Origin of the sequence: Pseudomonas sp. NPDC087817 (genome assembly GCF_044742875.1) — a bacterium.
Taxonomy (GTDB): Bacteria; Pseudomonadota; Gammaproteobacteria; order Pseudomonadales; family Pseudomonadaceae; genus Aquipseudomonas.
Map to the genome: position 1 here is coordinate 214,694 of NZ_JBIUVJ010000005.1, position 56,107 is coordinate 270,800.

The 56,107-nt window shown below is 60.1% G+C and carries 53 protein-coding genes and 1 pseudogene (1 of these 54 only partly in view); 21 read left to right on the forward strand and 33 right to left on the reverse strand.

Annotated elements, in window-relative coordinates:
* The 3 genes in view from ACIONG_RS07785 to ACIONG_RS07795 are tightly spaced (at most 37 nt apart) and all read right to left on the reverse strand, a layout consistent with a single transcriptional unit that may run on beyond the window.
* A protein-coding gene (locus ACIONG_RS07785) for a hypothetical protein (RefSeq protein WP_103305552.1) crosses the window boundary here: on the reverse strand, positions 1–432 show its 5' portion. The gene continues 285 nt to the left of window position 1, outside the view; only the first 432 of its 717 coding nucleotides appear in the window; the start codon lies at positions 430–432; its stop codon lies off the left edge, out of view.
* Positions 433–469: 37 nt separating this feature from the next.
* A complete protein-coding gene (locus ACIONG_RS07790; protein ID WP_401297906.1) occupies positions 470–1,204 on the reverse strand; it encodes a hypothetical protein in 735 nt (244 codons plus the stop codon).
* A 21-nt stretch (positions 1,205–1,225) separates the two neighbouring features.
* Complete coding sequence (locus ACIONG_RS07795) at positions 1,226–2,137, reverse strand: LysR substrate-binding domain-containing protein (RefSeq protein WP_401297909.1); 912 nt, start codon at positions 2,135–2,137, stop codon at positions 1,226–1,228.
* Between the two features lie 77 nt (positions 2,138–2,214).
* Here ACIONG_RS07795 and ACIONG_RS07800 point away from each other — a divergent pair, with 77 nt between their 5' ends.
* Complete coding sequence (locus tag ACIONG_RS07800; RefSeq protein ID WP_401297912.1) at positions 2,215–2,703, forward strand: DMT family transporter; 489 nt, start codon at positions 2,215–2,217, stop codon at positions 2,701–2,703.
* A 173-nt stretch (positions 2,704–2,876) separates the two neighbouring features.
* Here ACIONG_RS07800 and yiaY read toward each other — a convergent pair whose 3' ends face one another.
* Complete coding sequence (yiaY, locus tag ACIONG_RS07805) at positions 2,877–4,025, reverse strand: L-threonine dehydrogenase (protein WP_401297915.1); 1,149 nt, start codon at positions 4,023–4,025, stop codon at positions 2,877–2,879.
* A gap of 154 nt (positions 4,026–4,179) precedes the next feature.
* Between yiaY and ACIONG_RS07810 the strand changes: the two genes are divergently transcribed.
* Positions 4,180–5,199 carry a DUF4917 family protein gene (locus tag ACIONG_RS07810; protein WP_401297918.1) on the forward strand — a complete coding sequence of 340 codons (1,020 nt, stop codon included), beginning with the start codon at positions 4,180–4,182 and terminating at the stop codon, positions 5,197–5,199.
* A 166-nt stretch (positions 5,200–5,365) separates the two neighbouring features.
* On the opposite strand, the gene ACIONG_RS07815 is transcribed toward ACIONG_RS07810, so the two are convergent.
* Positions 5,366–5,908, reverse strand: a complete 543-nt coding sequence (locus ACIONG_RS07815; protein ID WP_401297921.1) for a helix-turn-helix domain-containing protein — start codon at positions 5,906–5,908, stop codon at positions 5,366–5,368.
* Between the two features lie 106 nt (positions 5,909–6,014).
* Here ACIONG_RS07815 and ACIONG_RS07820 point away from each other — a divergent pair, with 106 nt between their 5' ends.
* Both ACIONG_RS07820 and ACIONG_RS07825 read left to right on the forward strand, forming a co-directional pair.
* Entirely contained in the window at positions 6,015–6,797 is a 783-nt protein-coding gene (locus tag ACIONG_RS07820) for an aldolase (protein ID WP_401297924.1), read from the forward strand.
* Between the two features lie 24 nt (positions 6,798–6,821).
* Positions 6,822–7,703 carry a dihydrodipicolinate synthase family protein gene (locus tag ACIONG_RS07825; protein ID WP_401297927.1) on the forward strand — a complete coding sequence of 294 codons (882 nt, stop codon included), beginning with the start codon at positions 6,822–6,824 and terminating at the stop codon, positions 7,701–7,703.
* Positions 7,704–7,842: 139 nt separating this feature from the next.
* Here ACIONG_RS07825 and ACIONG_RS07830 read toward each other — a convergent pair whose 3' ends face one another.
* A complete protein-coding gene (locus tag ACIONG_RS07830; protein WP_401297930.1) occupies positions 7,843–8,187 on the reverse strand; it encodes a YegP family protein in 345 nt (114 codons plus the stop codon).
* Between the two features lie 156 nt (positions 8,188–8,343).
* Here ACIONG_RS07830 and ACIONG_RS07835 point away from each other — a divergent pair, with 156 nt between their 5' ends.
* The 3 genes from ACIONG_RS07835 to ACIONG_RS07845 all read left to right on the forward strand — a co-directional run bounded on the left by ACIONG_RS07835 (position 8,344) and on the right by ACIONG_RS07845 (position 12,519).
* Entirely contained in the window at positions 8,344–8,880 is a 537-nt protein-coding gene (locus ACIONG_RS07835) for an RNA polymerase sigma factor (RefSeq protein WP_103305542.1), read from the forward strand.
* On the forward strand, positions 8,877–9,836 hold the full coding sequence (locus tag ACIONG_RS07840) for a FecR family protein (protein WP_401297933.1): 960 nt from the start codon (positions 8,877–8,879) through the stop codon (positions 9,834–9,836). Before ACIONG_RS07835 ends, ACIONG_RS07840 begins: the two co-directional genes overlap by 4 nt.
* Before the next feature lie 121 nt (positions 9,837–9,957).
* A complete protein-coding gene (locus ACIONG_RS07845) occupies positions 9,958–12,519 on the forward strand; it encodes a TonB-dependent hemoglobin/transferrin/lactoferrin family receptor (RefSeq protein WP_401297936.1) in 2,562 nt (853 codons plus the stop codon).
* A 138-nt stretch (positions 12,520–12,657) separates the two neighbouring features.
* On the opposite strand, the gene ACIONG_RS07850 is transcribed toward ACIONG_RS07845, so the two are convergent.
* Positions 12,658–12,963, reverse strand: a complete 306-nt coding sequence (locus ACIONG_RS07850; RefSeq protein WP_016982789.1) for a ribbon-helix-helix domain-containing protein — start codon at positions 12,961–12,963, stop codon at positions 12,658–12,660.
* Between the two features lie 13 nt (positions 12,964–12,976).
* Positions 12,977–13,558 (reverse strand): DJ-1/PfpI family protein, encoded by a 582-nt coding sequence (locus tag ACIONG_RS07855; protein WP_315447880.1) that lies wholly within the window; start codon positions 13,556–13,558, stop codon positions 12,977–12,979.
* Between the two features lie 293 nt (positions 13,559–13,851).
* Between ACIONG_RS07855 and ACIONG_RS07860 the strand changes: the two genes are divergently transcribed.
* The gene (locus ACIONG_RS07860; RefSeq protein WP_315447882.1) at positions 13,852–14,757 is read left to right on the forward strand and encodes a DMT family transporter; all 906 of its coding nucleotides are present in this window, start codon (positions 13,852–13,854) and stop codon (positions 14,755–14,757) included.
* An 80-nt stretch (positions 14,758–14,837) separates the two neighbouring features.
* Here the strand turns inward: ACIONG_RS07860 and ACIONG_RS07865 are convergent, their stop codons facing one another.
* The 4 genes from ACIONG_RS07865 to ACIONG_RS07880 form a co-directional block, all read right to left on the reverse strand.
* Positions 14,838–16,055, reverse strand: coding sequence for a class I SAM-dependent methyltransferase (locus ACIONG_RS07865; protein ID WP_401297939.1), 1,218 nt, complete (start codon positions 16,053–16,055; stop codon positions 14,838–14,840).
* Between the two features lie 335 nt (positions 16,056–16,390).
* Complete coding sequence (locus tag ACIONG_RS07870) at positions 16,391–17,008, reverse strand: TPM domain-containing protein (RefSeq protein WP_103307434.1); 618 nt, start codon at positions 17,006–17,008, stop codon at positions 16,391–16,393.
* A gap of 33 nt (positions 17,009–17,041) precedes the next feature.
* A complete protein-coding gene (locus ACIONG_RS07875) occupies positions 17,042–17,797 on the reverse strand; it encodes a YgcG family protein (RefSeq protein ID WP_213027798.1) in 756 nt (251 codons plus the stop codon).
* Positions 17,798–17,810: 13 nt separating this feature from the next.
* On the reverse strand, positions 17,811–18,419 hold the full coding sequence (locus ACIONG_RS07880) for a LemA family protein (protein ID WP_103307001.1): 609 nt from the start codon (positions 18,417–18,419) through the stop codon (positions 17,811–17,813).
* A gap of 262 nt (positions 18,420–18,681) precedes the next feature.
* Here ACIONG_RS07880 and bglX point away from each other — a divergent pair, with 262 nt between their 5' ends.
* Entirely contained in the window at positions 18,682–20,973 is a 2,292-nt protein-coding gene (gene bglX, locus ACIONG_RS07885; protein ID WP_401297943.1) for a beta-glucosidase BglX, read from the forward strand.
* A gap of 132 nt (positions 20,974–21,105) precedes the next feature.
* Here bglX and ACIONG_RS07890 read toward each other — a convergent pair whose 3' ends face one another.
* From ACIONG_RS07890 to ACIONG_RS07910, 5 genes are all read right to left on the reverse strand, one after another.
* Entirely contained in the window at positions 21,106–22,263 is a 1,158-nt protein-coding gene (locus ACIONG_RS07890) for a phosphatidylserine/phosphatidylglycerophosphate/cardiolipin synthase family protein (protein ID WP_401297946.1), read from the reverse strand.
* A gap of 1 nt (position 22,264) precedes the next feature.
* Positions 22,265–22,855 (reverse strand): YceI family protein, encoded by a 591-nt coding sequence (locus ACIONG_RS07895; protein ID WP_401297948.1) that lies wholly within the window; start codon positions 22,853–22,855, stop codon positions 22,265–22,267.
* Between the two features lie 208 nt (positions 22,856–23,063).
* Complete coding sequence (locus ACIONG_RS07900; protein WP_401297951.1) at positions 23,064–23,360, reverse strand: amidase; 297 nt, start codon at positions 23,358–23,360, stop codon at positions 23,064–23,066.
* On the reverse strand, positions 23,357–24,433 hold the full coding sequence (locus ACIONG_RS07905; RefSeq protein WP_401297954.1) for a serine hydrolase domain-containing protein: 1,077 nt from the start codon (positions 24,431–24,433) through the stop codon (positions 23,357–23,359). Before ACIONG_RS07905 ends, ACIONG_RS07900 begins: the two co-directional genes overlap by 4 nt.
* Before the next feature lie 181 nt (positions 24,434–24,614).
* The gene (locus ACIONG_RS07910; RefSeq protein WP_401297957.1) at positions 24,615–25,493 is read right to left on the reverse strand and encodes an acyl-CoA dehydrogenase; all 879 of its coding nucleotides are present in this window, start codon (positions 25,491–25,493) and stop codon (positions 24,615–24,617) included.
* Positions 25,494–25,646: 153 nt separating this feature from the next.
* Between ACIONG_RS07910 and olsB the strand changes: the two genes are divergently transcribed.
* Both olsB and ACIONG_RS07920 read left to right on the forward strand, forming a co-directional pair.
* Entirely contained in the window at positions 25,647–26,402 is a 756-nt protein-coding gene (gene olsB, locus ACIONG_RS07915; protein WP_213027793.1) for an L-ornithine N(alpha)-acyltransferase, read from the forward strand.
* Complete coding sequence (locus tag ACIONG_RS07920; RefSeq protein WP_401297960.1) at positions 26,402–27,193, forward strand: lysophospholipid acyltransferase family protein; 792 nt, start codon at positions 26,402–26,404, stop codon at positions 27,191–27,193. The genes olsB and ACIONG_RS07920 overlap by 1 nt, the downstream gene beginning before the upstream one ends.
* 125 nt (positions 27,194–27,318) lie before the next feature.
* Here the strand turns inward: ACIONG_RS07920 and ACIONG_RS07925 are convergent, their stop codons facing one another.
* A complete protein-coding gene (locus ACIONG_RS07925) occupies positions 27,319–27,897 on the reverse strand; it encodes an ACP phosphodiesterase (protein ID WP_401297962.1) in 579 nt (192 codons plus the stop codon).
* 171 nt (positions 27,898–28,068) lie between these two features.
* Here ACIONG_RS07925 and ACIONG_RS07930 point away from each other — a divergent pair, with 171 nt between their 5' ends.
* Genes ACIONG_RS07930 through ACIONG_RS07940 form a run of 3 tightly spaced genes read left to right on the forward strand, consistent with a single transcriptional unit; the run spans position 28,069 to position 30,641 of the window.
* Entirely contained in the window at positions 28,069–28,389 is a 321-nt protein-coding gene (locus ACIONG_RS07930; protein WP_103307017.1) for a helix-turn-helix transcriptional regulator, read from the forward strand.
* A 5-nt stretch (positions 28,390–28,394) separates the two neighbouring features.
* A complete protein-coding gene (locus ACIONG_RS07935) occupies positions 28,395–29,561 on the forward strand; it encodes an MFS transporter (protein WP_401297966.1) in 1,167 nt (388 codons plus the stop codon).
* A gap of 30 nt (positions 29,562–29,591) precedes the next feature.
* Entirely contained in the window at positions 29,592–30,641 is a 1,050-nt protein-coding gene (locus ACIONG_RS07940) for an alkene reductase (RefSeq protein ID WP_213027791.1), read from the forward strand.
* Positions 30,642–31,043: 402 nt separating this feature from the next.
* Here the strand turns inward: ACIONG_RS07940 and emhR are convergent, their stop codons facing one another.
* Entirely contained in the window at positions 31,044–31,676 is a 633-nt protein-coding gene (emhR, locus tag ACIONG_RS07945; RefSeq protein ID WP_103307022.1) for an efflux system transcriptional repressor EmhR, read from the reverse strand.
* A 267-nt stretch (positions 31,677–31,943) separates the two neighbouring features.
* Between emhR and emhA the strand changes: the two genes are divergently transcribed.
* The 5 genes and pseudogenes from emhA (at position 31,944) to ACIONG_RS07970 (ending at position 40,457) form a co-directional block, all read left to right on the forward strand.
* On the forward strand, positions 31,944–33,101 hold the full coding sequence (gene emhA, locus ACIONG_RS07950) for an efflux RND transporter periplasmic adaptor subunit EmhA (protein WP_401297969.1): 1,158 nt from the start codon (positions 31,944–31,946) through the stop codon (positions 33,099–33,101).
* 3 nt (positions 33,102–33,104) lie between these two features.
* Positions 33,105–36,222, forward strand: a pseudogene (locus tag ACIONG_RS07955) (efflux RND transporter permease subunit).
* Positions 36,219–37,679: an efflux RND transporter outer membrane subunit EmhC gene (gene emhC / locus ACIONG_RS07960; RefSeq protein WP_401297972.1), complete on the forward strand. Its 1,461-nt coding sequence runs from the start codon at positions 36,219–36,221 to the stop codon at positions 37,677–37,679. The pseudogene ACIONG_RS07955 and the gene emhC overlap by 4 nt, the downstream one beginning before the upstream one ends.
* Positions 37,680–38,115: 436 nt before the next feature.
* Entirely contained in the window at positions 38,116–39,375 is a 1,260-nt protein-coding gene (locus ACIONG_RS07965; protein ID WP_315449187.1) for an OprD family porin, read from the forward strand.
* A gap of 275 nt (positions 39,376–39,650) precedes the next feature.
* Positions 39,651–40,457 (forward strand): methyltransferase domain-containing protein, encoded by an 807-nt coding sequence (locus ACIONG_RS07970; RefSeq protein ID WP_315449185.1) that lies wholly within the window; start codon positions 39,651–39,653, stop codon positions 40,455–40,457.
* A 132-nt stretch (positions 40,458–40,589) separates the two neighbouring features.
* Here the strand turns inward: ACIONG_RS07970 and pcaC are convergent, their stop codons facing one another.
* The 11 genes from pcaC to pcaR form a co-directional block, all read right to left on the reverse strand.
* Positions 40,590–40,982: a 4-carboxymuconolactone decarboxylase gene (gene pcaC, locus ACIONG_RS07975; protein ID WP_315449183.1), complete on the reverse strand. Its 393-nt coding sequence runs from the start codon at positions 40,980–40,982 to the stop codon at positions 40,590–40,592.
* Between the two features lie 10 nt (positions 40,983–40,992).
* Positions 40,993–41,799 carry a 3-oxoadipate enol-lactonase gene (gene pcaD / locus ACIONG_RS07980; RefSeq protein WP_103307032.1) on the reverse strand — a complete coding sequence of 269 codons (807 nt, stop codon included), beginning with the start codon at positions 41,797–41,799 and terminating at the stop codon, positions 40,993–40,995.
* A gap of 11 nt (positions 41,800–41,810) precedes the next feature.
* Positions 41,811–43,175: a 3-carboxy-cis,cis-muconate cycloisomerase gene (locus ACIONG_RS07985; protein ID WP_401297978.1), complete on the reverse strand. Its 1,365-nt coding sequence runs from the start codon at positions 43,173–43,175 to the stop codon at positions 41,811–41,813.
* Between the two features lie 46 nt (positions 43,176–43,221).
* Positions 43,222–44,517 (reverse strand): MFS family transporter, encoded by a 1,296-nt coding sequence (locus tag ACIONG_RS07990; RefSeq protein ID WP_103307036.1) that lies wholly within the window; start codon positions 44,515–44,517, stop codon positions 43,222–43,224.
* 191 nt (positions 44,518–44,708) lie between these two features.
* Positions 44,709–45,275, reverse strand: a complete 567-nt coding sequence (gene pcaG / locus ACIONG_RS07995; RefSeq protein WP_401297981.1) for a protocatechuate 3,4-dioxygenase subunit alpha — start codon at positions 45,273–45,275, stop codon at positions 44,709–44,711.
* A gap of 1 nt (position 45,276) precedes the next feature.
* Positions 45,277–45,981 carry a protocatechuate 3,4-dioxygenase subunit beta gene (pcaH, locus tag ACIONG_RS08000; protein WP_103307041.1) on the reverse strand — a complete coding sequence of 235 codons (705 nt, stop codon included), beginning with the start codon at positions 45,979–45,981 and terminating at the stop codon, positions 45,277–45,279.
* A gap of 36 nt (positions 45,982–46,017) precedes the next feature.
* Positions 46,018–47,223 (reverse strand): 3-oxoadipyl-CoA thiolase, encoded by a 1,206-nt coding sequence (pcaF, locus tag ACIONG_RS08005; protein WP_401297985.1) that lies wholly within the window; start codon positions 47,221–47,223, stop codon positions 46,018–46,020.
* Complete coding sequence (locus ACIONG_RS08010; protein WP_401298024.1) at positions 47,220–48,002, reverse strand: CoA-transferase subunit beta; 783 nt, start codon at positions 48,000–48,002, stop codon at positions 47,220–47,222. Before ACIONG_RS08010 ends, pcaF begins: the two co-directional genes overlap by 4 nt.
* The gene (locus tag ACIONG_RS08015; protein ID WP_315449174.1) at positions 47,999–48,856 is read right to left on the reverse strand and encodes a CoA transferase subunit A; all 858 of its coding nucleotides are present in this window, start codon (positions 48,854–48,856) and stop codon (positions 47,999–48,001) included. Before ACIONG_RS08015 ends, ACIONG_RS08010 begins: the two co-directional genes overlap by 4 nt.
* 274 nt (positions 48,857–49,130) lie before the next feature.
* Positions 49,131–50,477, reverse strand: coding sequence for an MFS transporter (locus ACIONG_RS08020; RefSeq protein WP_103307045.1), 1,347 nt, complete (start codon positions 50,475–50,477; stop codon positions 49,131–49,133).
* Positions 50,478–50,772: 295 nt separating this feature from the next.
* Positions 50,773–51,615, reverse strand: coding sequence for a pca regulon transcriptional regulator PcaR (gene pcaR / locus ACIONG_RS08025; RefSeq protein WP_123465317.1), 843 nt, complete (start codon positions 51,613–51,615; stop codon positions 50,773–50,775).
* A 653-nt stretch (positions 51,616–52,268) separates the two neighbouring features.
* Here pcaR and ACIONG_RS08030 point away from each other — a divergent pair.
* Both ACIONG_RS08030 and ACIONG_RS08035 read left to right on the forward strand, forming a co-directional pair.
* Positions 52,269–52,469: a hypothetical protein gene (locus ACIONG_RS08030; protein WP_103307048.1), complete on the forward strand. Its 201-nt coding sequence runs from the start codon at positions 52,269–52,271 to the stop codon at positions 52,467–52,469.
* Positions 52,470–52,842: 373 nt separating this feature from the next.
* Positions 52,843–54,318 carry an inorganic phosphate transporter gene (locus ACIONG_RS08035; RefSeq protein ID WP_103307050.1) on the forward strand — a complete coding sequence of 492 codons (1,476 nt, stop codon included), beginning with the start codon at positions 52,843–52,845 and terminating at the stop codon, positions 54,316–54,318.
* 368 nt (positions 54,319–54,686) lie between these two features.
* Here ACIONG_RS08035 and ACIONG_RS08040 read toward each other — a convergent pair whose 3' ends face one another.
* The 3 genes from ACIONG_RS08040 to ACIONG_RS08050 form a co-directional block, all read right to left on the reverse strand.
* On the reverse strand, positions 54,687–55,097 hold the full coding sequence (locus ACIONG_RS08040) for a hypothetical protein (RefSeq protein WP_401297990.1): 411 nt from the start codon (positions 55,095–55,097) through the stop codon (positions 54,687–54,689).
* A gap of 507 nt (positions 55,098–55,604) precedes the next feature.
* Positions 55,605–55,721, reverse strand: a complete 117-nt coding sequence (gene ccoM, locus ACIONG_RS08045; protein ID WP_007959205.1) for a cytochrome c oxidase subunit CcoM — start codon at positions 55,719–55,721, stop codon at positions 55,605–55,607.
* A gap of 145 nt (positions 55,722–55,866) precedes the next feature.
* A complete protein-coding gene (locus ACIONG_RS08050) occupies positions 55,867–56,028 on the reverse strand; it encodes a hypothetical protein (protein WP_177431474.1) in 162 nt (53 codons plus the stop codon).
* Between the last annotated feature and the right edge of the window lie 79 nt (positions 56,029–56,107).

Consider the following 56,107-nt stretch of genomic DNA (forward strand, 5'->3'; position numbering starts at 1 on the left):
ATTGCCTTCGCGGACATACAGCGCCAGATCGGTTTTCTCGTAGGGAATCGCGCTGGAACTGTGCCCGAACATTGAACGCAGGCCAAACGCGCGGATGTCCGGCGCCAGTCGATAGCGGCCGGTGTCGATGCGCAGATCGTCAAAGCGAATGGCATCAGAGTTGTACGCGCCTGGTTTACGGTAAGTGGCGATGGTTTTTGCGTCGCTGGCATTGACGATCGCCAGATCCAGATCGAGCACCCCGGCATCGTCGCCGCCGGAGTCGGCAAGGTACGTGGTCTTGACTGAGATCGCCTGATTCGGGAAGGCCGGCCAGACGACGCAACGTGACATTGATTGGCCGTCATAGGCCTTGGTGGTACAGGCGCCTTGGGCTTGGGCGGTGATGGCCAGAAAACCGAGAGCAATAAGGAGTCTGGTTGGGCTGAACATTGTTCTTCCTTGATAAAAGTCGAGTGTGGCAGGTTGGTTACAGGCCTTGAACATCGTTAGGCAAAACGTAAGATTTGCCGTCGTAGCGCAGCGTGGTCAGTTCGGGCTTGTAATGGGTGGTCTTGATTTCACAGGTGTCCGGTGGCCCTTCTCCGGTGAGCCCGGTGGTGACCGATTTGAGGATCAGGTCGGCAAATCCGTGAGAGCTGGTTTTGCCCATCTCAATCGTGCGAACCGTAGTCCCGCGATCGCCCGCACAGTTGCCATCCCACTCGCCACTGAAGCGGTAAACCACCAGACGATCCAGCACCGGACGCAATTTGCCGCCCTCCTTCACATAGAGCGACAGTACGGTTTCATTCAACGGATTGACGCTTGAAGAGCCTTTGAAAATCGCCCGTACACCGAAAGCACGCAACGTCGGCGTGAGCTTATAGCGCGCGGTGTCGAGTTCCACGCTCTGCATTTCGATGGCATCCGTGGAAAACGCAGACGGTTGATGCCAGGTGGCGAGCGATGTCGAATCGTCTGCTGACAACACCGATAAATCCAAATCGTAGGTACCGATTTTTTCGCCTTTGGCGTACACCGGATCCGCTACAAATTTTGATACCGCGGTGATCGTCAGGGGCGGATCGACAGGCCAATCCTTGCACACAGAAAAGTCCCACTGCCCCGTCACCGCTGGCGGCGTGCAATCGGCAAACGCCTGCCCCGCCAGCAGCCACCCACCCAGCGCCACGCACCGGATCAATCCAGACTTCACTGTCACATCCCGCTCCTTGATGACTTTTCAGCCGCGCACTATCCCCTCCTCGATCCTGCGATTCAACCAGTTCAACGCCTGATCCCCACCCCGGCGCTTATGCCACGCCAACACAAACGTGAACGGCGGTATCTCGAACGGCGGTGGCACGACGATCAATTCGCGCTGATCAATCTCCCGCAGCCCCCGCGACGACACCGTAAGAATCAGGTCCGTGCCGCTGATGAACTGCGGCGCGACGTTCCAGTGCGGCAGGCTGATCGCAACGCGGCGGCGTTCGCGCAAAGCGGTCAGCGCCCGTTCGATTTCCGGCGTACCGCTGCCGCGCATTTCCAGCAGCACGTGCGGGCGCGACAGGTAGGTCGGCAGATCAAGAACACCGTCGGCGGGCAATGTCTGACGGTCGAGCAGGCACGCGTAGCGCTCTTCGAACAACAGCGTGCTGCGCAGTTCATTGGGCATTTCCGGGAACACGCCGGCGGCGACGTCGATATCGCCGTTGAGCACGCCTTCAAGCATGCCTTCGCGGCTGGCGTGGCTGATCTGCAAATCGATGCCCGGCGCTTCGCGGCGCAAGGTGCGGATCAGCGCGGGCAGGATAATCGCCGCGCCATAGTCCGACATCGCCACGCGAAAAGTACGCCGGGCACTGGCCGGATCGAAGGTGTTGGGCGCCAGCAACGATTGCACTTGGGCCAGCGCTTCGGCCAGTGGCGCGACCAGTTCCAACGCCCGCGCAGTGGGCGCCAGACTGGAACCGGCGCGAACCAGCAACGGGTCGCCGAGCAGGTCGCGCAAGCGCGCCAACGCATGGCTGACTGCCGGTTGGCTCAGGTGCAGGCGCTCGGCTGCGCGGGTGACATGTTGCTCACTGAGCAAAGCGTCGAGGATCACCAGCAGATTAAGATCGATACGGCGCAGATCATTCATTTGATGCATGTTCTGGATGACAAAACGGAATTTAAATCTGCTCGACGAATAGCCTAGAGTCCAGAAAAACCTGTTGGAGGAAGAACATGAGTACGTTGCAGTGGACCGGTTTGTTGGCGCTGGCGGCTTTTGCCGGGGCAGTTGTGCCGTTTCAGAGCGCGATCAATAGCAACCTGGCGCGCGGATTGGGCCATCCGTTGTGGGCGACGCTGGCGTCCTTGCAGGTGAGCGTGCTGGTGCTGTTGCCGGTGATTGTGGCGCTGCGCTTGCCGTTGCCGTCGTTGGCGTTTATCAGCAAGGCGCCGTTGTGGATGTGGGCCGGCGGTGCGTTTGGTGTGTGTTTTGTGGCGTTGGCGGTGATGCTTTTGCCCAGGCTTGGGGCTTCGGGGTTTGTCGCGTTGGCGTTGGCTGGGCAGGTGATTGCATCAATGGTGCTGGATCACTTTGGGCTGTTCGGGTTGGTCGAGAAGCAGCTGACATTGTCGCGGGTATCTGGCGCGGTTTTGCTGATTGCCGGGGTGGTGTTGATTCAGTTTGGCGGGGTGTTTGAGAGGAATGTGGTGACGGTTGGATGATGGGAATAGCAGATGGATTTGCGCTGCCTTGAAGTCAGTCATCGCGGGCAAGCCCGCTCCCACGGGGTTCTGCGGCGAATACAGATTTATGTATCGCCGCGCAAACTGTGGGAGCGGGCTTGCCCGCGATGGCGTCGGTGTAGCAGCCAAACTCTTTCAGAATGCAGCCGATCTCAAAACGCGTTGCGGAAAATCTCCTCGATCTGCCGCTGATCCGCCGCACGCGGATTGGTGAAACCGCAGGCATCCTTCAAGGCATTGGCGGCGAGAATCGGGATGTCGGTGCATTTCGCGCCGAGATCACGCAGCCCGCCGGGAATCTCGACGTCACTGGCCAGGCAGCGGATCGCGCTGATCGCCGCTTGCGCGCCCTCTTCCGGGCTGAAGCCACGAATATCTGCGCCCATCGCGTGCGCAACATCGGTGAGGCGATCGGCACACACCAGCGCGTTGAACGTCTGCACGTGCGGCAGCAGAACCGCGTTGCACACGCCGTGAGGCAAGTCGTAGAAACCGCCCAACTGGTGCGCCATCGCATGCACGTAACCCAAAGACGCATTGTTGAACGCCATGCCCGCGAGGAATTGCGCGTAAGCCATGTTTTCCCGCGCGGCAAGATCACTGCCGTCGCGCACGGCCAGACGCAGGTTGTTGCTGATCAGGGTCATGGCCTTCAACGCGCAGGCGTCGGTGATCGGGTTGGCGGCGGTCGAGACGTAGGCTTCGATGGCGTGGGTCAGGGCGTCCATACCGGTGGCGGCGGTCAGGCTTTTCGGCATGGCGACCATCAGCGCCGGGTCATTGACCGACAGCAGTGGCGTGACGTTGCGGTCAACGATGGCCATTTTCACGTGGCGCGATTCGTCGGTGATGATGCAGAACCGGGTCATCTCGCTGGCGGTACCGGCGGTGGTGTTGATGGCGATCAGCGGCAGTTGCGGCTTGCTCGATTGATCGACGCCTTCGTAATCGCGGATCTGTCCGCCATTGGTCGCACACAGGGCAATGCCCTTGGCGCAGTCGTGAGGCGAACCGCCGCCCAGCGACACCACGAAATCACAGCGACTTTCCCTCAGCAGCCCCAACCCGGCCTCGACGTTGGCGATGCTCGGGTTCGGTTTGGCACCATCGAAGATCACCGAATCGATGTCCTGCATCGCCAGTTTCTCGGCGATCATGCTCGCCACACCGGCCTTGGCCAACCCCGCGTCGGTGACGATCAGCGCCTTGCGAAAACCATGGTTGCGGATCGCGATCATGGCTTCGTCGAGGCATCCGCTGCCCATGATGTTGACCGCCGGAATGAAAAAGGTGCTGCTCATCGTGTATCTCCTGACTGGGGCCGAACCGACCGTCCGACTCGGTGGATGGATACAGGATCGACCGATCGGTCACGGCCGATGTTGATCTGGCTCAATGCCCGCTCGTGATAAAGTCGCCGCCCATCAGCCCCTATGTTTTGAGATGTGCCAAGCAATGAGCGATTTTCTGGATGTCGACGCGACCCTCGAAGACTGGAACACCCTGCGCGCCGCGACCGAATACAAGGGTTTGCTGGTGGGTAACGGTGCCAGCCGCGCGGTGTGGGACGACTTCGGCTACGACTCGCTGTTCGAAAACGCCCGCACGGTGGAAGAGAAACCGCTGAGTCCGTCGGAACTGGCGGTGTTCGATGCAATGCAGACACGCAGTTTCGAGCAAGTCCTCGGCGCACTGAAGACCACCAGCCGGGTCAACAAGGCACTGGCCGTCAGCTCGGCGGCGCCGCGCAATCGCTACTACGCGATCAAGGAAGCGCTGATCAACACCGTGCACGCTGTGCACATTCCATGGCGTCTGGTGCAGGCCTCGACGCTGGCCATGCTGAATGAAGAACTGGCACGTTATCGCACGGTGTTCACGACCAATTACGACCTGCTCAATTACTGGGCTCTGCAGCACAAGAGCGAAGCCATCGACGACCTGTTCAACGGTGCCAACGCGAGTTTCGACCTGAGCGAAACCGCCACCGGCAAACCGCGCCTGCTGTACCTGCACGGCGGCCTGCACCTGGTGCGCAATCAGGATGGCACCGCACGCAAACTGACCTCGACCGAGGGCACACTGCTCGGCAGTTTCGCGATCAACAACACGATCAAGACACTGGATGACGTGCCACTGTTCGTCACTGAAGGGCCGAGCGCGGACAAGCTCAAGACCATCCGCAGTTCGGATTATCTGTCGTTCTGTTATGAGCAGTTATTGGGCCATGGCGACAGTCTGTGCATCTTTGGCCATGCACTGGGTGAGCAGGACACTCATATCGTTCGGGCGTTGCGTCTGGCGAAACCGAAAACCGTGGCGGTCTCGATTTATCCGCGCAGTACAGCGTTCATTCAGCACCAGAAGCGGCATTACGCGAAGGTGTTCGAGGGGATGGGGGTTGAGTTGCGCTTCTTTGATTCGAAGACGCATGCGCTAGGGAATCCGAAGCTGTCGGTGCCCGTCGAGGTTTAGCGGCAAGGCTTCTGACCCCATCGCTGGCAAGCCAGCTCCCACAGGACTTCTGCCTGGATCAGAATTTGAAGTTCGACACCTGACACTGTGGGAGCTGGCTTGCCAGCGATAGCGATAAACCCGTCAACATCCAGGCTGCGGATACTGGCCAACTCCAACAGAACATTCACTCTTCAGCGCTGTGCACCACCACCAGCAACTGCGCCTGCACCTCGCCCACCGATCTGATCCGATGCGGTTTCTGCGCATTGAAGTGCAGCGCATCGCCGCGTTCCAGCAGCACCCGCTCGTTCATGAAATCCACTTCCACCTGCCCTTCGTGAACAAACAGAAACTCCTCGCCCAAATGCTCCTTGAAGGTCTTGTCGGTGAACTCGCTCGGCGGGTAGATGATGAACGGCAGCAGGTTGCGCTCGCTGACCTGATGCGCCAGCACCGCATAACCCAGGCTCTGATCATTGGCCGCCAGTGACTGCCGCTCGTGGCTGCGCACCAGGCTGTAGCTGTCGAGGCTGACGTTGTCTTCGGAGAACAATTCCTCGACTTTCACGTTCAGCGCTTTCGCCAGTTTCAGCGCAGCGGCAATCGACGGGGTGTTCAACCCGCGCTCGACTTTCGACAGATAACTCTTGGTCATGCCGGATTTTTCGGCCAATGCCTCAAGGGTTACGCCAAGTTTTTTTCTCAATAATTTCAAACGGATAGACATGCGCAGCGGTTATTCCATTGAGGAGGCGACGATTTGTGCTTGCCAATGACACTTTGTGTCATATAGCCTCTTTAGTGTCATTTGCAATCACCCAAAGGACACAGACATGGCCAAGACATTAGCACTACCCAAAGACCAACTGGTCAAGCAAGCGCTGACCCAGATGCAAAACACCCTGGCGGATAATACGTGGACAGACCGGCAAAAGCTGGCCCTGACCTGCCGGATTCTGTTCGAAAGCGGTCACGACTCCGGCCTCGCCGGACAGATCACCGCCCGTGGCCCGCAACCGGGCACCTATTACACTCAGCAACTGGGCCTGGGCTTCGATGAAATAACGGCGAGCAATCTGCTGCTGGTCAACGAGGATCTGGAAGTGCTTGAAGGCCACGGCATGGCCAACCCGGCCAACCGTTTCCACAGCTGGGTGTACCGCGCCCGCCCGGACGTCAATTGCATCATCCACACCCACCCGACGCACATTGCTGCGCTGTCGATGCTGGAAGTGCCGCTTGAAATCTCGCACATGGATCTATGCCCGCTGTACGACGATTGCGCGTTTCTCGAAGGCTGGCCGGGCGTGCCGGTGGGCAACGAAGAAGGCGAACTGATCGCCGGGGCCTTGGGCGACAAGCGCGCGATCCTGCTGTCGCACCATGGCCAGTTGTCGACCGGCACCACGATCGAGGAAGCCTGTGTCATTGCGCAATTGATCGAGCGCGCCGCCAAGCTGCAACTGTTGGCGATGGCGGCCGGAACGATCAAGCCGATCATTCCTGAGCTGGGCCGCGAGGCGCATGACTGGGTGTCGAAACCGAAACGCCACGCCGCCGCTTTCAACTATTACGCTCGGCAGAACCTGCGCCAACACGCCGATTGCCTGAACTGAAACCCATTTGACGGAGTCATCCCCATGTCCAACATTCACGGCATCATCGGCTACACCATCACCCCGTTCGGCGCCAACGGCGAAGGGCTGGATCTGCCGGCGCTGGGCAAATCGATCGATCGCTTGATCGACAGCGGCGTGCACGCTATCGCCCCCTTGGGCAGCACTGGCGAAGGCGCTTACCTGAGCGACGCGGAGTGGGATCAGGTCGCCGAGTTCAGCATCAAACATGTGGCCAAACGTGTGCCGACCATCGTCAGCGTGTCTGACCTGACCACCGCCAAAGCCGTACGCCGCGCGCGCTTTGCCGAGGCCCATGGCGCCGACGTGGTGATGGTGCTGCCGGCGTCTTACTGGAAACTCACCGAGGCAGAAATCCTCGCCCACTACCGTGCCATTGGCGACAGCATCGGCGTGCCGATCATGCTCTACAACAACCCGGCCACCAGCGGCACTGACATGTCGGTCGAGTTGATTCTGCGGATCGTCGGTGCGGTGGAAAACGTCACCATGGTCAAGGAGAGCACCGGCGACATCCAGCGCATGCACAAGCTGCAATTGCTAGGCGAAGGCCAGGTGCCGTTCTACAACGGCTGCAACCCGCTGGCGCTGGAAGCATTCGCGGCCGGGGCGAAAGGCTGGTGCACAGCGGCGCCGAACCTGATCCCGCAACTGAACCTGGATCTGTACGCGGCGTCGCTGGCGGGAGATATGGCCAAGGCGCGCGAACTGTTCTACCGCCAGTTGCCGTTGCTGGATTTCATCCTCAAGGGCGGTTTGCCGGCGACGATCAAGGCCGGGTTACGTGAGACCGGTCTGGAAGTGGGCGATCCGCGCTTGCCGGTGTTTCCATTGAGTGAAACCGGGCGGGGTCAGCTGCAGGCAATCCTCAAAACCCTGCGCTGATTTTTCGGCAATACAGAAAACCTGTGGGAGCTGGCTTGCCAGCGATGGCGGCGTATCAGTCAACATCAATGCTGAATGATATGGCCTCATCGCTGGCAAGCCAGCTCCCACAGGAATGATGCTGGATTTGAAAGTGAGTTCAGAGGACCGGCAGGGTCTTGTCCTTGATGACTTTGGTCGGTCCGTTGGCCTTCACGCTGGCAATGCCCTTATCGCAAGCGGCCTCCGAGGAATACGACTCGCTGCTGCCGATGACCTGGTGATTGGCCGCCTTCAGATTGAAGTAAGGATGGCCGTCCTTGGTCGACTTCTTCTCGTAACGTTCATCCAGCGGGCTGTTGGTCTGCACCGAGGCAATGCCGCCATCGGCTGCCGCGCGGGTGGTGTACAGCTCACTGGTCAGAATCGTTTCGGCATTCGCCGCTTTCAGCACGAACCTGAACTGGCCGTTGCTGCTTTTACTCAACTCGTACCATCCGGACATGTTGCTGCTCCTGTGGATTGAACCCTCGACAGTAAAGACGGTTTCGCCGGTTTAGCCACTGCTGGACGAGCGCTGAATCGCCAACATGACAAATGACAATAATTCTCGATATCATCCGCGACTTTCTGCGCCCCCGCTTCGTCGAGAAGGATATCCATGCCCCGCCTCACGCCCGATCCTCTGTCGGCTGATTCATTTCGCCGGTTTTACGGGGACATCCTGCATTACCTGCGCAAACGCACGGAAAATCCCAGCGACGCGGCGGACATGACCCAGGACGTATTTACCCAATGGCTCGACTATCGCGACCGGGCCAAGGTTGAGCAGCCGCGCGCTTTCCTGTTTCAGATGGCGCGCAATCTGCTGCGTGATCACTGGCGCCGGCAGAAAGTGCGGCACATCGTCCAGCCCAATCACGACAGCGATATCGAACCGGTTACCGATGAGCAGCACGATCCGATGGCAGCGGCGCAGCGCCAGCAACGGCTGGAGCATCTCAAGGAAGTATTGGCCGAACTCTCGCCACGTCGGCGCGAGGCCCTTATGCTGCACCGCTTTGAAGGCTTGAGTCAGGCGCAGATTGCCGAGCGCATGGGTATTTCGCTGAGCATGGTGGAGAAACACATCGCCTTCGCACTGATGCATTGCAAACAACGCCTTGAGCAAGACAACGGCATGGAGCAGCCAGAATGAACCGCCCGCACGAAGTCGACAGCGAATTGCCGGACGACAGCATCGACGGTCAGGCCGCCGCGTGGTTTACCCGCAATCGCCAGCAACAGAGCCGCGCTGTCCGACAGGCATTCGAGCAATGGCTGCGCGAACCGGAACACGCCAAGGCGTATCGCGCCTTCGAAGAACTGTGGGCCGATCTTGGCGAATTGCAGCAACTGAATCGGCCGACGCCGCTCAAGCTGCAAAAACCCAAACGCCTCTGGCGCCCTACCCTTGCCGTTGCGGCGGCGTTGGTCGGCGCGGTGCTCGCCACGCAGTTGGGCACGTCCTACGGGGTTTTCCAGCAGCAGATTGCCGCGCAATCCAAAGGCATGCGCACCGTCGAATTGCCGGATGGCAGCACGCTGTCGGTGAACGCCAACACGCAACTGCGCGTCGACTTCGACAGCCATCAGCGGCGGATCTTTCTCGAGCGCGGCCAGTTCTATGTCGACGTCGCCCCGGACAAGGAACGGCCGATGTGGGTGCAAACCGGCGACGCCACCGTGCGGGTGGTCGGCACCGGTTTTGATGTCCGGCGCACCGACAAGCAGCTGGTAGTCAGCGTCGCCCATGGCCAGGTCGCTTTCGCACCGGACCCGCGCACGTCATTGCTGCTCGGCGCACAACAACAAGCGGCGGTCGATCTGGACAGCGGCAGCGTGCAGCAGCAAACGCTGGCCGTCAGCCAGGTCGCCGATTGGCGCACCGGGCACCTGTCGTTTCGCAACCGCGAACTGGCCAGTCTGGTGGATGAGCTGAACCTGTATCGCGCCAGACCGGTGCTGCTGGCCAATGCAAAACTGGGGCAGATCAAAGTCTCCGGCAACCTCGACGTCGAGGATCCGGACGCACTGATCAACGCCCTGCCCGCGCTGATCCCGGTGAAAACAGTGGCCCTTGCCGACGGGCGCATCCGTCTCGAAAACCGCTGACATCAGCTCATATGAGAATATTTTGCATTCGCATGTGAGGTTTTTTTTGTCTGCCGCGTCTTCCTCCGGTCTGCGTTGCTGACGCAGGCCTTTTTGGCCTTTTGCCGCTTTGGGGGATTCCATGTTTCGCGTGTTTTCGCCGTACCCGCTCACCTGCCTTCGACCGACCCTGCTCGCCGCCGCCTGCCTGGCATTCAGCATGCAAGCCCATGCCGAATCGATCAGCCTGCACCTGCCGGCACAATCGATGGCAACTTCGCTGAGCCAGATCGCCCAGCAGGCGAAGATCCAGTTGCTGTTCGACGAGGCGCAATTGCGCAACCTCAAGGCTCCGGCCATCGACGGTGATTACAGCGCGGAAGCGGCGATTCGCCAGTTGCTCGACCACAGCCAGTTCGGACTGATAAAGGTCAACCAGACGTACGTGGTGCGCCCGGTGGAGTCGGTCACCAGCAGCAGCGACAGCATTCAGCTCGACGCCTTGAGCGTGATCGGCACCGGCACCGAAGTCGACTCCAGCACCGTCGGCCGCTCGACGCTGACCCAGGCCGACATCGATCGTCATCAACCGAACAACATTCCCGCGCTGTTGAAGACGCTGCCCGGTGTGAGCATGAGCGGCTCGATGAAACCCGGCGGCCAGAAGATCAACATCTGGGGCCTGGGCGAGGCCGAAGACGTACCGATGACACTCGACGGCGCAAGCAAAAGCGGCTTCGAGCGCTATCAGCAAGGGACCATTTTCATCGAGCCGGAGCTGATCAAAAGCATCGAGGTGGAAAAAGGTCCGCACTCGCTGTTCACCGGCAACGGCGGCTTCGGTGGCACCGTGCACATGGAAACCAAAGATGCCCCGGACTTGCTGCAAGAAGGCCGCAATACCGGTGCGATGGTCAAATATGGCTACGCCAGCAACGACCATCAGCAGACTTACACGGGTGCCGTGTTCGGTCGCACCGACGACGGGCGCGCCGACGCGCTGGTGTACCTGACCAAACGCGATGGCGATGACATGAAGCTCGCCGACAACCTGCCGGATCGCGACCACAACTACCCGCTCAACCCCAAGCGTCTGCCCAACAGCGCCCAGGATGTCGCCGGTCAACTGGTCAAGGTCAATCTGCACCTGACCGATGAGCACAGCGCCGGCCTGTCGTACTCGCACTCGGAAAGCCAGCGCTGGACACCTTTTTCCTCTGCCTCTTACCCGAGCCCGCCGAGCGCGTTCAACATCCAGAAATACGGTTACGAAGGCGCGTTGAAACGGTTGATTGCCAACCGCGAAACCCTCGACACCACCTGGTCCGGTTTCTACCAGTACCAGCCGCTGGACAACCGTTTGATCGACATGAAGTTGAGCTACTCGCAATCCGACACTGACCAGACCGACGAGCGCGACGCCACCGCGTTTTTCCAGCCGGCCTCGGGCGGTCGCAAAATGGACACGGCTTACCAGGATCGCGTCATCGAGTTGCGCAACATCAGCCTGTTCGAAACCGGCGCCCTGGCCCACGCGGTGACCACGGGCGCACAAATCCGCAAGCACAGCCGCGACACGGACATGTGGATGCCGGGCGCCGCCTATGATGTGCCGAAGTACAACTTTGGCCATTTCCAGCCGTATTTCATGCCCAAGGGCAAGGTCGACACCAACGCTTTCTACCTGCAAGACGCGATCACGCTGGGCGATTTCACCCTGACGCCGTCGGTGCGTTACGACCACGTACGCAACCGCGGCGAAGCCAACGACGCGCCGTATTACAGCAGCCCGAATCCGGCCATGGGCCACGATTACAGCGACCGCACTTATACGGGTTGGTCGCCACGTTTGTCGGCGTTCTGGAAGGTCACGCCGGATACTGCGTTCTTCGTCGACTACAGCAAAACCTGGCGCGCACCGGTGATCGACGAGCAGTACGAAGTCCAGGGCATCGGCAATCGCACGGCAACCAGCGTCGACCTCGACCCGGAACTCATCACGGGCTGGCGCGCCGGTAACATCAGCCACTTCTCCAATGTGTTCACCGACAACGACAACGTGCAGATTCGCACCACGTTGTATCGCAACAAGATCGACGACGAGATCTTCAAGGCCACCGGGGTCGGCTGCCAGAATCAGGCGATCAAGGGCGGCACGATCGATTCGGACTGCAAGGGCTCGGGTCCGATGAGCAACTACCGCAACATCGGCAGCCTGACCATCAAGGGCTTCGAGGTCGAAAGCTTCTATGACTCGACCTACCTTTTTGGCTCGCTGTCCTACTCGTGGATGACCGGCAAGCACGAAGGTGCCTACACCAACCCGTGGGGACCAAACGTCTGGGCGCGAGACATTCAGCCAGCCAAATGGGTGGCGGTCATGGGCGTGAAAATTCCGGGTTGGGATGCGCAAGTGGGCTGGCAGGGTGAGTTCGTGCGCCAGACCGATCGCTTGCCGAGCGATCGCTACAGCGGTGGCAAGAACACCCTCGGTGACGTGTATTACGACCAATACGCCAACGACCGCTACAACGTGCAGGGCCTGTTCGCCAACTGGAAACCGCAGCAGGCGTACCTCAAGGGCACCGAGGTCAACCTGACCATCGACAACCTGTTCAACAAAAGCTACCGCCCGGAGCTTAGCGGCGACCTGGCTTATAGCCAGGGGCGCAATGCCAAGGTGAGTGTGACGCGGTTCTTCTGATCAGGATTTGTGTTGCCTGATCTGACCCCATCGCTGGCAAGCCAGCTCCCACAGGGATCATCTGTGTGCTCACTACCGAGCCACACCGCAAAACCTGTGGGAGCTGGCTTGCCAGCGATTGGGGCAACTCGGCCCGGGCTATTTCACAACTGCCCGTACCACCGACAATTCCGGCGCACTCACCCGCCGCTGACTCAGATACCGCGTACAGCTCACCCGCAGGAACGACGCAAAGTTCACCACTTCCCCGCGATAATCCATCACCTCTTCATACAGCTTGGCGATCAACTGATTGGTGGTCATACCATCAACTTCGGCGATTTCGCTGAGGATGTCCCAGAACTGATTCTCCAGGCGCAGCGTCGTCACCACGCCGCAAATGCGCAGCGAGCGCGAGCGTGACTCGTAGAGAATCGGGTCAGCCTTGACGTAGAGCTCGCACATCGGCGCTTCCTCGTTACAGGGTGATTTTGGTGCCGAGCAAGCCAAGGAAACCGGCCAGCCAGTTCGGATGCGCCGGCCATGCCGGGGCGGTGGCCAGATTGCCTTGAACGTGGCCATCCGTCACCGGAATGTCGATGTACGTGCCGCCCGCCAGTCGGACTTCAGGCGCGCAGGCCGGATAGGCGCTGCATTCGCGACCTTCGAGAACGCCCGCCGCCGCCAGCAATTGCGCACCGTGGCAGACTGCGGCAATCGGTTTGCCGGCCTTGTCGAAGGCGCGTACCAGATCGAGAACTTTTTCGTTGAGGCGCAGGTATTCCGGCGCACGACCACCGGGGATCACCAGCGCGTCGTAATCGGCCTCACTGACGTTGGCGAAGTCGAAGTTGAGCGCGAACAGGTGCCCGGGTTTTTCGCTGTAGGTCTGATCGCCTTCGAAGTCATGAATCGCGGTGCGTACGGTTTTGCCCGCCGCCTTGTCCGGGCATACGGCATGGACGGTGTGCCCGACCATTTGCAGGGCCTGGAACGGCACCATCACTTCGTAGTCTTCGACGTAATCGCCGACCAGCATCAGGATTTTTTTCGCGGCCATGGGGAGGACTCCTCTGGAGAATACTTGGGAGTATTCAAGGTAGACCTTATCCCTGAGGCGGGGTAACAACCGGCTACTACCGAGTTGACTTCATCGCTGGCAAGCCAGCTCCCACAGTGTCCGAGTTGAACAGCAGATTGGTGATCGCCTCAGAACCTGTGGGAGCTGGCTTGCCAGCGATGGCGGCCTGGAACTGTACGGATAAGTCTGTGCCTAGCTGTAGCAGCCCGAACGCTGCGGTTTATGGCTTTATGAAGGTCATTCCCAGCCACCTTCAATTCCGGTCCCCCCTCATGTCCTCGCGCGAAAACACCGGCATGGCCCTCGGCCTGCTCGGGGTTGTGATCTTCAGCCTCACCCTGCCCTTCACCCGCATCGTCGTGCAGGAACTGCATCCGCTGCTCAACGGCCTCGGTCGGGCGCTGTTCGCGGCGGTTCCGGCGGCGCTGCTGTTGTTGTGGCGCCGGGAAAAGTGGCCGACCTGGAAACAGATCAAAGGCCTGAGCCTGGTGATCGCCGGGGTGATTCTCGGTTTTCCGGTGTTGTCGGCGTGGGCCATGCAGACCTTGCCGGCGTCCCACGGAGCGCTGGTCAACGGTTTGCAACCGCTGTGCGTGGCCCTCTACGCCGCGTGGTTATCCCACGAGCGCCCGTCAAAAGCCTTTTGGGCCTGCGCGGCGCTGGGCAGTGCGTTGGTGCTCGGTTATGCGTTGTACACCGGCGCCGGCAGTATTCAGGCTGGTGACTTGTTGATGCTCGGCGCGATTGCCGTCGGAGGGCTGGGCTACGCCGAAGGTGGCCGGTTGGCCAAGGAGATGGGTGGCTGGCAGGTGATCTGCTGGGCGCTGGTGCTGTCGACGCCCTTGTTGATCGGCCCGGTTTTGTACCTGGCGCTGCAGCATCAAGGGGCGGTGTCCGCCAAGACCTGGTGGGCGTTTGGCTATGTGGCGTTGTTTTCGCAGTTTTTGGGATTCTTCGCCTGGTACGCCGGGCTGGCCATGGGCGGCATTGCCCGGGTCAGTCAGATCCAGCTGTTGCAGATCTTCTTCACCATCGCCTTTTCGGCGTTGTTCTTTGGCGAGCATGTCGAGCCAATCACCTGGGTGTTTGCCTGCGGCGTAATTGCGACCGTCATGCTCGGCCGCAAGACCGCGGTGAAATCAAATGTGGGAGCGAGCCTGCTCGCGAAGGGGCCGTAACAGACAGAATCATCGCTGACTGTCAGTGCGCTTTCGCGAGCAGGTCGAGTCGTCGCACCGTCGCTCCCACAGGATCTGGCTCAGGCCAGGTAACCGTCGGCGCGCAGCAGGGTTTCCAGGCAGTGCTCGCTGATGTTGTAGAACGCTTTCAACTCCTGAATCTTCACCAACAACTGCGCCGGGTTCACCGGTTCGGCGCGTTTCACCGCCAGAATCATCTTGTTCTTGTTGGTGTGATCCAGCGAAATGAACTCGAAAACCTTGGTCTCGTAACCGCAGGCTTCCAGAAACAATGCACGCAAACTGTCGGTGACCATCTCCGCCTGCTGACCAAGGTGCAGACCGTATTGCAGCATCGGCTTGAGCAGCGCCGGGCTCTGGATTTGCAGACGGATCTGCTTGTGGCAGCACGGCGAGCACATGATGATCGACGCGCCCGAACGGATGCCGGTGTGGATCGCATAATCAGTGGCGATGTCGCAGGCATGCAGGGCGATCATCACGTCCAGCTCGCTCGGCGCGACGCTGCGCACGTCACCGCACTTGAACACCAGCCCCGGATGATCGAGCTTCGCTGCTGCGACGTTGCACAGGCTGACCATTTCCTCGCGCAGCTCGACGCCGGTGACTTCGCCCTCGGCCTTCAAGGTGTTGCGCAGGTAATCGTGGATGGCGAACGTCAGATAGCCCTTGCCCGAACCGAAATCCGCCACCCGCACCGGTTTGTCCAGCGCCAGCGGCGACGAGGTCAGGGCATGGCTGAAGACTTCGATGAACTTGTTGATCTGCTTCCACTTGCGCGACATCGCCGGGATCAACTCATGCTGGGCGTTGGTCACGCCCAGATCCTTGAGGAACGGTCGGCTCAACTCCAGGAAACGGTTTTTCTCACGGTTGTGCTCGGCGGACGGCGCTTCGCGCAACTGCTGAGGTTTGCTCTTGAACAGCGAAGATTTGCCCTTTTTGCTGTATTCCAGCTGCGCTTCGTCAGTCACGGCCAGCAAGTGCGCATTTTTGAACGAGGTCGGCAACAGCGCGGCAATTGTCGCCACGCCTTCGCTCAGCGGCAGGTTCTTGGTGATGTCGCGGGTCTTGTAGCGATAGACGAACGACAGATTCGGCTGCGCCTTGACCGTCACCGGTTTGATGATGACCCGCTGCAGATCAGCCTCTTCACCGACGTATTTGGCCAGCACCAGTTTGATGAAGCCGTTCTGTTCGAGGCTGGTTTGCAGCAGCTCGATGAACTGCGCGTGGTGGTCTGGTGTGGGTTTGGTGGAAGGGGCGGTAACGGACATGGACAAGCGGCCTCGGGCAGGCGAAATCGGGAATGGCCGGTATTTTAGGGGGGATGGGAGTTGGGGACACGCTCTTATTTACCCAACGGTTGTCAGAAGCACCCTCACCCTAGCCCTCTCCCAGAGGTAGAGGGGACTGACCGAGGTGTTTTCACAAGTTAGCCCGACCTGAATTACCGAGTCGAACTCAGGTTTGAAGGTTTTGCTTCAAATCCATAATCGACTCGGTTCCACAGGTCGATGTCGAGCGCCAGATACCTCGATCGGCCCCCTCTCCCTCCGGGAGAGGGCTGGGGTGAGGGGCTGGATCTCTGCATCGACGAATAATCCAGGCCTTACCCCAGAACAATCAACCGATTCGGCAATTCATTCCTCACCTGCGTCACCGGCACATGCACTTTCAGCAGTTCTCCACACGCCTCGATACAGCTGACAAACCCTTCCAGCGTGCGCCCTTGCCGGACCTGCTCGGTAAACGCCGCGACAATTGCATCCCAGCTCTTGTTGTCCAGCCGTCTGGAAATGCCCTCATCCACCAGAATCTCCACGTACCTTTCCGCCTCGCAAACAAAAATCAGCATCCCGGTACTGCCCACCGTGTGATGCAGGTTCTGTTCGAGAAACTGCCGCCGCGCCAGGTTCGATGCGCGCCAGTGCCGGACACGGCGCGGTACCAGATGGGTGGTGATCTTCGGCAGACGAAACAGCAGGCACAGCACAATGAACAGCCCCCACTGCACCAGCAGCAGACTGCGCAGAGTCAGCCACCCGGTCAGGTAATGCACGAAGCCCGGCACCACCAGCGCCAGCAGACTGGCCCACAGCAGCGGGATGTACGCGTAGTCGTCGGCGCGCGCCGCGAGCACCGTGACCAGTTCGGCGTCGGTGTCGCGCTCGACCCGGGCGATTGCCTCGGCGACTTTGCGTTGTTCGTGTTCAGTCAGTAATGCCATGTCGAAAAGTGCCTGATCGTTATTGTTATGTGCTCACCAGCCGCCCGACGAACCACCGCCGCCGAAACTGCCCCCGCCGCCGCTGAAGCCCCCGCCTCCACCGCCGCCACCAAATCCGCCGCCACCGCCGAAACCACCGCCGCCACCGGAGCCGCCACGGCCGGCGGGAAGGATACCGAGCATCTGGCAGACAAACACCGTCAGGATGAACAACATCACCAGAAACACGAACAACGCCGGGTGTCGGGAAATAAAGTCGTCTGAAGGATCACCGCTCGACTCATAAACCGTCGACGGCTCGTCCAGCGGATTGCCGCCCAACACCACCAGCATCGCCGCAACGCCGTCGCTGATGCCCTTGCTGAAATTGCCGCTCTTGAAGGCCGGCGTGATGACTTGATGGATGATCACCGAGGTCTGCGCATCGGTCAGCCGATCCTCAAGACCGTAGCCGACCTCGATGCGCAATTTGCGCTCGTCCCGGGCGACGATCAGCAGCGCGCCGTTGTTTTTGTCCTTCTGGCCGATGCCCCAGTGCCGCCCTAACTGAACGCCGAAGTCCTCGATGGTAGTGCCTTGCAGATCCGGCAGCGTGACCACCACCAATTGCTCGCCGGTTGCCTGTTCATGGGCCTGCAACTGCTGGCTCAATTGCGCGCGCACCGAGGGTTCAAGCATCTGCGCTTCGTCCACCACGCGCCCGCTCAGCGCCGGGAACGTCAACTCGGCCCGGGCGCTGACGGCGAACAGCCACAGCATCAGCACCAGGCCCATTTTCAATACGCGCATGGGCAACCCCGGATCAGAATTTCACTTCCGGGGCCTTTTCCGCACCGGGCGTGGTGGCCTCGAAGGTTTCACGAATCGGCAGGTCGCTGTACATCACGCTGTGCCAGAGACGGCCGGGGAAGGTGCGAATCTCGGTGTTGTATTTCTGCACCGCCAGAATGAAATCGCGGCGCGCCACGGCAATGCGGTTTTCCGTGCCTTCAAGTTGCGATTGCAGGGCGAGGAAGTTCTGGTTGGCCTTGAGGTCCGGATAACGCTCGGACACCACCATCAGACGGCTGAGCGCGCCGGTCAGTTGGTCCTGCGCCTGCTGGAACTGCTTGAGTTTTTCCGGGTTGTCGAGGGTGCTGGCATCGACCTGAATCGAGGTCGCCTTGGCCCGCGCTTCAATCACGGCAGTCAGGGTTTCCTCTTCATGTTTGGCGTAGCCTTTCACCGTTTCCACCAAGTTGGGGATCAGATCGGCCCGGCGCTGGTACTGGTTCTGCACCTGGCCCCATGCCGCTTTGGCCTGCTCGTCGAGGGTCGGGATGTTGTTGATGCCGCACGCCGTCAGCAGCGTGGCGAGCACCAGCAGCGTGGCGACCTGCAAGCGCGAGCGATAGGTTGGACTGACATTCATCGCGGTGATGCTCCTTGGCACATTTCATTATAAAAACCGGGTGCGAAACATTCTCGGCCGGCTCTTGGGGCATAATCGGCCGCGTCGCTGGATTACGACGGGGCAATGGGCTAAAAAGTGCCCTGCGTGATCATGCTGCCAAGTGTCGGCTGCCGTTTTTGGCTCTGTTTCTTTGAGCCTGTACCCGAACAACAATAGTCGCTCCCTAACTTTTGGCTGGCCGGCATCGCATTTGCCGTTTGGGCCCTTGAGAAAAATATTCATGAAGAAGCTGTGTTTGCTGGGTCTGTTCGTCAGTCTGGCCAGTCATCAAGTACTGGCCGCCACGACCCCGGTACCCCTGGAAAACAAGGATGCGTTCATCAGCAACCTGATGAAGCAAATGACCCTCGACGAGAAAATCGGCCAGTTGCGCCTGATCAGCATCGGCCCGGAAATGCCCCGCGAGCTGATCCGCAAAGAGATCGCCGCCGGCAATATCGGCGGCACGTTCAACTCGATCACCCGCCCGGAAAACCGTCCGATGCAGGACGCGGCGATGCGCAGTCGCCTGAAGATTCCGATGTTTTTCGCGTACGACGTCATCCACGGTCACCGTACGATTTTCCCTATTCCACTGGCTCTGGCTTCAAGCTGGGACATGGACGCCATTGGCCAGTCGGGGCGCGTTGCCGCCAAAGAAGCCGCCGCCGACAGCCTCGACATCACCTTCGCGCCGATGGTCGACATCTCCCGCGACCCGCGCTGGGGCCGCAGCTCCGAAGGGTTCGGTGAAGACACCTACCTGACCTCGCGCATCGCCAAAGTCATGGTCAAGGCCTATCAGGGCGAGACCCCGAGCGCCGCCGACAGCATCATGGCCAGTGTCAAACACTTCGCCTTGTATGGCGCGGTCGAGGGTGGCCGCGACTACAATACCGTCGACATGAGCCCGGTGAAGATGTACCAGGATTACCTGCCACCGTACCGCGCCGCGATTGATGCCGGCGCCGGCGGCGTGATGGTCGCGTTGAACTCGATCAACGGTATTCCGGCCACCGCCAACACCTGGCTGATGAACGATCTGCTGCGCAAGGACTGGGGCTTCAAAGGCCTGGCGGTCAGCGACCACGGGGCGATCTTCGAGCTGATCAAGCACGGCGTCGCCCGTGACGGTCGTGAAGCGGCGAAACTGGCGATCAAGGCCGGCATCGACATGAGCATGAACGACACCCTGTACGGCAAAGAGCTGCCGGGGCTGCTCAAGTCCGGTGAGATCGAACAGAAAGACATCGACAACGCTGTGCGCGAAGTCCTCGCGGCCAAGTACGACATGGGCCTGTTCAAGGACCCGTACCTGCGCATCGGCAAGGCCGAGGATGATCCGGCCGACACTTACGCCGAAAGCCGTCTGCACCGCGCCGAGGCCCGTGAGGTCGCGCGTCGCAGTCTGGTCCTGCTGAAGAACCAGAACGAAACCCTGCCGCTGAAGAAAGACGCGAAAGTCGCGCTGGTCGGACCGCTGGCCAAAGCACCGATCGACATGATGGGCAGCTGGGCCGCGGCCGGGCGGCCGGCACAATCGGTGACTTTGTTCGACGGCATGAACGCACTCATCGGCGACAAAGCGAACCTGATCTACGCCCGTGGCGCCAACATCACCAGCGACAAGAAGGTCCTCGACTACCTGAACTTCCTCAACTTCGACGCCCCGGAAGTGGTCGATGACCCGCGTCCGGCCAACGTGCTGATCGATGAAGCGGTAAAAGCCGCCAAGAACGCCGACGTGATCGTCGCAGCGGTGGGCGAATCCCGTGGCATGTCGCACGAATCCTCCAGCCGTACCGACCTGAACATCCCGGAAAACCAGCGCGAGTTGATCCGTGCCCTGAAAGCCACCGGCAAGCCACTGGTGCTGGTGCTGATGAACGGCCGCCCACTGACCATCCTCGAAGAAAACCAGTCGGCTGACGCGATCCTGGAAACCTGGTTCAGCGGCACCGAGGGCGGCAATGCTATCGCTGACGTGCTGTTCGGCGATTACAACCCTTCGGGCAAACTGCCGGTGACCTTCCCGCGTTCCGTGGGCCAGATTCCGACCTACTACAACCATCTGAGCATTGGCCGGCCGTTCACGCCGGGCAAACCGGGCAACTACACCTCGCAGTATTTCGATGACACCACCGGTCCCCTGTTCCCGTTCGGTTATGGCCTGAGCTACACCCAATTCGCCCTGAGCGACATGGCGCTGTCATCGACCACGCTGAACGCCACCGGCAAGCTCGACGCCAGCGTCATGGTGAAGAACTCCGGCAAGCGTGACGGCGAAACCGTGGTGCAGTTGTACATCCAGGACGTCACCGGTTCGATGATCCGCCCGGTAAAAGAGCTGAAGAACTTCCAGAAAATCATGCTCAAGGCCGGCGAACAGAAAGTCGTGCACTTCACCATCACCGAGGATGACCTGAAGTTCTACAACGCCCAGCTCAAGTACGCGGCAGAACCTGGCAAGTTCAACGTGCAGATCGGCCTGGATTCGCAGGACGTGACGCAGCAGAGCTTTGAGTTGCTGTAATTTTTTCAGGCAACACATAAACATGTGGGAGCTGGCTTGCCAGCGATGGCGGCCTGACAGTCAACTAAGATGTTGAATGTGATGGCCTCATCGCTGGCAAGCCAGCTCCCACAATGATTTTTGGGGTTCCGGTTACCCGCGTCTATCGAGGATGTTGACCACCAACCGATCCACCCAACCCCAAATCCGCTGTTTCACCCGCCGCCACAACGGCCGCTTCTGCCATTCCTCCAGACTGACCTGCTGACTCAGCCCAAAGTCTTTCTCGAAACTCGCGACCACCGCTGCCGTCAACGACGGGTCCAGTGCCTCAAGATTCGCCTCCAGATTGAAGCGCAGGTTCCAGTGGTCGAAGTTGCACGAGCCGATGCTCACCCAGTCATCCACCAGGACCATTTTCAGGTGCAGGAAACACGGCTGGTATTCGAAGATCTGCACGCCAGCCTTGAGCAGGCGCGGGTAGTAACGATGCCCGGCGTAACGCACCGACGGGTGATCGGTGCGCGGCCCGGTCAGCAGTAACCGTACGTCGAGACCACGGGCAGCAGCCTTGCGCAGGGATCGGCGAATCTTCCAGGTTGGCAGGAAATACGGCGTAGCCATCCAGATGCGTTTCTGCCCGCTGTTCAAGGCGCGGAACAGCGACTGCAAAATGTCGCGGTGCTGACGCGCATCGGCGTAGGCCACACGGCCCATGCCCTCGCCCAAGTCCGGCATCTTGGGCAAGCGTGGCAGACCGACATGCGCCGACGGCTTCCATGCCCGTCGATGACGGTTGGCGATCCACTGACGGTCGAACAGCACCTGCCAGTCGAGCACCAGCGGGCCGGTGATTTCCACCATCACCTCGTGCCATTCGCTGGTGTCCTGACCCGGTGTCCAGAATTCATCGGTGACACCCGTGCCGCCGACCACTGCCAGACGCTGATCGACCAGCAGCAATTTGCGGTGATCACGATAGAAGTTGCCGACCCAGCGCCGCCAGTTCAGACGATTGTAGAAGCGCAGTTCGACGCCTGCATGGATCAGGCGCTGACGCAGGTTTAGGGTAAACGCGAGACTGCCGTAATCATCGAACAGGCACCGCACTCGCACCCCGCGTTCGGCGGCTTGCACCAGCGCTTGCACCACGGCCTCGGCACAGGCTCCGGCCTCGACCAGATACAACTCCAGCTCGACCTGTTCTTCGGCACGGGCAATCTCCACCAGCATGCGCGGGAAGAACTGCGGGCCGTCGATCAACAATTCGAAGCGGTTGCCGTCACGCCACGGGAAGATTGCGCCACGCATGTCAGCGCGCCGTGAAAATCAGCACCGCACCCACCGGCACCGACAGACTGATGGCCGACAGGTCGGCCAGTTTGCGCAGGCTGTCGAGACCCGGGACGAGGTCAAAATCCTCGGCGTTGATCACCAGCGGTTCCAGCGTCACCACTTGAAAACGTCGGTCATCCAGACGAGTCGCCAACAGCTCGGCCGGGTATTCGTGTTGCTTGCCGTGCAGGTTGACGGTCAGCGGCAGACGCAATTCCAGTTGCGCGCCGGGGGCCAGATCGTTGATCGGGCGCAGGTCGATTTGCGTAGTGATGGTGGCTTCAGGGAATTGCTCGATCTGGAACAGCTCCTTGCGCATGCGTTCGTCACGCAGCGGGATGCCGCTGTTGATCGAGTCCAGTTCGACTTCAACCTCGGCGCGGCCGTTGGGGTCGACCTTGCCGTGCAGCACCAGAAAGCGCTGCACTTCGGAAATATGCGCGTTTTTCGTGCTGACAAACGACAGCCGCGACGACTCGCCGTCCAGATACCAATTGGCCTGCGCCGGCAGCGCAGCGGCGGCCAGCAGCAGGCTGGACAGGGTTGTGAAGAGGGAGCGGTTGAACATTGAACACTCGTGGGGCCGATAAACCTGCACGAACCTTAACCGCCCCCACGGTTATTGCAAACTTGATCGCCGCAAATCTACCGATTCTGTGGGAGCTGGCTTGCCAGCGATTGCGCCGGCACAGGCGGGACTTTTGTGACTGAAACTCCGTCATCGCTGGCAAGCCAGCTCCCACAGGGGCTTCTATTCACAGGTGGATTGGGTGTGCTCAGGGATCGAGGCGACAGCCCTGACGCTCGCTTTGCCATTGCGCACTGTTGTGGCGGCCCATGCCGCTGACGGTGATGATTTTGCGGGTGCTGTCATCGGTGAATTGGCTGGTCGGCAGCCATTGTTTTACGTAGCCATGGCAATACTCGGCGTCATTGTTCATCACGTACCGACAGGAACAATATTCCTTGGCGGTGTAGGCGCTGATGATGTCCGGAAAGGCCCACAGATTTTCCCGTTCGTAGACGCCCCAGCCGAGCAGCACGACAAGCAGCACCAGCAAGAAGCGCTTCATGGCTGCACCGCCTTCAGCACACGCTTGAGCAATTCGTTGTGGCGGTAGCTGCCGTCGCGATCATCGCCGTAGCGCACGATCACGATTTTCTCGCTGGGAATCACGTACAGCGCCTGCCCCCAATGGCCAAGTGCGGCGAAAGTATCGGGCGGGGCGTCAGGCCAGGGTGACGGCGCGCCATCCGCCGGGCGATTGAGCCACCATTGGCCGCCGGGGACGGCTTCGTCCTGATGGGCCTTGTATCCGTTGAAAGGTTTCAGGTTAAAGACGAGCCAGTCCTTGGGCAGCAATTGCCGATCATGCCAACGCCCGTCGCGAGCCATTAACAGACCGACCCGCGCCAGATCCCGGGCAGTCAGGTAGGCGTAGGAAGACGCGACAAACGTGCCGCTGGCATCGGTTTCCCACACGGCGTGGCGAATGCCCAACGGTTCGAACAGCGCCGTCCATGGATAGTCGGGATAACGCTGCGGGCCGACGATGGTTTTCAACGCGGCCGCGAGCAGGTTGCTGTCGCCACTGGAATAACGGAACGCCTGCCCCGGCGCCGCGTAGCTGTCGTGATCAACAGTGAACGCGGCCATGTCGCGGTGGCCACGGGTATACAGCATCGCCACCACCGAAGATTTCAGCGGGGCGTATTCGTAATCTTCTTGCCAGTCGATGCCGGAGGCCCAGTGCAACAGGTCGGCCATTTTGATCGCCGGGTGTTTGTGCAGCGCCGGGTAAAACCTCACGGCGGGGTCTTCAAGCTTGAACAGGCCTTCGCCATAAGCCACGCCGAGCACACTGGCCATCAGGCTTTTGCTGATCGACCAGGTGAGGTGCGGAGTCTGTTCGGTAGTCGGGCCGGCGTAGCGTTCGTAGATGATCTGGCCGTCGCGGATGATCAGCAGGGCATCGGTGCGGATGCCTTTGCGGGTAGTGTCATCGCGAGTCGGGAAGGCATAGTTCTGCAGATCTTCAACCGCCGTGATCCGGGGGCCGACCGGCCATTGTTCGCCGGGCCATTGCTCGGCTTGAACGGTAAAGCTGAGCAGCAGCAGCAGAAACAGCGACAGGCCTTTGAACATGGTGACAGCTCTGGAAATGAACCTGCTGAGCCTAGTCGGGGTTGATGACAGATTGGCGATTTTTGTTGTTCATGAAACCGCCATCGCTGGCAAGCCAGCTCCCACAGGTTGCACAGGTGTTCACAAAATTTGTATCCACTAAAGAACCCTGTGGGAGCTGGCTTGCCAGCGATGAGGCCTGTCAGGCCTCCGCCAAAGCCTTGGCCAGCCGCTTGGCCCGAGCCCCCGCCGCCAACTGCATCACGCCCTGATCGCGCTGCCACATCGCCGCCCACTCGGGATCACCGGCGGCCAGCGCCTGATCGATTTCGGTCTTGAGCGATTCAAATTGCGCAAACAACCCACCGAGCAACACATGCCCCGGCGGATTGTTCGGCGGCTGCCGGCTCGCTTCCGCACACCCGGCCAACAGCGCGAGCAAGCGCAATTGCAGTGGCTGCGGCCAGTCGCTGTCCTGCCCGACGCCATACAGCCACGCCGTCATCGCACTCAATACATACACATCTTCCAGCGTGCGAAACGGTTTGACGTAAGCATCCCAGCCATCGCCGGCCAACAGTTCGCACAACGCGCCGTCGAGGTGCAAGCGACCGTGGCTGATGTCCGGCATCAACGGCAGCGCCGGCAGCTTTTCCACGGTCACGCCGGGTTCGCCGGGATACACCACCGCCAGGCTCAGTCGCGGCTCCTCGCCGGGTTCCTCACTGCGCGCGGCGATCAATAACCAGTCCGCCGCATCACCAGCGGTGACGAAATCCTTGCGGCCAGTCAGACGCAAATCGCTCAACCGCGTCTGCATGTCCGCCGGACGCAGACTGCGCTGTTCGGTCGCACACAACGCGCCCAGGCTCAGCGGCGCACTCGGCCACAACATGCGCAACGCCGCTTGATAACCGACCAGAAATGCCAGCCCCGGCGTCGCCATCCGCCGCCCGCCCGCGACCGCCAATTGGAACGGCGTGACGTTGCCCAGTTGATGCAACAACGTCGCAAAACCTTCGGCAAGGTCAGCAACGGCGGGCAATCGTTCACGGCTGTGCAGCAGATCTGGCCAGGGCATAAGAGGCTCCTTGTGGGCTGTCATATAAGCATCACCAAACTTTCATGGCGATGACACCGGGGCTACATAGCCTGACTTTGCACAACACGGCTGCATAAAGAAAGTCGATCGGCTGCAACCCACGACGGGTTAAAGGCCCGTACGGAGTTTCACATGACTCAGATCGCCCGCATCAGCGACACCGGCAATGAACGCCGCCTGCAAGCCGAACGCCTGATCGGCGCCGAGGCCTTGCAGCAAGCCCAGGCCTTGCGCTTCAGCGTTTTCAGTGGCGAGTTCAACGCCAAACTGAAAGGCGCGGAACTGGGTCTGGACATGGATGATTATGATGTTCACTGCAGCCACATCGGCGTGCGTGATCTGAACACCGGGCGTCTGGTGGCGACCACCCGTTTGCTCGATCACACCGCCGCCAGCAGCCTGGGCAAGTTCTACAGCGAAGAAGAATTCAGCCTGCATGGCCTCGCTCATCTGCAAGGCCCGATCCTCGAAATCGGCCGCACCTGCGTTGACCCGGCCTACCGCAATGGCGGCACCATCGCCGTGCTTTGGGGCGAATTGGCCGAAGTGTTGAATCAGGGTGGCTACAGCTATTTGATGGGCTGCGCGAGCATCCCGATGCAAGACGGCGGCATTCAGGCTCACGCGATCATGCAACGCCTGCGCGAACGTTATCTGTGTACCGAGCACTTACGCGCCGAACCGAAAAATCCGCTGCCGACGCTGGATATCCCCTCCAACGTGATTGCGGAGATGCCACCGCTGCTCAAGGCCTACATGCGTCTGGGCGCGAAAATCTGTGGCGAGCCGTGCTGGGACCAAGACTTCCAGGTAGCGGACGTGTTCATCCTGCTCAAACGCGACGAACTCTGCCCGCGCTACGCCAAGCATTTCAAGGCGGCCGTGTGATGAGCCGGTTGCGGGTGTACGCGCGGATTGCGCGAGTGCTGCTGGTGGTCTCGCTGGGCTTGAGCATGGCCAGCGTCTTCGGTGTGTTTGAACGGATTGGCCTGGCGCATTCGATGGAGCGTCGCCAGCGCTGGTCGCGGTTTTTCATGGCGCGCCTGAGCAACGCCCTGCCCTTTCGCGTGACAGTTCACGGTGAATTGCCGAAGCAGCCGATGCTGTGGGTCAGCAACCATGTGTCGTGGACCGATATCCCGCTGCTGGGGATGCTCACGCCGTTGTCGTTTCTGTCCAAGGCCGAAGTGCGTACCTGGCCGGTGGCCGGTTGGCTCGCGGCGAAGGCTGGCAGCCTGTTCATCCGTCGTGGTTCGGGCGACAGTCAGTTGATCCGCAAGCAGATGACCCGTCACCTGCAAAGCGATCATTCGCTGCTGATGTTCCCGGAAGGTACGACCACGGACGGGCGCTCGCTGCGCACGTTTCACGGTCGCCTTCTGTCGGCGGCAATTGATTCGGAGGTGATGCTGCAACCGGTGGCGATCCGTTATCTGCGCGACGGTGAGATCGACTCGCTGGCGCCGTTCATTGGTGAAGATGATCTGCTGTCGCACCTGATGCGTTTGTTCAGCAACGATTGCGGCGATGTCGAAGTGCATCTGCTCAAGCCGATTGCCTGCCAGGGCCGGGAGCGTGCAGCGCTGGCATTTGACGCACAGCAGGCGGTGCAGAAGGCGTTGTTTGGCGCGATTCCGGAAAAGCAACAAACCCCGATGCGCCCAGCCATCGCCGCCTGAAATACAAACGCTAAAATCACCCTCGGCCCCTGTGGGAGCTGGCTTGCCAGCGATAGCGGTAGACCAGCCGACACGACTGTTGAATGTGCCGACGCCATCGCTGGCAAGCCAGCTCCCACAGGGATTCAGGGTGTTGTTGAGGATTGTGCAAAGTCTTGCAATTGCGGATAGAACAACGCGAAGTCCTCACTTAACGGCTCATACAACCGCCGCAATTCCTGCATCGCCCCCGCCAGTTCTTCCGGCTTAGTCAGCCGCCGTGAGATGCCGCGCAACACTTGCTCCAGCACTTCAAACTCGCGGTACGAACCCAACCAGTCGTTGGCGACCATGTGCGGGGCGATCTTCGCCAGGCGTTCGGGCAATTGCCGCTCACGGGACAGCACCCGATAGACGTCGGCGGTGAACTGCTCCAGCGGTTGATCGGCATACAAGCGCCAGTCCCGCGCCAGGCAATGGTCGAAAAACACATCGAGGACGATCCCGGCGTAACGACGCCGAGTATCCGTAAAACGCCCGAGGGCGATGTCCACCAACGGATGACGGTCGGTGAATACGTCAATCCGTCGATGCAGTTGAATCGCCGCCTCGAGCTCCGGGGCAAACTGCCCTTGCAGCCGCCCTTTGACGAAATCGCCATACAGACTGCCGAGTAATTGCTCGGGGCGCTGGCCACCGAGGTGCAAATGTGCGAGATAGTTCATGGGCGCAGCTTAGCACTGCGCGCTTTCATCGCTACACCCAACGTATCGTTATAACCCGATATACCGATTTATGCGGTCGTCAGATCATATTCATATTGGTATATCGCGAAGTACCGATTTAAAGTTCGCCTCATCGCGATATAGCGCTACAGACATCACGAGCCCCAAGCCATGAACATCGACCTCGACGAAATAATAAAAGCCCTGGCACACCCAGTACGGCGAGACATCCTCATCTGGCTGAAAGATCCCAAAGCCCAGTTTCCGGAACAGATCCACAACCACGAGTACGGCATCTGTGCCGGGCAGATCGACCAACGCTGCGGCCTGTCGCAGTCGACCGTATCGGCGCACCTGGCCACCCTGCAGCGCGCCGGGTTGATCAGCAGCCAGAAGGCCGGTCAGTGGCACTTCTTCAAACGCAACGAGGACGTGATTCAGGCGTTCCTCGACGCCATCGTCAAAGAGCTCAGCGCTCCCACAAGGAATTGATTCAAATGCCCCTCTCGCTACTCATTCTGGCCTTGAGCGCCTTCGCCATCGGCACCACCGAGTTCGTCATCATGGGCCTGCTGCCCGATGTGGCGGCCGACCTCGGTGTGTCGATTCCCGGCGCCGGCTGGCTGGTGACCGGTTACGCCCTGGGCGTGGCCATCGGTGCGCCTTTCATGGCACTGGCCACCGCCAAACTGCCGCGCAAGGCCGCACTGGTTGCGTTGATGGGCATTTTCATTATCGGCAACCTGCTTTGTGCGCTGGCCAGTGACTACAACGTGCTGATGTTTGCCCGTGTCGTCACTGCGCTGTGCCACGGTGCGTTCTTCGGTATCGGTTCGGTGGTAGCCGCCGGTCTGGTAGCGCCGAACAAACGCGCTTCGGCGGTCGCGTTGATGTTCACCGGTCTGACCCTGGCCAACGTCCTCGGCGTGCCGCTGGGCACTGCACTGGGTCAGGAAGCCGGCTGGCGTTCGACCTTCTGGGCAGTGACCGTGATCGGTGTGATCGCGCTGATCGGTCTGATCCGCTTTCTGCCGGCCAAGCGTGACGAAGAAAAACTCGACATGCGCGCCGAACTCGCCGCGCTCAAAGGCGCCGGTATCTGGCTGTCGCTGAGCATGACCGCGCTGTTCGCCGCCTCGATGTTCACCCTCTTTACCTACGTCGCGCCGTTGCTCGGCGATGTCACCGGCGTTTCGCCAAAAGGCGTGACCTGGACCTTGCTGTTGATCGGCCTCGGTTTGACCGTCGGCAACATCATCGGCGGCAAGCTGGCCGACAAACACCTCGGCGCCACGCTGATCGGCGTGTTCGTGGCGATGGCGGTGGTCTCCACCGTGCTGAGCTGGACCAGCGTCGCGCTGATCCCGACCGAAATCACCCTGTTCCTCTGGGCCACCGCCTCCTTCGCGGCAGTGCCGGCCCTGCAAATCAACGTGGTGACCTTCGGCAAGGCTGCACCGAACCTGGTTTCGACCCTGAACATCGGTGCTTTCAACGTCGGCAACGCGCTTGGTGCCTGGGTCGGCGGCAGCGTCATCGCCCACGGTTTCGGCCTGACCAGCGTGCCTTTGGCCGCAGCCGCTCTGGCGGTGCTCGCCCTGCTGGTGACCCTGATTACTTTCCGTCAGAACGGCAATGCCGAGCTGGCCCCCGCGACCAACTGATTAACCACTTCACTACGAGGGTTGTATTTCATGGCAACAATTTTCGATCCGATCAAACTGGGCGACGTCGAGCTGTCGAACCGCATCATCATGGCCCCGCTGACCCGCTGCCGCGCCGACGAAGGCCGCGTACCGAACGCGCTGATGGCCGAGTACTACGTACAGCGCGCCTCCGCAGGCCTGATCCTCAGCGAAGCCACTTCGGTGACGCCAATGGGCGTTGGCTACCCGGACACCCCGGGCATCTGGTCCAACGATCAAGTGCGCGGCTGGGCTAACGTGACCAAAGCCATTCACGCTGCCGGCGGCAAGATTTTCCTGCAACTGTGGCACGTCGGCCGGGTTTCCCACCCGTCGTACCTCAACGGTGAAGCGCCGGTTGCACCGAGCGCGGTTCAAGCGAAAGGTCACGTCAGCCTGGTGCGCCCACTGTCCGACTACCCGACCCCGCGCGCTCTGGAAACCGCTGAAATCGCCGACATCGTCGACGCCTACCGCACCGGTGCCGAGAACGCCAAGGCCGCTGGTTTTGACGGCGTGGAAATCCACGGCGCCAACGGTTACCTGCTCGACCAGTTCCTGCAAACCAGCACCAACCAGCGCACCGACAACTACGGCGGCTCCCTGGAAAACCGTGCACGTCTGCTGCTGGAAGTGACTGACGCGGCGATCGACGTCTGGGGCGCCGGCCGTGTCGGTGTGCACCTGGCACCGCGCGCCGACGCTCATGACATGGGCGATGACAATCTGGCTGAAACCTTCACTTATGTGGCGCGTGAGCTGGGCAAACGTGGCATCGCGTTCATCTGCTCCCGCGAGAAAGAAGGCGCCGACAGCCTCGGCCCACAACTCAAAGAAGCCTTCGGCGGCCCGTACATCGCCAACGAACGCTTCACCAAGGACAGCGCCAACGCGTGGCTGGCCAGCGGCAAGGCTGACGCGGTGGCGTTCGGTGTACCGTTTATTGCCAACCCGGATCTGCCGGCACGTTTGCAGGCCGATGCGCCGTTGAATGAGCCGCGTCCAGAGTTGTTCTACGCCAAGGGCCCGGTCGGCTACATCGACTACCCGACGCTGTAAGCGCCATTCAGTACAAGGCAGCAAAAACACAAAAGCCCCCGAGTTGTGAGAGTCGGGGGCTTTTTTGTGTTCGCCTGGAGATTGATTGCGCGGCTGAGTAAGTTGTCCCTCATCGGAACGCCGCCCGCCCAGCCTTCTCCCGAGGGAGAGGGAGCCGATCTGTGTGCTTTTCAAATCTGGAGTTGGACCTGATATCCCAGGTCGGTGTATCTCGAAAGAACACCTCGGTCAGTCCCCTCTCCTTCAGGGAGAGGGCTTGGGTGAGGGCAAGCAGGCACATTCGTTCACACAGGAGACACAAATTCCCTACAAAATCCGTAGCTCGCTACGTATAAACTCCGGGCCTCAAACGTTTATAAAAGCAGGCCAGTTGACATAAGCTGCGCCAATTGCTCTTTTCTTTCATTTGCGCAGGCTGGGGCTCAGGCGCAGCATATCCAGCCCTGTGTCGACCCAGCGCTCGGCTTCGGCATGCAGTTCAAAACTGTCCGGCGCCAACAGCCAGCCGTACAGGAGGCCATCGATATAGGCATGAATGCTGATGGCCGCACGGGCAGTGTCGAGATCTTCCGGCAACTGGCCGCGATTCACCGCATTACGCAGGGTCAGCCCGATACGCAGATTGCAATCGAGACTGGCCGCCCGGCGCTGCTGGCGCAAATCGCACATTTCATCGGTGAACTCGCACTTATGAAACAGAATTTCGTTGATGCGTCGGGTCTTCGGATCCAGCGCAACTTGATGAAACAAATGAATCAGCAATTTGCGCATGCAGCCCAGCGGGTCCAGTTCGTCCTCGCTTTCGCTGGCTTTTGCCAGTTCATCCAGCGGCTCATGCAAGCTGTCGAGCATGGCCTGGACCAGATCGGCTTTGTTGCTGAAATGCCAATAGATCGCTCCGCGCGTGACACCGGCCATGGTCGCGATGTCCGCCAACGTCGTACGAGCGACGCCCCTTTCATAAAAGGCTTTCTCTGCCGCTTCCAGGATCTGGCTGCGGGTTTCTTGAGCTTCCTCTTTGGTACGACGGACCATGGCAGTAAAACCTCAAACAGGATGTTTCAGGGATGGCTGAATATCCGCTGAATAAAAAGGGGGCGATCTCTTCGCGAATCGACTCCCCGGCCTACAATTTCGAACCTTGCAACGACTTTTGTAACAGGGTGGGTACGCGGCCAAGGTGTTTACAAACAACCATGAACGTAAGTATATTCCTTAGCAAGCTACTTATCCACCCGACACTCTTTTTTTACCCTTCCACACTTCTTGTGCGTTTTTTGCGCGCCTGACCCGAGGATCTTCATGCAATTCAAGCCAGCTGTTACCGCTCTGGTCACTGCCGTCGCCCTGGCATCGCTGCTCAGCGGATGTAAAAAGGAAGAAGCGGCACCGGCCGCTCCGCCCCCTCAGGTCGGCGTCGTCACCCTGCAACCACAAGCGTTTACCCTCACGTCAGAACTGCCGGGCCGCACCAGTGCGTTCCGCATTGCTGAAGTTCGACCGCAGGTCAACGGCATCATTCTCAAGCGTCTGTTCAAGGAAGGTGCCGACGTCAAGGCCGGTCAGCAGCTCTATCAGATCGATCCATCGGTCTATGAAGCGACCCTGAAAAGCGCTGAAGCCAACCTGCGTTCGACCAAATCGATCTCCGACCGCTACAAGCAACTGGTCGATGAACAGGCTGTGAGCCGTCAGGAATACGACACCGCACTGTCCAACCGTCTGCAATCGGAAGCTTCATTGCAGAGCGCGCAGATCAACGTGCGTTACACCAAGGTCTACGCGCCGATCTCGGGCCGTATCGGTCGTTCTTCGGTCACCGAAGGTGCCTTGGTCAGCAACGGCCAGACTGACGCCATGGCCGTGATCCAGCAACTGGACCCGATCTACGTCGACGTCACGCAGTCGTCGGTTGAACTGCTGGAACTGCGTCGCGAGCTGGAAAGCGGTCGTCTGCAAAAAGCCGGCGACAACGCCGCTGCGGTCAAACTGACTCTGGAAGACGGCAGCCAGTACAAGCTCGACGGTAAGCTGGAATTTTCTGAAGTGTCGGTCGATCAGACCACCGGTTCCGTGACCCTGCGCGCCGTGTTCCCGAACCCGGATCACACCCTGTTGCCTGGCATGTTCGTCCACGCCCAGTTGCAGGCGGGTGTGAACAGCGCCGCGATCCTCGCCCCGCAGCAGGGTGTGACCCGCGACCTCAAAGGCACACCGACCGCACTGGTCGTTGGTCCGGACAACAAGGTCGAGTTGCGTCAGCTCAAGGCCAGCCGCACCGTCGGCAGCCAGTGGCTGATCGAAGACGGACTGAAGGCCGGCGATCGTCTGATCACCGAAGGCCTGCAATTCGTCAAGCCCGGTGCCGAGGTCAAACCGACCGAAGCGACCAATGTCGGCGCAAAGAACCCGGCCCCCGCACAGGCAGCTGACAAAGCCGCCGGCGGCAAAGGGGAGTAACCCATGTCAAAATTCTTCATCGACCGTCCGATTTTCGCCTGGGTAATTGCCCTGGTGATCATGCTGGTCGGGGCACTATCGATCCTCAAGTTGCCGATCAACCAGTACCCGAGCATTGCGCCACCGGCCATTGCAATCTCCGTGACCTACCCGGGTGCTTCGGCGCAAACCGTGCAGGACACCGTGGTCCAAGTGATCGAGCAGCAGCTCAACGGTATCGACAACCTGCGTTATGTATCGTCGGAAAGTAACTCCGACGGCAGCATGACCATCACCGCGACCTTCGAGCAAGGCACCAACTCCGACACCGCACAGGTACAGGTTCAGAACAAGCTGAACCTGGCGACCCCGCTGTTGCCGCAGGAAGTGCAGCAACAAGGTATCCGTGTGACCAAGGCAGTGAAGAACTTCCTGCTGGTGATCGGCGTTGTGTCGCGTGACGGCAGCATGTCCAAGGACGACCGCCGGTGTCGGTGACTTCCAGGTCTTGGGTGCCCAGTACGCGATGCGCATCTGGCTCGACCCGGCCAAGTTGAACAACTTCAATCTGACCCCGGTCGACGTGAAAACCGCCATTGCGGCGCAGAACGTCCAGGTCTCGTCCGGGCAGCTCGGCGGCTTGCCGGCCGTGCAAGGTCAGCAACTGAACGCGACGATCATCGGCAAGACCCGTCTGCAAACCGCCGAGCAGTTCAAGGAAATCCTGCTCAAGGTCAACAAGGACGGCTCACAGGTTCGCTTGAAAGACGTCGCCGACGTTGGCCTGGGTGGTGAAAACTACGCGATCAGCGCCCAGTTCAACGGCAGCCCGGCTTCCGGTCTGGCAGTGAAACTGGCCAACGGCGCCAACGCCTTGGACACGGCCAAGGCCCTGCGCACCACCATCGACAGCCTCAAGCCATTCTTCCCGCAAGGGATGGAAGTGGTATTCCCGTACGACACCACTCCAGTGGTGACCGAATCGATCAAGGGTGTGGTTGAGACCCTGGTCGAAGCGATCGTGCTGGTATTCCTGGTGATGTTCCTGTTCCTGCAGAACTTCCGCGCCACCGTCATCACCACGATGACCGTGCCGGTGGTATTGCTCGGTACGTTCGGCATCCTCGCCGCCGCCGGTTTCAGCATCAACACCCTGACCATGTTCGGTATGGTGCTGGCCATCGGCTTGCTGGTGGACGATGCCATCGTCGTGGTGGAAAACGTCGAACGGGTGATGGCTGAGGAAGGGCTGTCTCCGAAGGAAGCGACCAAAAAGTCCATGGGCCAGATCCAGGGCGCACTGGTCGGTATCGCCCTGGTACTGTCGGCAGTACTGCTGCCGATGGCGTTCTTTGGTGGCTCGACCGGCGTGATCTACAAGCAGTTTTCGATCACCATCGTCTCGGCCATGGCCCTGTCGGTGCTGGTAGCTCTGATCTTCACTCCGGCGCTCTGCGCGACCATGCTCAAACCGATTCCTCATGGTGAGCATGGCACGCCGAAAAAAGGCTTCTTCGGCTGGTTCAACCGCAACTTCGACCGTAGCGTCAAAAGCTACGAGCGCGGCGTCGGTAACATCCTGCGTCAAAAGGTCCCGTATTTACTGGCCTACGCGCTGATTCTGATCGGCATGATCTGGCTGTTCATGCGTATTCCTTCGTCCTTCCTGCCGGAAGAAGATCAGGGCGTACTGTTCGCTCAAGTGCAGACCCCGGCCGGCTCAAGTGCCCAGCGCACTCAGGTGGTCGTGGATGAAATGCGTGAGTACCTGCTGCGGCCGACCAAGGATGGCGGTGAAGGTGACACGGTAGCATCGGTGTTCACTGTAACCGGCTTCAACTTCGCCGGCCGTGGTCAAAGCTCGGGTATGGCGTTCATCATGCTCAAGCCATGGCACGAACGTGACGCCGACAACAGCGTGTTCAAACTGGCCGCTCGCGCCCAGCAGCACTTCTTTACCTTCCGTGATGCGATGGTGTTCGCCTTCGCCCCGCCGGCGGTACTGGAATTGGGTAACGCCACCGGTTTCGACGTGTTCCTGCAAGACCGCGCCGGTATTGGTCACGAAAAGTTGATGGAAGCACGCAACCAGTTCCTCGGCATGGCGGCGCAGAGCAAGGTGCTGTCGCAGGTGCGTCCGAATGGTCTGAACGACGAGCCGCAGTTCCAGCTCGAAATCGACGACGAGAAGGCCAGTGCCCTCGGCGTTACAATCAGCGACATCAACAACACCTTGTCGATTGCCTTGGGCAGTAGCTACGTCAACGACTTCATCGACCGCGGTCGGGTGAAAAAGGTGTACGTGCAAGGCCAGCCGGATTCGCGCATGAACCCGGAAGATCTGAAGAAGTGGTACGTACGCAACGCCAGCGGCACCATGGTTCCGTTCTCGGCGTTCGCCAAGGGCGAGTGGATCTACGGCTCGCCCAAGCTCTCACGCTATAACGGCGTAGAGGCGGTGGAAATCCTCGGTGCTCCGGCTCCGGGTTACTCCACGGGTGAAGCCATGGCTGAAGTCGAAGCCATCGCGGCGAAACTGCCAAAAGGTGTCGGTATCTCCTGGACCGGTCTGTCCTATGAAGAGCGTCTGGCAGGTTCGCAAGCCCCGGCCCTGTTCGCGCTGTCGCTGTTGATGGTGTTCCTGTGTCTGGCGGCGCTCTACGAGAGCTGGTCGATTCCGATCGCAGTCGTGCTCGTGGTGCCGTTGGGGATCATTGGTGCCTTGCTGGCGACCAGTCTGCGCGGTCTGTCCAACGACGTGTACTTCCTGGTGGGTCTGTTGACGACCATCGGTCTGGCGGCGAAAAACGCCATTCTGATCGTCGAGTTCGCCAAGGAGCTGCACGAACAGGGCGCCAGCCTGCGTGACGCAGCTATCGAGGCTTGCCGCATGCGTCTGCGTCCGATCATCATGACCTCGCTGGCGTTTATTCTCGGTGTGGTACCGCTGGCTATTTCCACCGGCGCGGGCTCTGGTAGCCAACACGCCATCGGTACGGTGGTAATCGGCGGTATGATCACCGCCACGATCCTGGCGATCTTCTGGGTCCCACTGTTCTTCGTCACGGTTTCGTCCATGGGCCAGCGTAAAAACGCCGACCAGGATGAAACTAAAGAAACTCCTAAAGAGGCTGGCCAATGAGCAAGTCGCTACTCTCCCTCGCAGTCGCCGCCTTCGTGCTGAGCGGTTGCTCGCTGATACCTGATTATCAGCAGCCTGAGGCTCCGGTCGCAGGCCAGTACCCGCAGGGCCCGGCGTACTCGCCGGCCCAGGCACCGGCGCAAGCCGCTGCCGAGCAGGGCTGGAAGCAGTTTTTCCATGACCCGGCCCTGCAACAGCTGATCCAGGTCTCGCTGGAAAACAACCGCGACCTGCGTGTCGCGGCACTGAACATCGACGCTTATGCGGCTCAGTACCGCATCCAGCGCGCCGACCTGTTCCCGGCGGTTTCGGCCAATGGCAGTGGCAGCCGTCAGCGGGTTCCGGCCCGTGCTTCGGGGACCGGTGATTCGAACATCACCAGTTCCTACTCCGCGACCGTCGGCATCAGCGCCTACGAACTCGACCTCTTCGGTCGGGTGCGCAGCCTGAGCGAACAAGCGCTGCAACAGTACTTCGCCACTGAAGAAGCGCGTCGCAGCACCCAGATCAGTCTGGTCGCCAGCGTCGCCAATGCTTACCTGACCTGGCAAGCGGACAAGGAACTGCTGAAGCTGACACAAGACACCCTCGGTGCCTTCGAGGAAAGCTACAAGCTGACCAGCCGCAGCAATGAAGTCGGTGTCGCCTCGGCGCTGGATCTGGCGCAGTCGCGTACCTCGGTGGAAAACGCCCGTGCACAACTGGCCAAGTACACCCGCCAGGTGGCGCAGGACGAAAACAGCCTGACCCTGCTGCTCGGCACCGGCATCCCGGCCAACCTGCAAGCGGCCAAACCGCTGTCGGATGATCTGCTCAGCGACGTACCGGCCGGTCTGCCTTCGGACCTGCTGCAACGTCGTCCGGACATCCTCCAGGCCGAGTACAACCTGAAGGCCGCCAACGCCAACATCGGCGCCGCCCGTGCCGCGTTCTTCCCGAGCATCAGCCTGACCGCCAACGCGGGCAGCCTGAGCCCGGACCTGTCCGGTCTGTTCAAGGGTGGTTCGGGGACGTGGCTGTTCCAGCCGCAGATCAACCTGCCGATCTTCAACGCCGGCAGCCTGCGCGCCAGCCTCGACTACGCCAAGATCCAGAAGGACATTGGCGTGGCGAACTACGAAAAGGCAATTCAAACCAGCTTCCAGGAAGTCGCCGATGGCCTGGCCGCGCGCCAGACCTACACCGAACAGCTGCAAGCGCAGCGTGACTTCGTGCAGGCCAACCAGGATTACTACCGCCTGGCCGAGCGTCGTTACCGCATCGGTGTCGACAGCAACCTGACCTTCCTCGATGCCCAGCGTCAGTTGTTCAGCGCGCAACAAGCACTGATCACCGACCGCCTCGCGCAGCTGACCAGTGCGGTCAACCTGTACAAGGCCCTGGGTGGTGGCTGGAATGCGCAGACCGCGCAGAACGAACCGCTGAAAGAAGAAGCGCCGAAGATGAAGCTGTTCTGATCATCCGGTGATACAAGGAGCCCGCCATTTGGCGGGCTTTTTGTTGTCTGTCAAAAAGTTGTGTTGCCTGAACTGGCCTCATCGCTGGCAAGCCAGCTCCCACAGGTTTTGTGGTGTTCTCAATTTCTGCATCCAGCCAGATCACTGTGGGAGCTGGCTTGCCAGCGATGAGGCCCGCACAGCCGCCGCAAAATCATCATCAATCTTGGTTCGATAATCGCCCAGAACCCGCTTTCTCCGATTGAAACCACGCCTGCGCGCCCCGCACCATTCGTCCCACAAAACCAATAACAACAGGTTCGACACCATGCCCCCGCGCCCTGCCCTGTCCGGCTGATCTCCGCCGCCTCATCCCGAATCTGCATAACCCTGTCTGCCCCGCAAACGGCGGCAACGGGACTCGTTCGACCCAAAAAAATAACAAAGAGATCCTGCGATGACACATCCCACTGCGCCGTACGCATTCCCCGGCCTGATCGCCCTGGCCCTCGCTGGCGCTGCCCTGCCCGCTGCCGCTGAAGAAGGCGGTTTTATCGAAGGGGCCAAGGTCAATCTCAACCTGCGCAACTTCTACATCAACCGCAACTTCACCAACCCGACCAAAGCCCAGGGCAAAGCTGAAGAGTGGACGCAGAACTTCATCCTCGACGCCAAATCCGGTTTCACCCAAGGCACCGTCGGTTTCGGCATGGACGTGCTCGGCCTGTATTCGGTGAAGCTCGACGGTGGCAAGGGTACTGGCGGGTCGCAGCTGCTGCCGCTTGATCACGACGGTCGCCCGGCGGACAACTTCGGCCGCACCAATGTCGCTTTCAAGGCGAAGCTGTCGCAGACCGAAGTGAAGGTTGGCGAATGGATGCCGGTGCTGCCGATCCTGCGTTCGGATGACGGCCGCTCGCTGCCGCAAACCTTTCGTGGCGGCCAGATCACCTCCAGGGAAATCGACGGCCTGACCCTCTACGGCGGCCAGTTCCGCGCCAACAGCCCGCGCGACGACAGCAGCATGAGCGACATGTCGATGTTCGGCAAAGCCGCGTTCACCTCCGATCGCTTCAACTTTCAGGGCGGTGAATACGTTTTCAACGAAAAACGCACGCAGATCGGAGTGTGGAACGCCGAGCTCAAGGACATCTATAGCCAGCAATACGTCAACTTGGTCCACAGCCAGCCACTCGGTGACTGGACACTGGGCGCCAACCTCGGTTTCTTCTACGGCAAGGACGACGGCAGCGCCCGCGCCGGTGATCTCGATAACAAGACCTGGTCCGGCATGTTCTCGGCCCGATACGGCGGCAACACCTTCTACATCGGCCTGCAAAAGCTCACAGGCGACAGCGCATGGATGCGCGTCAACGGCACCAGCGGCGGCACCTTGGCCAACGACAGTTACAACTCAAGTTATGACAACGCACAGGAACGCTCCTGGCAGGTACGCCACGACTACAACTTTGCCGCACTTGGCATCCCCGGTCTGACCCTGATGAACCGCTACATCAGCGGCGACAACGTGCATACCGGCACCATCACCGATGGCAAGGAATGGGGCCGCGAATCGGAACTGGGTTACACCGTGCAGAGCGGCACGCTCAAGGACCTCAACGTCAGATGGCGCAACTCGACCATGCGCCGGGACTTCAGCAACAACGAGTTCGATGAGAACCGCCTGATCATCAGCTACCCGATCAGCCTGCTCTAACCTCAATCCCCTGGAGCTGCCGCAGGCTGCGATCTTTTGATTTTGTTTTTAAGATCAAAAGATCGCAGCGTTCGGCAGTTCCTGCATAAAAAGTGATATCAGCGAGCCATCCGTCAGGAGCGCTGGCACTTTGTTCGACGTCGGGTAGAGTTGAAAAAACCTGAAGGACTCAGGCGTACGACCTCTCCCACTTCCGTTATCTGTTGATGTTGGTCCCCCAAGACTTGAGCCAGGCTGTCATCGGAAGACAATGCTGATCACCAGAGGACCCCCTCATGATCACCCGACTCAATGTAGCTCCCGACTGGGACGCCAAGGCGTACCAGCAGTTTTCCCGTCTCAGGCAACGCCCGGTCAATGAATTGCTCGACCGTGTCGAACTGCACAACCCCAAACATATTTATGACCTCGGCTGCGGCACCGGTATTGCCACGCAGTTGTTGGCCCAGCGCTGGCCGCGTGCACAGCTGCAGGGCGTCGACAGCTCGCGACAAATGCTTGATGAAGCCCGCTGCCTGCCGATTCACGCATCGTGGAAACACTGCGATCTGCTCGAATGGCAGCCTGAACAACCGGCGGATCTATTGCTCGCGGCGGCCGTGCTGCATTTCATCGGCGACCACGACACCTTGCTGCCGCGCTTGCTCGGCCAGCTCAATCGCGGCGGCTGCCTGGCGGCGCACATGCCTGACTGGCGCGATGCGTTGTGGTATCGGCTGATGCTCGACACGCTGGACGATGCCGGCCCCGGCGGCACACCGCTGGGTACGCGGCAATTGCGCCAACGCATGGCGGCGCGGCCGCTGTTGGCGCTGGAGGATTACTATCGCCTGCTCGCGCCGTTGACCGAATCGCTGGATATCTGGGAGACCGAGCAATTGCAGGTGGTCGACGGGAAGTCGCCGGTGTATGACTGGGTCAAGGTGTCGGCGTTGCGCCCGGTGATGCAGGCGCTGAATTCAGAGGAACAGTCGCGGTTTATCTATCACTACCTGATGCGGGTGCATGAGCATTATCCGCAGGAGAGGAATGGCCATACGTTGTTTCCGTTCAAGCGGATATTCATTGTCGCCACGGTGTGATGCATCACGGCGACTACCGCTATCGCTGGCAAGCCAGCTCCCACAGGTTTTTGGGTTGTTCACAAATTTTGGGTACACCCGAGAACACTGTGGGAGCTGGCTTGCCAGCGATGGCGTCAGCCTGGACAACAACTATTCCCGGGATTCGATACCCAGCTCATCCCACACCGACTCCGCCAAATGAAACGTCGCATTCGCCGCCGGAATCCCGCAATAAATCGCACTCTGCATGATCACTTCCTTGATCTCGCCACGGCTCACGCCGTTATTGGCGGCCGCGCGCAGGTGCAGTTTCAGTTCGCCCTCGCGGTTCATGCCAATCAGCATGGCAATGGTAATCAGGCTACGGGTGTGCCGAGGCAAACCCGGGCGGGTCCAGATATCGCCCCAGGCATGACGGGTGATCATCTCCTGAAATTCGCCATTGAACTCGGTCAGCGTCGTCAGGCTGCGATCGACGTGGGCATCGCCCAACACTGCGCGGCGCACCTGCATGCCGTCGTCGTAACGTTGTTTCTCGTCCACAAAAACTTCCTCACCTGGCCTGCAAAAACGCCAGTACACGGTCGCTGAATTCGGCGCCGGCCTGCACGTTGGAAAGATGCGCCGCATAGAACTCGGCATACTCGGCGCCGCGTACATGCTCCTGAATGAAATGCCCGCCGGACGGCGGCGTGACCGCGTCTTCGCTGCCGGCAATCACCAGCAACGGCACGTTGATCGAAGCCAGTTGATCACGGAAATCGGCATCGCGTACCGCCGCGCAATTGGCCGCGTAACCTTCAGGCGAGGTCGCCGCGAGCATGTCGGTGATCTGCTTGGCCGCCGCCGGATGAGCCGCCGAGAAGTCCGGGGTAAACCAACGGGCAATCGAGGCATCACGCAGGGCAACCATTGCCGCCGGACCGTCGCGCAGCACGGTTTCGATGCGTGGATTCCACACTGACGGATCGCCGATTTTTGCCGCCGTGTTGCAGACGATCAGTTTGTGCAGGCGATGCCCGGCATTGATCCCCAGCCACTGGCCGATCAATCCACCCATCGACAATCCGCAGAAATGCGCGCGCTCGATGTGCAGCGCATCCAGCAGCCCGAGCACGTCATGGCCCAGCTGCTCGATGCTGTACGGCCCCGGTGTCACCAACGATTGACCGTGCCCACGGGTGTCGAAACGCAGCACACGAAAATTTTCGGTGAATGCCGGCATCTGCGCGTCCCACATGTGCAGGTCGGTGCCCAGCGAGTTGGACAGCACCAGCACCGGCGCATCGACCGGGCCTTCAATCTGAGGCCCTTGAATTTCATAGTGCAGTTCGCCATCGGCGAGTTGAACGAAAGCCACAGCCCTCTCCTTCAGACAGACAATGCGTGATGTTCGGCCACCGCACGCTCGACCCAGACTTGCGCCTGACCGAGGTAATGGGCGGGATTCAACAGATGATTCAGTTCGGCGCTGCTCAGTTCGGCGGTGACGGCTGGCTCATCACCGAGAACTGCGCGCAAGTGGCGTTGCTCGGCCACCGCGCGCTTGCAGCATTGTTCGAGCAGGTGATGCGCGGTATCGCGGCCGACCCGTTGCGCGAGGACGATGCTCACCGCTTCGGCCAGCACCAGCCCTTGGGTCAGTTCGAGATTGCGTGCCATGCGTGCGGCATCGACTTCCAGGCCATCAGCCAGCAGGCGCGCCTGCTGCAGCGACCCCGAGACGAGGCAGCAAATCTCCGGCAGGGTTTCCCATTCGGCATGCCACAGACCGAGACTGCGTTCGTGCTCCTGCGGCATCGCACTGAACAGCGTCGACACCAGCCCCGGCACTCGCGTTGCCGCGCCGATCAGCACTGCCGCGCCGACCGGATTGCGTTTGTGCGGCATGGTCGAAGAACCGCCCTTGCCCGGCGCCGACGGTTCAAAGACTTCCGCCGCCTCGGTCTGCATCAACAGGCTGACGTCGCGGCCGAGTTTGCCGAGGCTGCCGGCGATCAAACCGAGCACCGCGCCGAACTCAACGATGCGATCACGCTGGGTGTGCCACGGTTGTTCCGGCAAGGTCAGTTGCAGTTCTTGCGCCAAGGCTTCGGCAATCGGCAACGCCTGCTTGCCAAGCGCCGCGAGGGTTCCGGACGCGCCGCCGAATTGCAGCACCAGCAGGCGCGGCTTGAGTTCGCGCAGACGCTGACGGCTGCGAGTCACTGCGCCAAGCCAACCGGCGATTTTCATGCCGAGGGTCACCGGCGTTGCGTGTTGCAGCCAGGTACGGCCGGCCAACGGGGTCGCGGCGTGGCGTTGGGCCTGAGTCGCAAGAGCATCGGCCAGTTGTGCCAGATCGTTTTCGATCAGTTGCAGCGCCTGACGCAATTGCAGGACCAGCCCGGTATCCATTACGTCCTGACTGGTCGCGCCCAGATGCACATAGCGCTCGGCTTCGGCATCAGTGGCGGCGATCTGCTTGCCCAGGGCCTTGACCAGCGGAATTGCCGAATTGCCCGCCGTGGCAATCGCCTCGCCCAACGCGGCGAAGTCGTACAAACCGGCGCGGCAGGCATTTTCAATAGGCGCCACCGCGTGTGACGGGATCACCCCGACCCGCGCCTCGGCCCGGGCCAGCGCCGCTTCGAAGTCGAGCATCGCCTGCACGCGGCCCTGATCGCAGAACACGTCGCGCATATCGCGGGCAGTGAAGTAGGCATCGAACAATTGATTGCCCGGTCGCTGAGTCATAAACAGTCCTTGCCGGCGCGGGCCATGACGGCCCGCGCGCATCGGTTTAGAGATCGTGGTGCAAATACGCCGCCTGTTTCGGCAAGCGCAAACTGAACAGGAACGCGACGGCCATCATCACCGTGACGTACCAGTAGAAGGCGTTTTCCATGCCCCCGGCTTTCAGGCTCAGGGCCACATATTCTGCCGAACCGCCAAAGATCGCGTTGGCCACGGCATAGGCCAGACCGACGCCGAGGGCGCGGACTTCCGGCGGGAACATTTCGGCTTTCACCAGACCGCTGATCGAGGTGTAGAAACTGACGATGGCCAGCGCCACGGTGATCAGCACAAAGGCCAGGATCGGACTGCTGACGCTTTTCAGGCTCAACAGGATTGGCACGGTAAACAGCGTACCGAGCGCGCCGAACCAGAGCATCGAGTTACGTCGACCGATCTTGTCGGCGAGCATGCCGAACAGCGGTTGCATGCACATATAAAGGAAGAGCGCGCCGGTCATGATGTAGCTGGCGGTCTTGGCGTGCATGCCGGCGGTGTTCACCAGATATTTCTGCATGTAGGTGGTGAAGGTATAGAAAATCAGCGAGCCACCAGCGGTGTAGCCGAGCACGGTGATGAACGCGGCTTTGTGGTCACGGAACAACGCACGAATGCTGCCGGCGTCCTTGTTCTCGCGCATCTCCTTGCTGGCGGTTTCTTTCAGCGAACGGCGCAGGAACAGCGAGATCACCGCCGCGACCGCACCGACCACAAACGGAATGCGCCAGCCGTAGGCACGCAGTTCGTCTTCGCTGAGGAACTGTTGCAGGATCACCACCAGCAATACCGCCAGCAGTTGCCCGCCAATGAGCGTCACGTACTGGAACGAGGCGAAAAAACCGCGCTGGCCCTTGAGCGCGACTTCACTCATGTAAGTCGCGGTGGTGCCATATTCACCGCCGACCGACAGGCCTTGCAGCAGACGTGCAAACAGCAACAACAACGGCGCCCAGACACCGATGGTGTTGTAGGTCGGCAAGCAGGCGATGAGCAACGAACCGAAGCACATCATCAGCACCGAAATCATCATTGAGGTCTTGCGGCCCTTCTTGTCTGCCAGACGCCCGAAGATCCAGCCACCAATCGGGCGCATCAGGAAGCCGGCGGCGAACACGCCTGCGGTGTTGACCAGTTGCACCGTCGGGTTATCGGAAGGGAAAAACGCCGGGGCGAAATAGATCGCGCAAAAGGCGTAGACGTAGAAGTCGAACCATTCGACGAGGTTGCCGGACGAAGCGCCGACAATGGCGAAGATGCGCTTGCTGCGCTCTTCACCGGTGTAATGGGAGGTGATGGTTGTCATTGTTTTTCACTCGATAGGGACAGTGAGAGTCTAGACATACTTTGCAACAGTCCCGTTCCACATTGGATCAGCAACACAGTTCTCTTGTAGGAGTGAGCCTGCTCGCGATGGCGGTGTGTCATTCGGACCATTTAAATCTGACACACCGCGATCGCGAGCAGGCTCACTCCTACAGGGATTGGTGGTGTTCCTCAGTAATCGAAGAACACGGTCTCGGCATCAGTACCCTGCAAAATCACATTCCACTGATACACCCCCGCCGCATCCGGCTTCGCCAGCAACGTCCCGCGACGCTCGGCCGGCACACACTCCAGCAACGGATCACTCACGTTCGCCGGCTCCCCTTCAAAGTAAATCCGCGTCAGCAAATGCTTCACCAAGCCCCGCGCAAACACCAATACCACCAGATGCGGCGCCTGGGTCGAGCCCTTCAGGCCTTCAACCGTGCCCGGTTTGATCGTGGTGAAACGGAAACGCCCTTCGGCATCCACCGGTACCCGACCGAACCCCTCGAAGTGCGGGTCCAGCGGCTTGGCCTGCTCATCTTCCGGGTGGTCATATTTGCCGGCAGCGTTGGCTTGCCAGACTTCGAGCATGGCGTCGTTGACCACATCGCCGTTGCCGTCAACGACTTGGCCGGTGATCGCCACGCGCTCGCCGAGGGTTTGTTCGACCGCGAGGTTTTCGCGGTTCAGCCAGGTCAGACCGATGTGGTAGTACGGCCCGACGGTGTGGGACGTGGTGGCAGTCAGGGTCATCTTATTTCTCCATCGGCGTGGCGTCGCGGCCACGCAGCACGATGTCCCAGCGGTAACCGAGGGCGTAGGACGGAATGGTTTTTTCCAGATCGAAACTGGCGATCAGGCGTTCCTTGGCCGAAGTGTCCGGCACGCAGTTGTAGATCGGGTCGTAGGCCAGCAGCGGATCGCCGGGGAAGTACATCTGCGTCACCAAGCGAGTAAGGATGCTCGGCCCGAACAACGAAAAATGAATGTGCGCCGGGCGCCACGCGTTGTGGTGGTTGCCCCACGGATAGGCGCCGGGCTTGATGGTCTGGAACTGATACCAGCCATCGGCGTCGGTCACGGTGCGGCCAGTGCCAGTGAAGTTCGGGTCCAGCGGCGCGTCGTGCAGGTCGCGCTGGTGGTTGTAGCGGCCGGCGGCGTTGGCCTGCCAGATCTCCACCAGAATCCCCGGCACCGGCAGACCGTTTTCGTCGAGCACACGGCCGTGAATGATGATCCGCTCGCCCAACGGTTCGCCGTCGTGCTGCGCGGTCAGGTCATTGTCTTTCTCGGCGACGCGTTCGGCACCGATGGTCGGGCCGGTGATCTCCGACAACGAATGCGGCAGAAACACCAACGGCTTCGATGGCGAGCGCAAATTGGTGGATTGATACGTCGGGTGCAGGTACTCAGGCTGAGTGCCTTCCTGCGGACGACGGTAACCAGGCTTGTCAGACATGTCGCTTTCCTCTGTTCTTTTTCGTCACGGCTTGCGTCAGACGCGTTCGATGGCCAGGGCCAGACCTTGGCCAACACCGACGCACATGGTCGCCAGACCTTTCTTGCCGCCGGTCTTTTCCAGCTGATGCAGCGCGGTCAGCACCAGACGCGCGCCGCTCATGCCCAACGGGTGACCGAGAGCAATCGCGCCGCCATTCGGGTTGACCTGCGCCGCGTCATCCGCCAGCCCCAGTTCACGCAGCACCGCCAAGCCTTGGCTGGCGAAGGCTTCGTTGAGTTCGATCACATCAAAATCGCTGACCGCCACACCGAGACGCTCGGTAAGTTTGCGCACCGCCGGCACCGGGCCGATGCCCATCACCCGTGGCGCGACGCCGGCGCTGGCCATGCCGAGCACTTTGGCGCGAGCGGTCAAACCGTGTTTTTTCACCGCTTCGGCGGACGCGAGAATCAGCGCGGCGGCGCCGTCATTAACCCCGGAAGCATTGCCGGCGGTGACGGTTTTGTCCGGGCCGTTGACCGGTTTCAGTTTGCTCAGCGCTTCGAGTGTGGTGTCGGCACGTGGATGTTCGTCCTGGCTGACCACGGTTTCGCCTTTTTTGTGGGCGATGCGCACTTCGACGATTTCTTCGGCGAAGTAGCCAGCGGCCTGCGCGGCAGCGGTGCGTTGCTGACTGCGCAAGGCGAAAGCGTCCTGATCCTCGCGGGACACTTGATAGTCGTCGGCGACGTTGTCGGCGGTCTGCGGCATCGCGTCGACGCCGTATTGCGCCTTCATCAACGGATTGATGAAACGCCAGCCGATGGTGGTGTCTTCCAGTTTCATGTTGCGCGAAAACGCCGCGTCAGCCTTGCCCATCACGAACGGTGCGCGGGACATCGACTCGACGCCGCCGGCAATCGCCAGCTCCATTTCGCCGCTGGCGATGGCACGGAATGCGGTGCCGATCGCGTCCATTCCCGAAGCGCAGAGGCGATTGAGGGTCACGCCCGGCACGCTGTCCGGCAGACCCGCCAGCAGCAGCGCCATGCGTGCGACGTTGCGGTTGTCTTCGCCGGCCTGGTTGGCGCAGCCGAGAAACACCTCGTCGATTGCATTCCAGTCCACCGATGGATTGCGCTCCATCAGCGCCTTGATCGGCACAGCGGCCAGATCATCGGCACGAACGGCAGACAGTCCACCGCCGAAACGGCCGATGGGGGTACGAATCGCGTCGCAGATATAAACGTCACGCATCATGCTTCTCCCGGTGCCTGACCGTGGGCCGCAGCGGTGCGGGTTTCGAGATCGCGCAGTGCGGTCAACTCGACTGCCGTCGGTTCAGCGGTGGTGGCTACGTCATCGGCAAAACGGATCGCCCAACCGGTAGCGGCGACCACTTGCTCGCGGGTCACGCCTGGGTGCAGTGCGGTGACCACAAATTCGTGGGTGCCTGCTTCCGGCTCCATGATGCACAGGTCGGTGATGATCCCGACCGGCCCGGCGCCCGGCAGGCCCAGACGTTTACGCGAATCGCCGCCCTCGCCATGACCGACCGAGGTGATGAAGTCGAGCTTGTCGACAAACGAACGCGCCGACTGTTTAAGGATGATCAACACGCTTTTCGCCGAACCGGCAATCTCCGGCGCGCCACCGGCACCCGGCAGACGCACTTTAGGCGCATGGTAATCGCCGACCACGGTGGTGTTGATGTTGCCGAAACGGTCGACCTGCGCGGCGCCGAGAAAACCGACGTCGATGCGCCCGCCCTGCAACCAATAGCGAAAAATCTCACCGGTCGGGACGACAGTGTCGGCGGTCTCCGCCAGTTCGCCGTCACCGATGGACAGCGGCAGTACGCTCGGCTTGGCGCCGATCGGGCCCGATTCGTAGATCAGCACTACGTCCGGCGACGACGTCAGGCGTGCCAGGTTCGCAGCTTTCGACGGCAGGCCGATGCCGACGAAGCACACCGAACCGTTCTTCAGGCGACGGGCTGCGGCGACGGTCATCATTTCATTGGTGGAGTAAGTCATTATTTGGCCTCCGAAGCAGCGGCCAACTTGGCCTGAAACTCGCTGAAGTCAGCGCAGCCATGGATGTATTCGTTGATCCACGCGGTAAACGTCTCACGGTCGCGGGCGATCGGGTCCCACGCCTGATAGAAACGGTTGTCGCGTTCGGTGTAACCGTGGGCGTAGGACGGATGCGCACCGCCGGGTACATGGCAGACCGCGCTCAAGGCCCAGGTCGGCAGTACGCAGGCGTTCATCGGCGCGTTGAGGTTGTCGACGATTTCCTCGACGGTGACGATGCAGCGCTTGGCGGCCAGCGCCGCTTCTTTCTGCACGCCGAGAATGCCCCACAACAGCACGTTGCCTTGGCGGTCGGCTTTCTGCGCGTGGATCACGGTCACGTCCGGACGCACCGACGGCACGGCCGCCAGCACTTCACCGGTAAATGGACAGGTGACGGTTTTGATCAGCGGGTTGACCTTTGGCAGGTCGGAGCCGGCGTAGGCACGCAGCACCGCGAACGGCAGGCCGGAAGCGCCAGCTACGTAGGCATTGGCCAGATCGGCGTGGGAATGTTCTTCGATTTCCAGCGGGTGCGGCCATTGCTTCTCGACCGCGTCACGCAGACGGTGCAACGAACCTACACCCGGATTGCCACCCCAGGAGAAGATCAGCTTGCGAGCACAACCGGCTCCGATCAGTTGGTCGTAGATCAGGTCAGGCGTCATCCGCACCAGGGTCAGATCTTTCTTGCCCTGACGAATGATTTCATGACCTGCCGCCGTAGGGATCAGGTGAGTGAAGCCTTCGAGCGCGACGGTGTCGCCGTCGTTGACGAATTGCTTCACCGCGTCGTGCAGCGAAAGGATCTCAGCCATGGAGCGGGCTCCCGTTTTTGTAATGAATCGCCAGTGATAAAAAGGCGCGAGGTTCAGCGCCGGAGTCACTGCAGATTAAGCCTGGGAAATTCGCCAAACAATCCGATAATCGACTGAGTGTTCGTTTATCGAACAGATTGTTATCAACCTAACAATGATCGTTCCCACGCTCCGCGTGGGAACGCAGCCCAGGACGCTCCGCGTCCAAGAGCAGACGCAGAGCGTCTATTGAGGCGTTCCCACGCAGAGCGTAGGAACGATCATGCGCTGAAAATCAGGTGGCATCCGCATGACTGACCATGCCCTTGATCACCACCGCCGTAGTGGCCAACGCCGCCGGAATCACCAACGCCGTCAACACCTGCTCGAAATTCCAGCCCAGGCCCAACAACGTCGCGCCCATCCACGCCCCGAGAATCGCGCCGAACCGACCAATCCCGAGCATCCACGACACCCCGGTCGCTCGCCCCTGAGTCGGATAAAACCGTGCTGCCAGCGACGGCATTGCCGATTGCGCACCGTTCACACACATTCCCGCCACCAGCACCAAGGTCGCCAGCAACGTGATATTGCCCAGACTCTGCCCCACCGCGTAGGCAAACACCCCCGCCAGCAGGTAGAAAATGCCAATCACCTTGTGCGGATTGAAGCGGTCCATCGCCCATCCCACAGCGACCGCGCTCAATACCCCGCCAAACTGGAACAACGCGCCAATGAACGCGGCCTGCTCCATGCTTGCGCCGCTGTCACGCATCAGCGTCGGCAACCAACTGGTCAGCAGATAAACAATCACCAGGCCCATGAAATAGGTCAGCCACAGCAACAAGGTGCCGGTGCTGTAGGTGCCCGAGAAGATCACCGCAAATACGTTGCGCGCCTTGACGGTTTTCTGTTCCGGCACGCTGAAGCTGGAAGCCTGAGCGACGGTGACCGGGTCAATCGGCGCGAGGGTCTTGCGCACTTTGTCGGTACCGCGGTTGCGCACGACCAGGTAACGCGCCGATTCCGGCAGCCAGAACAGCAGCACCACGGCGAGGATCAGCGGCAGGATTCCACCAATCAGCAACAAACTGTGCCAGCCGAACGCCGGAATCAGCTTTGCCGAAATAAAACCACCACCGGCCATGCCGAGGTTGAATCCACAGAACATGCTGGTCACCAGCAGCGACTTCTTGCGCTCCGGGGTGTATTCCGACAGCAGTGTCGTCGCGTTCGGCATCCCCGCGCCCAGACCGAGGCCGGTGAGGAAACGCAGCACCAGCAATTGCTCGACATTGGTGCTGTACGCCGAGGCCAGACTGAAAGCACCGAACAGCACCACCGCCCCCACCAATACGACTTTGCGCCCGAAACGGTCAGCCAAGGGCCCGGAACCGAGCGCGCCGAAGACCATGCCGATCAGCGCGGCACTCATCACCGGGCCGAGGCTGGCGCGGTCGATGCCCCAGTCCTGCGACAGCGCCGGGGCAATGAAACCCATCGCGGCGGTGTCGAGGCCATCCAGGAAAACAATCAGGAAACACAGGATCACCACCCGCCACTGATAGCGCGAGATTGGTTGGGCATTGATGAAGGTCTGCACGTCGAGGCAGTTACCCACAGCGGACTGAGGCTGGTTCATTATTTTTATTCCACGCAAAAAAACGCAGTCGAACGGCGGCCGGCCAAAGAGCGGCACGGTCACAAGAATAGAAGGTCTGGATCAGGCGTTGCGCTGAACCCGGCAACAGGGGATGGGGCGGAGACAGTCGGGGAGCATGCGCATGGTGAGTTGCCTCTTGTCATTATTATGGGAGTCGACAATCCGGCGGGCTCATACAGATCAGCGCCGGATGACGCTGCCGCGACATTAATGATCCGAGGGTTTTAGCGTCAATTCGATAAACGCAACACTGTGCGTTTATCGAACAGCTTCATCAGGCGAACAATTGCGCACTAAGGTCGCGGCTGGCGCTGAGCAGGCCCGGCAGGAAGCGTTGTTCCAGCTCGGTACGACTGACGCGACCGGCGTGAGTACTGACGTTCAGTGCTGCAACCACTTGCCCGGAAGCATCGTAGACCGGCACGGCAATCGAGCGCAGGCCTTGCTCCAGTTCCTGATCGACGATGCACCAGCCTTGTTGCCGCACTTCTTGCAGGCATTCGAGCAACGCCTCGGGCGTGTGCAGGGTGCGGCTGGTCTTGGCAACCAGTTCAGCGTGGTCGAGGTATTCCCCCAGCGACGTGTCGTCCAAAGCTGCCAGCAGAATCCGCCCCATCGACGTGCAATAGGCCGGCAAGCGCCCGCCCACCGAAAGATCCACGGAAATCAGTCGCTGGGTGGTTGCCGAACGGGCGATATACAGAATGTCGTCACCTTCCAGCGTGGCCATGTTGCAGGCTTCGTGCAGTTGCTCGCTCATGCGGTCGAGGTAGGGCTGCGCGGAGACGGCCAACGGTGTCGAGGATAAATAGGCGTGGCCGAGGGTCAGCACTTTCGGCAGCAACGAGTAGGTACGACCGTCAGTCGTGGCGTAGCCGAGCTTGATCAACGTGTGCAGGCAACGGCGCACGGCGGCCCGGGGAATTTCCGTACGGTGGCTGATCTGGGCGATGGTCAGATGACGCTTTCGCTCCTGAAAGGCCTGCACCACCGCCAGACCACGGGCTAGTGAGGTCATGAAGTCCGGATCACCGGTCAGCGCCTGGATCCGTTTGGCCGGCGAGGCAACAATCGGCGGCGCCACTGAGGTGAAGGAGTTGCGCATTTGATCGTTCATTTCTTGTCCTTGGTTCCGGCACGGATCAATGGCTATACAAGCGACTCCCGGGAAGATGCACAAGAGTGGAGACGCCAAGATTGGGCGATTATCGAACCGCCGACCGATTATCGCAATGGCTCCCGGCTGGCCGCTCGGGCGCCTTATTAGTGAGGATTGAACTTCGGTGCATCATTGGCTCTGCGCATAGTTGTTCGACTAAATGGCGCCAGAAACTGATCACCTGACAAACAAGGCAACACCCCACCGACAACTTCTGTTAAAAGTTGTGAGTCACAAAACAATCACACATCCGGAACCGTTTTTAACTTGGCAGAGATAGTCAATTCCAAATCGACCGCTATAATGCAAGTCAGTGGTCTGTCGTTTTTTCCTTGATAACGACGCCACCCGCTGCCGCGATGTCCATCGCGGTCAGCCCGGCCAGCGCCTGACGCTCATACTCATGCACCGCCAGCACGCTTGCTGATTACTGGAAACTGATGCTGCGTCAGTTTTAATCTGGTGACGTAGCCGCCTGCAACATGGAAGTCTTGAACGTTCTGCCGACACCACCAATGTCCATTCTGGCATTGAGCCTCGGCGGGTTCGCTCAATCGATTTGTTGCCGTGCGATTCGCCAGACATTTAACTCAACTCAAACAGGTAGCACTGTGACGAAAGACGAACTGCGCGCGGAACTTGAGCGCCAGGAACAACGTTACAAGGATGTTTACGGCGGGGAAGTCACCACCTACGCCGCTCAACCCGAACCGGAACGCAAGGCATGGCGGAAACGACCAACTGTTCAGGATCAGGTTTTCCAGCAAGAACTGAAAAAGATGGAAGAAGAACTCAAAACCGAAGAGCCATAAGTCACGGTTTTTGCTTCTTTGAAGGTTTGCGCCAGCACCGGCTACAAGCGCGGTGTAACGACGAAGCCTTGCGCGCCCGCTACCCGCGGGCAGCGGCTATCTCCCCAGCCGGCAGGCTGCAGGGACGATTCAGACAGGTTTCACAGATATTTCAGACAAGCGTTTGAACCCTTTACGTGCCTGCGAAACTCACGGGCTAGAAGGACTTTTTCCAAGTAATTCAATGACTTGAAAAACCCTGCGCGACGCTTGGTTTTAATGCGCTGCAACAAATTAAATCGAAGAAGAATGTTACCGATGAGCAGGTAGGGCATCGATTTCGAGACTTTTCTGGCATAATCGCGCCCCCTTACGACCGGGTCAGAAAACCTTCATGATCGATTTATTCAGCGGACTGGATGCTTGGGTGCTTGTGAGCCTCTTGCTCGCCCTGACGTTTGTCCTCGCCTTCGAGTTCATCAATGGATTTCATGACACCGCTAACGCGGTAGCCACTGTTATCTACACCAAAGCCATGCCGCCTCACCTGGCGGTGTTCTTTTCCGGTGTGTTCAATTTCCTCGGCGTGCTGCTGGGCGGGGTTGGCGTGGCGTATGCCATTGTCCACTTGCTGCCGGTTGAACTGCTGATCAATGTGAACACCGGCCATGGCCTGGCGATGGTGTTCTCGTTGCTTGCCGCGGCAATCACCTGGAACCTGGGCACCTGGTACTTCGGTATCCCGGCGTCGAGTTCCCACACCTTGATCGGTTCGATCCTCGGTGTCGGCCTGGCCAATGCCCTGATCAACGATATCCCGTTGGCCGACGGCGTGAACTGGCAGAAAGCGATCGACATCGGCGCTTCGCTGGTGTTCTCGCCGATGGCTGGCTTCCTGATCGCGGCACTGGTGCTGATCGGCCTGAAATGGTGGCGCCCGCTGTCGAAGATGCACAAGACACCGGAACAGCGCCGCAAGATCGACGACAAGAAGCACCCGCCGTTCTGGAACCGTCTGGTCCTGGTGATCTCGGCCATGGCCGTGAGCTTCGTGCACGGCTCCAACGATGGCCAGAAAGGCATCGGCCTGATCATGCTGGTGTTGATCGGTATCGTTCCTGCGCAGTTCGTACTTGACCTGAACAGCACGACTTACCAGATCGAACGCACCCGCGATGCGACCCTGCACCTGAGCCAGTTCTACCAGCGCAACTCTGATTCCCTCGGCGAGTTCCTGGCCCTGGGTAAAAGTGTAGAAGGCGACCTGCCGGAGAAATTCCGCTGCAACCCGCAGCAGACCGAACCGACCATCAGCGCCCTGCTCCACACCCTCAAAGGTGTAGCGGACTACCATTCGCTGTCGTCGGAAAGCCGCGTAGAAGTTCGTCGCTACCTGCTGTGCCTGGACGACACGGCGAAGAAAGTTGGCAAGCTGCCAGGCCTGGAAGCCCGTGAAAAGGCTGACCTGGACAAACTGCGCAAAGATCTGACCACCACCACCGAATACGCTCCGTTCTGGGTGATTCTGGCGGTCGCACTGGCCCTGGGCCTGGGCACCATGGTTGGCTGGAAACGCGTGGTACTGACCATCGGTGAGAAGATCGGCAAGCAAGGCATGACCTATTCTCAGGGCATGTCGGCGCAGATCACCACTGCCAGTTTGATCGGTATGGCCAACATCTTTAGCCTGCCGGTGTCGACCACTCACGTTCTGTCTTCAGGCGTGGCCGGGACCATGGTCGCCAACAAGAGCGGCCTGCAGGGTGGTACGGTTCGCACCATTTTGTTGGCGTGGGTGTTGACCCTGCCGGCGACTGTTGCGCTGTCGGCCGGGTTGTTCTGGCTGGCGTCTAAGGCTTTGGGTAGCTGATAGATAGCGGCACATGAGAAAGGCGCGATTCGAAGGGATCGCGCCTTTTTTTGTGTTTGGGGGGGTGGGGGTTGAGGGATTGGGGGCATATCCGTTGCTGCGGTAACGGCTGCTTAGGGTTCCGCCCTTACGGCGGGTCACTTTTTCCAGACGCCGAAAAAGTAACCAAAAAGGCTTTACCCTGACGTACGGCACTTCGCTGTGGCTCAGTGTTCCCTCGCTACGGTGTCCATCCGGGGGCATCGCCTCCGGTTTGCTTCGCTGCACCTCCTCTCGATGAATGCGGCTTCGCCGCACGGCGCTGCGCGCCTACCCCGGATGAACACCTCCGCTCGGCCTGCCGATGGGCCTGAAGATCAAGATCAAGATCAAAAGCCAAAGCCAAAGCCAAAGCCAAAGCCAAAGCCAAAGCCAAAGCCAAAGCCAAAGCCAAAGCCAAAGCCAAAGCCAATCAAAAGATTGCAGCCGAGGCAGTGCCTACAAGGCATGAGTACACCCGCCAGAGCTTTGTCGACTGTCAGGTCGCCATCGCTGGCAAGCCAGCTCCCACAGGGGTGGAGTACAACCGACAGAAACAGGTCGGCTGTCAGGCCGCCATCACTGGCAAGCAAGCTCCCACAGGGGTGGAGTACAACCGACATAAACAGGTCGGCTGTCAGGCCGCCATCACTGGCAAGCAAGCTCCCACAGGGGTGGAGTACAACCGACATAAACAGGTCGGCTATCAGGCCGCCATCACTGGCAAGCAAGCTCCCACAGAGGTGGAGTACAACCGACATAAACAGGTCGGCTATCAGGCCGCCATCGCAGGCAAGCCAGCTCCCACAAGAAAATGAGTACACCCCCGCACGCGGCGCATGCCGCCCCACTCAACACAATGAGCGTTAGCTCGAGTACCGCTCTTGATCTAAAAGGCCCGTCGGCAGGCTGAGCGGAGGGATTGATCCGGGGTGGGAGCGCAGCGACCGTTTGGCGAAGCCAAACACATCGAGAGGAGGTGCAGCGCAGCAAACCGGAGGCGATGACCCCCGGATCGATCCCGCAGCGAAGGAACCCGAGCCACAGCGAGGGCCGTACGTCAGGGTAAAGCCTTTTTGGTTACTTTTTCGGCGTCTGGAAAAAGTGACCCGCCGTAAGGGCGGAACCCTAATCAGCAACACCCGCAGCAACGGATATTCCCAAAAACCCACCCCAAGCATGGTCGGCCCACAGGCCGCCAAGGCAAAAAAAAAGGGCAACCGAAGTCGCCCAAAATGCCTTGCGTGCTCATCAAACCTGAAAGGAAATCAAGGCTTCTTGCGCTTGTTCGCATCCTTCCAGATAAAAAATCCAAACCCTGCAAAAAACAGAACCATGAGGCCAACAGTCAGCACCCCGGCAAACACCACGTTATCGAAAAACATGACTGGCCTCCTGGCCCCTGCTCTGCTGCGATGGAACTAAGTTACCAAACACACAGGCGCACAAATTGACCGGGATCAATACCAGCAACGAAGAGAGATAAAGGCGGAAAAATAACTGACCTGCATCAACGGATGCAGGGGGAGATCAACGCTTTTTCGGTTTGTTTTTCGACTTTTTCTTGGCTTTTCCCAACGGCATCGCCTGCTCGAAGGCATTGCGCACTTCATTCAGGCGCTTCTCTTTGATGTCGTGTACGCGCTTGGCACGTTCGGCATTGAGGTCAATCAGTGTGTCGTCTTGGCTCATGGCAACAGGCATCGCTTGAAATAATCACAACTGCCGCGTCAAAGGCAGGACTGCGCCAATAATGCAGCCTGACGCGAGC

What these genes read in the sequence shown, in the direction of transcription:
- ACIONG_RS07965 (WP_315449187.1), top strand. Translation starts at nt 38,116, where the DNA reads ATGACACATCCCACTGCGCCGTACGCATTCCCCGGCCTGATCGCCCTG.
- ACIONG_RS07890 (WP_401297946.1), bottom strand. Translation starts at nt 22,263, where the DNA reads ATGCGTGGCGCAATCTTCCCGTGGCGTGACGGCAACCGCTTCGAATTG.
- ACIONG_RS07910 (WP_401297957.1), bottom strand. Translation starts at nt 25,493, where the DNA reads ATGCCCTGGCCAGATCTGCTGCACAGCCGTGAACGATTGCCCGCCGTT.
- ACIONG_RS07895 (WP_401297948.1), bottom strand. Translation starts at nt 22,855, where the DNA reads ATGTTCAACCGCTCCCTCTTCACAACCCTGTCCAGCCTGCTGCTGGCC.
- pcaG (WP_401297981.1), bottom strand. Translation starts at nt 45,275, where the DNA reads ATGACCCTGACTGCCACCACGTCCCACACCGTCGGGCCGTACTACCAC.
- ACIONG_RS08040 (WP_401297990.1), bottom strand. Translation starts at nt 55,097, where the DNA reads ATGTCGGTTGTACTCCACCTCTGTGGGAGCTTGCTTGCCAGTGATGGC.
- ACIONG_RS07935 (WP_401297966.1), top strand. Translation starts at nt 28,395, where the DNA reads ATGCCCCTCTCGCTACTCATTCTGGCCTTGAGCGCCTTCGCCATCGGC.
- ACIONG_RS07820 (WP_401297924.1), top strand. Translation starts at nt 6,015, where the DNA reads ATGGCCAAGACATTAGCACTACCCAAAGACCAACTGGTCAAGCAAGCG.
- ACIONG_RS07865 (WP_401297939.1), bottom strand. Translation starts at nt 16,055, where the DNA reads ATGTCCGTTACCGCCCCTTCCACCAAACCCACACCAGACCACCACGCG.
- bglX (WP_401297943.1), top strand. Translation starts at nt 18,682, where the DNA reads ATGAAGAAGCTGTGTTTGCTGGGTCTGTTCGTCAGTCTGGCCAGTCAT.
- pcaH (WP_103307041.1), bottom strand. Translation starts at nt 45,981, where the DNA reads ATGTCTGACAAGCCTGGTTACCGTCGTCCGCAGGAAGGCACTCAGCCT.
- ACIONG_RS07990 (WP_103307036.1), bottom strand. Translation starts at nt 44,517, where the DNA reads ATGACAACCATCACCTCCCATTACACCGGTGAAGAGCGCAGCAAGCGC.
- ACIONG_RS07855 (WP_315447880.1), bottom strand. Translation starts at nt 13,558, where the DNA reads ATGGCCGCGAAAAAAATCCTGATGCTGGTCGGCGATTACGTCGAAGAC.
- ACIONG_RS07905 (WP_401297954.1), bottom strand. Translation starts at nt 24,433, where the DNA reads ATGTTCAAAGGCCTGTCGCTGTTTCTGCTGCTGCTGCTCAGCTTTACC.
- ACIONG_RS07940 (WP_213027791.1), top strand. Translation starts at nt 29,592, where the DNA reads ATGGCAACAATTTTCGATCCGATCAAACTGGGCGACGTCGAGCTGTCG.
- olsB (WP_213027793.1), top strand. Translation starts at nt 25,647, where the DNA reads ATGACTCAGATCGCCCGCATCAGCGACACCGGCAATGAACGCCGCCTG.
- emhA (WP_401297969.1), top strand. Translation starts at nt 31,944, where the DNA reads ATGCAATTCAAGCCAGCTGTTACCGCTCTGGTCACTGCCGTCGCCCTG.
- ACIONG_RS07925 (WP_401297962.1), bottom strand. Translation starts at nt 27,897, where the DNA reads ATGAACTATCTCGCACATTTGCACCTCGGTGGCCAGCGCCCCGAGCAA.
- ACIONG_RS08035 (WP_103307050.1), top strand. Translation starts at nt 52,843, where the DNA reads ATGATCGATTTATTCAGCGGACTGGATGCTTGGGTGCTTGTGAGCCTC.
- ACIONG_RS07800 (WP_401297912.1), top strand. Translation starts at nt 2,215, where the DNA reads ATGAGTACGTTGCAGTGGACCGGTTTGTTGGCGCTGGCGGCTTTTGCC.
- ACIONG_RS07970 (WP_315449185.1), top strand. Translation starts at nt 39,651, where the DNA reads ATGATCACCCGACTCAATGTAGCTCCCGACTGGGACGCCAAGGCGTAC.
- ACIONG_RS07845 (WP_401297936.1), top strand. Translation starts at nt 9,958, where the DNA reads ATGTTTCGCGTGTTTTCGCCGTACCCGCTCACCTGCCTTCGACCGACC.
- ACIONG_RS07850 (WP_016982789.1), bottom strand. Translation starts at nt 12,963, where the DNA reads ATGTGCGAGCTCTACGTCAAGGCTGACCCGATTCTCTACGAGTCACGC.
- yiaY (WP_401297915.1), bottom strand. Translation starts at nt 4,025, where the DNA reads ATGAGCAGCACCTTTTTCATTCCGGCGGTCAACATCATGGGCAGCGGA.
- ACIONG_RS07795 (WP_401297909.1), bottom strand. Translation starts at nt 2,137, where the DNA reads ATGCATCAAATGAATGATCTGCGCCGTATCGATCTTAATCTGCTGGTG.
- ACIONG_RS08050 (WP_177431474.1), bottom strand. Translation starts at nt 56,028, where the DNA reads ATGAGCCAAGACGACACACTGATTGACCTCAATGCCGAACGTGCCAAG.
- ACIONG_RS07870 (WP_103307434.1), bottom strand. Translation starts at nt 17,008, where the DNA reads ATGGCATTACTGACTGAACACGAACAACGCAAAGTCGCCGAGGCAATC.
- ACIONG_RS08015 (WP_315449174.1), bottom strand. Translation starts at nt 48,856, where the DNA reads ATGGCTGAGATCCTTTCGCTGCACGACGCGGTGAAGCAATTCGTCAAC.
- ACIONG_RS07835 (WP_103305542.1), top strand. Translation starts at nt 8,344, where the DNA reads ATGCCCCGCCTCACGCCCGATCCTCTGTCGGCTGATTCATTTCGCCGG.
- emhC (WP_401297972.1), top strand. Translation starts at nt 36,219, where the DNA reads ATGAGCAAGTCGCTACTCTCCCTCGCAGTCGCCGCCTTCGTGCTGAGC.
- ccoM (WP_007959205.1), bottom strand. Translation starts at nt 55,721, where the DNA reads ATGTTTTTCGATAACGTGGTGTTTGCCGGGGTGCTGACTGTTGGCCTC.
- ACIONG_RS07840 (WP_401297933.1), top strand. Translation starts at nt 8,877, where the DNA reads ATGAACCGCCCGCACGAAGTCGACAGCGAATTGCCGGACGACAGCATC.
- pcaR (WP_123465317.1), bottom strand. Translation starts at nt 51,615, where the DNA reads ATGAACGATCAAATGCGCAACTCCTTCACCTCAGTGGCGCCGCCGATT.
- ACIONG_RS07830 (WP_401297930.1), bottom strand. Translation starts at nt 8,187, where the DNA reads ATGTCCGGATGGTACGAGTTGAGTAAAAGCAGCAACGGCCAGTTCAGG.
- ACIONG_RS07875 (WP_213027798.1), bottom strand. Translation starts at nt 17,797, where the DNA reads ATGCGCGTATTGAAAATGGGCCTGGTGCTGATGCTGTGGCTGTTCGCC.
- ACIONG_RS08020 (WP_103307045.1), bottom strand. Translation starts at nt 50,477, where the DNA reads ATGAACCAGCCTCAGTCCGCTGTGGGTAACTGCCTCGACGTGCAGACC.
- ACIONG_RS07900 (WP_401297951.1), bottom strand. Translation starts at nt 23,360, where the DNA reads ATGAAGCGCTTCTTGCTGGTGCTGCTTGTCGTGCTGCTCGGCTGGGGC.
- ACIONG_RS07920 (WP_401297960.1), top strand. Translation starts at nt 26,402, where the DNA reads ATGAGCCGGTTGCGGGTGTACGCGCGGATTGCGCGAGTGCTGCTGGTG.
- pcaF (WP_401297985.1), bottom strand. Translation starts at nt 47,223, where the DNA reads ATGATGCGTGACGTTTATATCTGCGACGCGATTCGTACCCCCATCGGC.
- ACIONG_RS07930 (WP_103307017.1), top strand. Translation starts at nt 28,069, where the DNA reads ATGAACATCGACCTCGACGAAATAATAAAAGCCCTGGCACACCCAGTA.
- ACIONG_RS07880 (WP_103307001.1), bottom strand. Translation starts at nt 18,419, where the DNA reads ATGAATGTCAGTCCAACCTATCGCTCGCGCTTGCAGGTCGCCACGCTG.
- emhR (WP_103307022.1), bottom strand. Translation starts at nt 31,676, where the DNA reads ATGGTCCGTCGTACCAAAGAGGAAGCTCAAGAAACCCGCAGCCAGATC.
- ACIONG_RS07860 (WP_315447882.1), top strand. Translation starts at nt 13,852, where the DNA reads ATGTCCTCGCGCGAAAACACCGGCATGGCCCTCGGCCTGCTCGGGGTT.
- ACIONG_RS07985 (WP_401297978.1), bottom strand. Translation starts at nt 43,175, where the DNA reads ATGACTCAGCGACCGGGCAATCAATTGTTCGATGCCTACTTCACTGCC.
- ACIONG_RS07815 (WP_401297921.1), bottom strand. Translation starts at nt 5,908, where the DNA reads ATGTCTATCCGTTTGAAATTATTGAGAAAAAAACTTGGCGTAACCCTT.
- ACIONG_RS07825 (WP_401297927.1), top strand. Translation starts at nt 6,822, where the DNA reads ATGTCCAACATTCACGGCATCATCGGCTACACCATCACCCCGTTCGGC.
- ACIONG_RS07810 (WP_401297918.1), top strand. Translation starts at nt 4,180, where the DNA reads ATGAGCGATTTTCTGGATGTCGACGCGACCCTCGAAGACTGGAACACC.